A 54,729-nucleotide genomic window follows, 5' to 3' on the forward strand; every position below is an offset into this window, starting at 1 on the left:
CTTCACGGAGCGCCGGGGGGTCGCGGGCCCCGGGGGGCCGTAGCCGAGGCGCAGCACCATGTGCACCTGCCCGGTGCCCGATACCGGGTCGCGGGCCAGCAGGCGCAGCTCCGGCTCTTCCAGGGGGTGCGAGGTGAGGGACGTCGCCAGGCCGGCGAGGGTGGCCTCCAGCAGGACCCGTTCCAGTGCCTGCCCGGCGCGCAGCCAGTCGGCCGGGCCTTCGCCGCGGGTGCTCAGCAGGGCCAGGTGCGGGACGTCCTCGAACGCCGTGGTGCCGCGGTCGGCCACGGCCCGGCGGCCCGCGAAGTCGCGGACGGGGGCTCTGCCGTCCTGTTTGCGGGCGCCGAACGCGTAGTCCGGGATGCCGTCGACGGCGGTGTCCGCCTCGGTGCCCAGCCGCGTCCAGCGGAGCACGTCCTCGTTGCCGCCGGGGTCCAGGACGTCCCGGCTCTCCGCGTCACGGACCAGGTCGAGCACGGTCTCGGCGTGCCAGGCGCCGGGGAAGAGCAGCACGGCGCCCTCCCGGGCCGCCGCGTCCCGCAGGGCGGCCCGCACGTCTTCGGGGATGTCCTTCTCGGCGAAGGGATGACGGCTGGTGTGCCGCTGCCGGACGGCGGGGTGCAGCCGGGCCAGTTCCGTGTCCGCGGGGCGGTGCGGGAGCGGGGCGGACAGCTGTACGGCCGCGAGCAGCAGCGGATCGCCGGGCTCGGGCAGCAGGGTCACGTCCGCGACGAGGTCCGCGTAGGCGGCGGCGACCCGCAGGTTGAACAGGGCGGCCCCGCAGCCGATGAGCAGCGCCCGGTTGTCGGGGTCGGAGTGGGGCATGGCCCGGTCGGGATCGGCCCGCAGCAGCACGAGATGCTCCGCGCTCCGATACCGGAAGCGCCACGGCTGGGCATTGTGCATGGACGGTGCCGCTGTGGCCTCGGCCACCAGCGTGGTCACCGTCCGATCGTCGAGCGGTCGCGAAGCCATACCCTCCTCCTCGCACCCCGTCCGGCACGGGCCGACACCCGGCTGCACCGGCGGGTTCCCTTTTTCTGCCCCCGGAACCGGGGCCCGCGCGCGGGCCTCAGAGATCGGGGACGAAGGACGGTTCGGTCCAGATGGATGACCTTGCCGGTCGCAGTGCGACGGGTGCCCCACCGGTGGGCGAGCTGGGCCGGCGGCCGCAGGAAAGGGTTGGCCCGTGCGGCGGACTGCACCGTGAGGAGGGAGCGGTGGTGGCCGGCCGCCAGATGGGCCCGTTCGTGCGCGAACAGCGCCCGGCGCCCGGCCGGTGCGAGGCTCCTCGGCAACCCGGTGGTCACCACCACCCGGTCCCCTCGCCCGCCCGGCAGCGCGTAGGCATAGGGCTCGGCGTCGGGGAGGGCCGCCACCCGCCTCCCCCTCAGCCCGGCCGGCGCCCGGTGGGCGCGACGGCGCACCCCGCCGTGCCCGGGTATGTCTCCCGCCGTAGCACTGGGTACCCCCGAGGGTATTTTGACGACGGTCACCTCGTCATCGATGCGTGACCTTCGCTCCCGCAAGGCAGATACTGCGGAGAGGAGGAATTCACCGACCCGTGTCAGACCGCCCGGCGGACCTGGCGAGCTCCAGGAGGTACCCATGAAGATGCTGATCAACGTTCCGGAGACCGTGGTCGCGGACGCGTTGCGCGGAATGGCGGCGGCGCACCCCGAGTTGGCGGTGGACGTGGAGAACCGGGTGATCGTCCGCAAGGACGCCCCGGTGCCCGGGAAGGTGGGCCTGGTGTCCGGCGGGGGTTCCGGGCACGAGCCGCTGCACGGCGGGTTCGTCGGGCCCGGAATGCTCTCGGCGGCCTGTCCCGGCGAGGTGTTCACCTCCCCGGTGCCCGATCAGATGGTGCGGGCCGCGGCGGCCGTGGACAGCGGGGCCGGGGTGCTGTTCATCGTGAAGAACTACACCGGTGACGTGCTCAACTTCGACATGGCCGCCGAGCTGGCCGAGGACGAGGGCATCCAGGTCGCCAAGGTGCTGGTCAACGATGATGTGGCGGTGACCGACAGCCTGTACACCGCCGGCCGCCGCGGCACGGGTGCGACGCTGTTCGTGGAGAAGATCGCGGGCGCCGCGGCCGACGAGGGCATGCCGCTGGAGCGGGTGGAGGCGATCGCCCGGCAGGTGAACGAGAACTCCCGCAGCTTCGGCGTGGCACTGAGCGCGTGCACCACTCCGTCCAAGGGCAGCCCGACCTTCGACCTCCCCGACGGCGAGCTGGAGCTGGGCATCGGCATCCACGGCGAGCCGGGCCGGGAGCGACGGCCGATGATGACGTCGGGCGAGATCGCCGAGGCCGCCCTGGACGCGATCCTGGACGACCTCACCCCGCGCAACCCTGTCCTCGTGCTGGTCAACGGCATGGGCGCCACCCCGCTGCTGGAGCTGTACGGCTTCAACGCCGAGGTGCAGCGGGTGCTCGGCGAGCGCGGCGTCCCCGTGGCGCGCGTCCTCGTCGGCAACTACGTCACGTCCCTGGACATGGCGGGCGCCTCGGTCACCCTGTGCCAGGTCGACGAGGAACTGCTGCGGCTGTGGGACGCGCCGGTGGCCACTCCGGGGCTGCGCTGGGGCATGTGAAGCTGAGCCGGGACCACCGTTCGGACATACCTACCACGCAAGGAGTTCCCGTGCTCGACGCCGACTTCTTCCGCCGCTGGATGACGCTCACCGCCGCGTCCGTGGACCGCGAGGCGGAGCGGCTCACCGCCCTCGACTCACCGATCGGGGACGCGGACCATGGCAGCAACCTCCAGCGCGGGTTCCGGGCGGTGAGGGACGCGCTGGAGAAGGAGCCGCCGGCCACCCCCGGGGCGGTGCTGACGCAGGCGGGGCGCCTGCTCGTCTCGACGGTCGGCGGTGCGTCCGGTCCGCTGTACGGGACGCTGCTGCGCCGCACCGGCAAGACGCTCGGGGACGCCGCCGAGGTGGACGATCGCCAACTGGCCGATGCGCTGCGCGCCGGGGTGAACGCGGTGATGCAGCTCGGTGGCGCCGCGCCGGGCGACAAGACGATGATCGACGCGCTGATGCCCGCGGTGGACGCGCTCGGCGACTCCTTCGCCGCGGCCCGCGACGCCGCCGAGGAGGGGGCCGTGGCGACGACGCCGCTGCTGGCCCGCAAGGGCAGGGCCAGCTATCTGGGCGAGCGCAGTATCGGGCACCAGGATCCCGGCGCCACCTCGGCGGCGCTGCTGATCGCCGGGCTCGTCGACGCCTCGGCGGACACGGAGGCCGGAGGTGAGTGACGACAAGCTGGTGGGGGTCGTCCTGGTGTCGCACAGCGCGGCGGTCGCGGCCTCGGTGACGGAGCTGGCCAAGGGCCTGGCGGGCGGCGGCACCGCGGTGCCGGTGGCCCCTGCGGGCGGCACCGAGAGCGGCGACTTCGGCACCAGTGCCGAGTTGATCTCCGCGGCGGCCGCGTCCGTCGACCGCGGGGCCGGGGTCGCCGTACTGGCCGACCTGGGCAGCGCGGTGCTCACGGTGAAGGCACTGCTCGCCGAGGGGGACGAACTCCCCTCTCACACCCGGCTGGTGGACGCGCCGTTCCTCGAGGGGGCGGTGGCCGCGGTGGTCACGGCGTCCACCGGGGCGGACCTGGCCGCGGTGGAGGCGGCGGCGACGGAGGCGTACAGCTACCGCAAGGTGTGAGGGGCGCGGCAGTGCCCCGCCGTCCCGTTCAGCCGTCGCCGTCGACGAACTCCCGGGCCAGCCGCTTGCCCTCGGCGACCGCGGCACCACGGTCCTCGATGGGGGTCACCTTGCTGTTCCTGAACACGATGTAGGTGACCCCCGAGGAGGCGCCGCCCGTGCGCGGGTCCGGGTCGATGCCGAGCGACTCGGCCGCGGCGTACGACGCCTCGCCGATGATGCCGGCGGGACCGGTGTCGCCGACGACCGCGTACCTGACGCGGTCGCGGTACACCATCGCCGCCACCGATCCGCCGCGCACGCCGTATGCCCGGTGGTTCCATACGGTGCTGGGGGCGGGCACCACGACATAGGGCGTTTTCTCGGCGCTCAGCGGCCGGCCATCGGACTGGGCGAAGGCCGTGGAGGCGGAGAAGTAGGGGTCGGTGCGGGCGTTGCAGCGGCGGCCGGGGCGGCCGTCGCAGTCGATGTCCAGGTCGGCCTTCCAGAAGACGGCGTCACGGGTGCCGCATACCGTGACGGTGGCCCGGGACCCCTGGTCCTTGCGGTAGCGGCCGCGGGAGACCGGCGTGCAGGCGCTCACCCGGGCCAGCAGCTCGGCGGCGGTGACCGATTCCGCGCGCCCCGGTGCCCCGCGATCGGCGCGCCGGGCGGGGGCGGGGGCGGCGCGGCGTACCGGGGTGGGGGCGAGGGCGGCGCGGCGTACCGGAGCGGGGGCGAGGGCGGCGCGGTGTATCGGGGCGGGGGCGGCGCGGTGCACGGCAACGGGGTCGGCGCGGCGTGCGACCGGTTCGGTGCGGGGCTGGGGTGCGGCGGGGGGTGCCGAAGGGGCCAGCAGGGCGACACCGGCCATGGCCAGGGTGATCGACTGGACACGGGACACGTTGAAGAGGGCCTCTCGTCGGGGACACTGACGCACGCTCACGGGCACTCTGCCCCATTTCGCCCCGATACGACGGGCGTGACGACCTCGACGAGGCCGGACGGCGCACGATCGCACCAGTGGTGACGACAGGGGGCCGGAGCCCGAGCTCTTGCCCGCTCGGGCCGTCCGGCCGCCCGCGCCGGCACGGGATCTGCGACGACAGCGGTCCGCGCCCCGGACCGAACTCCCTTGCAACGCAGGGCGGTTCGACCCGTTCAGGCCTCCAGCATACGTAATGAGCGGCGAGACCCCCGCCACCCGCCCTCTTGATGGGGCCGCGTCAGCGCCGCCATATTGGTACGGACCATTGTTCGAACCGGTCCCATGTGCCCCCCGGGAGGCAGAGTCGTGCGTGGCGTTCCCCCAGCCGTGTCCCCGCGTCGCCTCCTCGTGCTCTGCGGGGTTCTCCTGCTGATCGCGTCCTGTCGCTGGGGCGGGCCGGACGACGCGGGCGGCGGGCGGCCGCCCGGGGCGCCCACCGGTGTCACGGCGGAGGCGGGCAGCGCCACCAGCGTGCATGTCATGTGGAACGCGGTCGCGGCCGTCGACGCGGAGGTGAGCCGGTACGAGATCTACCGGGGCGCCGCGAAGGTCGAGGACGTCCCCGGCTCCGCGCACATGGCGGACGTCACCGGACTCCGGCCCGCGGCCTCCCATGTGTTCACGGTGCGGGCCCGGGACGCGGACGGGCGGCTCGGCCCGCCCAGTCGGGAGGTGCGGGCAACGACGCCCCGGGCGGCCGCCGCCGACGGCTCCCCGCCCACGCGGCCGGAGACGTCGAGGGGCCAGGCGGTCGGGAGCCGGGCGGCGCAGCTGTCGTGGTCCGCCTCGAAGGACGACCGGGACGTGGTGTCGTACGACATCCACCAGGGCGGCACGAAGATCCACAGTGTGGGCGGCAACCAGACGTCCGCCGTGATCACCGGCCTGCGCCCGGGCACCCGCTATGTCTTCACCGTCCGGGCCCGGGACGCGGCCGGCAACCTCTCCCCGCCCGGCGCCGCCGTCCGTCTCACCACCGCGGGCAGCGCGGAGGGCGGTGCCGGCACCGCGCCCACCGCCTTCCGCGCCAGGAGTCAGCTGTCCGACGGCGCCCACTATCTGGTCCTCACCTGGGTGCCGCCACCCGCGGACGGCGTGATCACCGAGTACGAGGTGCACCTGGACGGCCATACCGCCACCTCGCTCGTCTACGGCGGTGAGGCACCGCGCGACCGGGCGACGTACCGCTTCTATCTGGGCCGGGAGGCGGGGGTGACGCACCGGGTGCGGATCCGGGCGATGCTCCCGGACGGAACCTGGGGCGGATTCTCGGCGGAGCGCACCGTGACGACGGGCCCCGGCGGCTGACCCGCGCCGTCCGCCGCCCGGAGGAAGCCGTCACCTGCCCGGATGCCGCCGGAGTGCGCGCGGGTCCGGCTGCCCGTTGGCTTGCCTCGTGGCAGCACGGGCGATCCCCGACCTCGGCGGCGCAAGGGATGTACCGCCGGCCGTGCCGCCGGAAGGCAGTCCACATGCGCATCTCGAAGCCACTGCTCCGCTCCGGACCGGTCGTGGCAGCCGCCGCGCTCGCCCTGACATCGGCCGGACCGGCCGCCGCGGCCGGGATCTCCGTCAGCACCAGCGGCTCGACGGTCTCGGTCACCACCGACGCGTGCACCCAGATCAACGGCAGCTGGGGCACCGCATCGCTGCTCAACAGCAGCCAGATGAACTTCTCGCAGGGCCGTCAGGTGGCGCTGTCGGGGACCAGTTCGGGACAGTCCGCGGCCTGGTCGAACGTCAGCCCGGGCACCTACACCGTGATCGTGCGGTGCTCGAACGGCAACACCGCCGGCACCCAGTCCGTCGTCGTCACCCCCGCGCCCAGCCCGTCGGCCAGTCCGTCGGTCAGCCCGTCGGTCAGTCCGTCGGTCAGTCCCACCGCGTCACCCACCCGCGGAGTGATGGGCGGCCTCGGTGGCGCCGCGACGGACTACGGCACGGTCACGCTGGTGGCGGGCGGCGCGCTGGTCGGCACCGGGCTTCTCGCCACGGCCTGGTACCTGCGCCGGCGCGCCAAGCCGCGTCACCTCTAGATCCGGCGCCGGTCGCCATCACGTCCGATGCGCTCCGGTCGGGCGGCCGGCGTCGCCTCGTGACCGTCCGGCGGATCATGCCGGGGACGCGGGGTCTGGCACGCCCATCTGCAGCGTTGTCGTCGGTCGCCGACTCCCCCACTCCCGACTTCGCTCGAGCTGGGGGATCCCCACCGCGTCGACTCCCTCCTCCGCCTTGCGACTGGACGCACCAGACCCCGCTCACCTGGGTTGCACGGCGCCGCCCCTTTCCCCCGACTTGATCAGCCGGACAGGCCCTCGTGCCCGTGCGGAGGTCACGCTTCCCGGATGCCGGGCCGCTGCTGCTCCCCCGCGCCCGGCAGTCGGGCGAACTCCGACAGCGCGTGGTCGAGCCACTGGGTCCAGAAGGTCTCCAGATCGATGCCGGCCCGCAGCACCAGGTGCCGCAGCCGGTCCTGGGGCTCGTCCCTGCCGGGCGGGAAGTCGCGGCGCTCGATCTCCCGGTACGTCTCCAACTGGCCTGCGTGCAGCTCCCGGTGGCGGCGCAGATCCGCCTCCAGACCCTCGGTTCCGACCACGGCCGCCGCCCTCAGCCGCAGCAGCATCACATCGCGGTGCGGCTTGGGGTCCTGCGACGCGGCGGTCCAGCGGGCCAACTCCTCCCGCCCCGCCGGCAGTACCTCGTAGACCTTCTTCTGGCCCCTGGCCGGCTGTTCGGGGGCCAGGGCCCTGATCAGGCCCTCGGCCTCCAGCTTCCCGAGCTCGCGATAGATCTGCTGGTGCGTGGCGGACCAGAAGTAGCCGATCGACCTGTCGAACCGGCGGGTCAGCTCCAGTCCCGACGACGGCTTCTCGAGCAGGGCGGTGAGGATCGCGTGCGGGAGTGACATGGGGCTCATTCTAGGGACGGGCCGAACGCCCTACAGCGCCGCCGCCAACTCCGTGCCCTGCTTGATGGCGCGCTTGGCGTCCAGTTCCGCGGCCACATCTGCGCCGCCGATCAGGTGGACGGGCCGTCCGGCCGCGAGGAGGGTCTCGTACAGGTCGCGGCGCGGCTCCTGCCCGGTGCACAGGACGATCGTGTCGACCTCGAGGACGGTGCTCCCGCCGTCGACGGTGAGGTGCAGCCCGGCGTCGTCGATCCGGTCGTAGCGCACGCCCGCCACCATGGTGACCCCGCGGTGCCTGAGTTCGGTGCGGTGGATCCAGCCGGTGGTCTTGCCGAGTCCGGCGCCGACCTTGGAGGTCTTGCGCTGGAGCAGGTGGACCGTGCGCTGCGGGGCGGGCCGTTCGGGTGCGGCGAGCCCGCCGGGTCCGCGGTAGTCGAGGTCGACGCCCCACTGACGGAAGTACGTCGCCGGGTTCTCGTGCGCCTTCTCGCCGCCGTCGGTGAGGAACTCGGCGACGTCGAACCCGATGCCGCCCGCGCCGAGGATCGCGACCCGGTCGCCGACGGGGGCGCCGTCACGGAGCACGTCGAGGTAGCCGAGCACGCTCGGGTGGTCGACGCCGGGGATCTCGGGCACGCGCGGGGTGACGCCGGTGGCGACGACGACCTCGTCGTACCCGGCCACGTCGTCCGCGGTGACGCGGGTGTCCAGCCGTATGTCGACGGCCAGTTCCTCGAGGCGGGTGCGGAAGTAGCGCAGGGTCTCGTCGAACTCCTGCTTGCCGGGAACCTTGCGGGCGACGTTGAGCTGGCCGCCGATCTCGCTCGCGGCGTCGAACAGCGCGACGTCGTGGCCGCGTTCGGCGGCGCTGACCGCGCAGGCGAGCCCGGCCGGTCCGGCGCCGACGACGGCGACGCGCTTGCGGCGGCGGGTGGGGGCCAGCACCAGCTCGGTCTCGTGGCAGGCGCGCGGGTTCACCAGACAGGAGGTGATCTGCCCGCTGAAGGTGTGGTCCAGGCAGGCCTGGTTGCAGCCGATGCAGGTGTTGATCGCCTCGGGGCGGCCGTCGGCGGCCTTGGCGACGAAATCGGGGTCGGCGAGCATCGGGCGGGCCATCGACACCATGTCCGCGCAGCCCTCAGCGAGCAACTGCTCGGCGAGTTCGGGGGTGTTGATGCGGTTGGTGGTGACCAGCGGGACCGACACCTCGCCCATGAGGCGCTTGGTCACCCAGGTGTAGGCACCGCGCGGCACCGAGGTGGCGATGGTGGGGATGCGGGCCTCGTGCCAGCCGATGCCGGTGTTGATGATCGTGGCGCCGGCGGCCTCGACGGCCTTGGCGAGGGTGATCACCTCGTCCAGGGTGGAACCGCCGGGCACCAGGTCGAGCATGGAGAGACGGTAGATGACGATGAAGTCCTCACCGACCGCCTCGCGCACCCGGCGGACGATCTCCACGGGGAAGCGCATCCGGTTCTCGTACGAGCCGCCCCAGCGGTCGGTGCGGTGGTTGGTCCCCCGGGCGATGAACTCGTTGATCAGATAGCCCTCGGAGCCCATGATCTCGACACCGTCGTAGCCGGCCTGCCGGGCGAGGCGGGCGGCGCGGGCGTAGTCGTCGATGGTGCGCTCCACCTCGGCGTCGGTGAGCTCGCGGGGCGGGAAGGGGCTGATCGGCGCCTGGAGGGGGCTGGGGGCGACCAGGTCCCGGTGGTAGGCGTAGCGGCCGAAGTGCAGGATCTGCATCGCGATGCGCCCGCCCTCGCGGTGCACGGCGGTGGTGACGACCCGGTGCTGTTCCGCCTCGGCCTCGGTGGTGAGCCTGGCGCCGCCCTCGTAGGGACGCCCCTCGTCGTTGGGGGCGATGCCGCCGGTGACGATGAGGCCGACGCCGCCGCGGGCGCGGGCGGCGTAGAACTCGGCCATGCGGGAGAAGCCGTTCTCGGCCTCTTCCAGGCCGACGTGCATGGAGCCCATGAGAACCCGGTTGGGCAGCGTGGTGAAGCCCAGGTCGAGGGGGGTCAGCAGGTGGGGGTAGCGGCTCATCGGGCCCTCCGTGCGCGCGGTGTCGTGCCTGTAGTTGTAAGGCACGCGCGCCGCTTATGCAACTAGTTGCATAAGCGCGCGGAGGGCAGAGGAGTCAGCGCGGCGTCAGGGGCGTCACCGGCTTTCCAGGCGGACGTGCAGTTCCTCCTCCTGGTCACCGGGCACCGTGCTCAGGTCGTGCACGGTGAACAGGGAGTCCAGGGTGACGCGGAACCGGTCGATCGCCCAGTAGCCGCCGTGCACGTCGGCGTCGACCGACGACGACAGCCGTACCGGGCGGACACCGCCCTCGTACGCGTCGGCCACGTCGAACGTGCCCAGCCACACCGTGGGCCGCGTCTCGTGGAACTCCTCGGGAACGTCGTCCGCGCACCGGTCGGACGCGAAGCACGCGCACAGCGTGTCGAAGACGATCCGGGCATCGTCCTTGCTGCATCCGCTGATCTCGACCGAGACGGATTCCGGGTGCGGTTGCGGGCTGCCCATGGTGATCGCTCCTCTCGTGGTTCTGCCGTCCCCACCCCCAACTCTTTACATCTCACTCAGCAAAGCACTACACGCGCCGGAGCACTACCCGCGCGCCGTGCCGCCGTGACGACATCGCGGGGTGCCCGCCACGATCTGTGCGAGAAGCTGGATCCGGACAGCAGGAGCGGCAGAAAATGGCCCTCGCGCGCGGTACAACAAGGGGGGCGGCACGGTGACGGCGTGTCGTGAAATCGGCGAAGGCGGGGCGTGGGATGAATACAGCGGGGCCGGCCCCGGCCGGCGGTGACGGGCCGGAAGGGGGGCCGGTGCGTCCCAGCGGCCTGCTCGACGTGCTGCGCGTGGCCTCGGTGGTCCTGGACATCGAGGGGCGGGTGACGCTCTGGAGTCCGCAGGCCGAGGAACTGTTCGGGTACAGCGCCCAGGAGGCGCTCGGCCAGTACGCCGCCCGGATCATGGTGCACGAGCAGCACCTCGACCTCGTGATAAAGCTGTTCGCCGATGTCATGCGCACGGGCCGCAGCTGGGCCGGGGCGTTTCCGATCCGGCGCAAGGACGGCGGCACACGGCTGGTCGAGTTCCGCAACATGCGGCTGCTGGACGGACAGGGCGAGGTGTACGCCCTCGGCCTCGCCGTGGACCAGTCGACCGTGCGCCGGCTGGAGCAGGACGTCGCCCTGTCCACCCGGATCGTCGCCCAGTCCCCCATCGGACTCGCCGTCCTGGACGACGATCTGCGGTACGTGTCGGTGAATCCGGCGCTGGAGCAGATCAACGGCATCCCCGCCGAACAGCATCTGGGCCGCACCATCCGGGAGGTGCTGCCGCTGGTGGACGCCGACGCGATCGAGGCCGCCGCGCGTCAGGTCCTCGACACCGGCCGGCCTGCCATCGACCGCGCCATGACCGGCCGTACCGCGGCCGATCCGGACGAGGACCGCGCCTGGTCGGTCTCGCTGTACCGGCTGGAGAACGCGCTCGGCACGGTGCTCGGCGTGGCCGTTTCGGTGGTGGACATCACCGAGCAGCACCGGGCGAACACCGAGGCCGAGACGGCACGGCGCAGGCTCGCCGTGATCGCCGACGCCTCCGCCCGCATCGGCACCACCCTGGAGCTGGACCGGACGGCCGGTGAGCTCGCCGACGTGGCCGTGCCGGAACTGGCCGACGCGGCGGCGGTGGATCTGCTCGACGCGGTGGTGCGCGGCCGCCGCAGCACCCTCGGCCCCGCCGAGCCCGCGCTGATCCGGGCGCTGGCGGTGCGCTCGGTGGACACTTCCGACATGCTGCCGGCGGCCGACCCGCCGGGGAAGGTGACCCGGTACGCACCGGACCGCCTGATCACCGAGTGCGTCCGCACCGGGCTGCCCGTGATGGTTCCGCAGACGAAGGACGACGACCTGGCGAGAATCGCCAGGTCCCCCGAGGCGGCCGAACAGCTGGCCCGGGCGGGGGTCCACTCGTATATGGCCGTGCCGCTGATCGCACGCGGCGAGGTGCTGGGCGCCCTCGACCTCACCCGCACCCGCAACCCCCGTCCGTTCGACGAGGACGACCTGCTGCTCGCCCGGGAGCTGGCCTCCCGCGCGGCCGTGCAGATCGACAACGCCCGCTGGTACCAGAACGCCCGCGACACCGCCCTCACCCTGCAGCGGAGCCTGCTGCCGAGCCATCCGCCGGTGACGGGCGAGCTCGAGGTCGCCTCCCGTTACCAGCCGGCCGGAGCCACCAGCGAGGTGGGCGGCGACTGGTTCGACGTGATCCCGCTGGGGGACGACAGGACGGCCCTCGTCGTGGGGGACGTGATGGGCAGCGGTATCCCCGCCGCGGCCACCATGGGCCGGCTGCGCACGGCGACCCACACCCTCGCCTCCCTCGGCCTCGATCCCGCCGTGCTCCTGGACCACCTGGACCGGATCACCGGCGGGCTGGACCAGGCGATCGCCACCTGTGTCTACGCCGTGCACGACCCTCGCGCGCGGCAGTGCCTCATCGCCAACGCCGGACATCTGCCGCCGGCCCGGGTGCGGGTCGGTCACGCGCCCGAGCTGCTCGATCTGCCCACCGGGGTGCCGCTGGGGGTGGGCGGGGTCGCGTTCTCCACGACCACCGTCGAGCTGGAGCCGGGCGACCGGCTGGTGTTCTACACCGACGGTCTCGTCGAGACGCGCCGGGACCCGCTGGACGAGCGCCTGGACCGGCTGCTCACGCTGCTGGACTGCCCTGGGCAGTCCCTGGAGGAGGTCTGCGATCTGCTGCTGCGCACACTGCATAAACCCGACAACTTCGACGATGTCGCCTTGCTGATTGCGGAGGCTAGGACGCCGGGTGACTGAGCCGGGGCGGGCGACTGAGCGCGGGGGCGGAGCGGACTTTTTACGGTCTGAAACCGGTCACGACATGGGCGTAGCGCTCCCCGCAGACGGCCAGTCGGGGCCGCAGTCCGGCTGCTGCGAAGGCGTCGACGGCGGCGGAGGCCTGCCGGCTGCTGGTCTCCACCAGGAGACAGCCGCCGGGCGCCAGCCATCCCGGTGCCTCGGCGGCCACCCGGCGCAGCACATCGAGGCCGTCCGCGCCGCCGTCGAGCGCGACGCGCGGCTCGTGGTCGCGGGCCTCCGGGGGCAGCAGATCGATCTCGTCGCTCGGCACGTACGGCACGTTGGCCGCGAGGATGTCGACGCGGCCCCGCAGACCGCCGGGCAGCGCCTCGAACAGGTCGCCGGTGTGGACCTGCCCTCCGAGGGCGGCGACGTTGCGGAGGGCGCAGCGCACGGCGGCCGGGTCGATGTCGGCCGCGTGCAGTTCCGCCTCGCCGAGCGCGGCCGCCAGGGCCGCGCCCACGGCGCCCGAGCCGCAGCACAGGTCCACGACGACGGTTGCGCGGGGCGGCCGGGGCTGCCTCCCGGCCAGGGCCTGTTCGACGAGGAACTCGGTGCGTCGGCGGGGCACGAAGACACCTGGTTCCACCGTGATGCGCCGGCCGCGGAACTCCGCCCAGCCGACGACGAGTTCCAGGGGCAGCCCTGCTGCCCTGCGTTCGACCATCGAGGTGATGTCCCGCGGGGTCTGCGCGGCGGCGATGATCAGCTCGGCCTCGTCCTCGGCGAAGACGCAACCGGCGGCGCGGAGTGCCGTCACGACGGCGTCGCGGGAGGGCGTCAGCGAGGGACGATGGCCGGGCGGGGGCTCGGGGAGGAGCGAGGAGGGCTGGGACGGCGTGTGCGGCAAGGGACTGGGGCCTTTCGGGAGCCGAAGGGCGCTCTCGTGGTCACCTGCTGCCGCGGGACCGTGTCGCCCCGAGGTGAGAGCACCCGACCTGACAAGCGGTAATGGGTCCCACCTCCCTCGGCGTCCGTGGCTGGGTCGGTCCGCAGCCGGACGGCAACAGTACCCGACGATCTCCGCGGTGGTGCGGTTGTACGGTGCGATCGGAGCCGGCCGCGCGGAGGTCGGGGTACCGCGTACGGTTGAACACGGAAACACCTGAGTACCAGCAGCAACGGAATCGCGATCACGTGAACATCACCCGAGGCTTCACCGGCCGCCCCCGTGTAAACAATCCCGGACTGCCGCCCGGCCAGTACGACGCGGGCGACGAGTGGCCCGTCCTGTCCGCCGAGGTCACCCCCGACCTCGCGCCCGCGGACTGGACCTTCCGGATCGACGGACTGGTGGCGGAGCCCCGCACCTGGGACTGGGAGCAGGCGCACGCGCTGCCGGCCTCGTCGTACGAGGGTGCCATCCACTGTGTGACAAGCTGGTCGAAGTTCGGGGTGCGGTTCGGCGGGGTCTCGCTCGACGCGTTCCTGGATGTGGTACGGCCTCATGGGTCGGCCACCCATGTGGTCGCGTACGCGCACACCGGTTACACCACCAACCTGCCGCTCGCCGATGTGACCGGCGGCCGGGCCTGGATCGCCTGGGAGTACGACGGCCGGCCGCTCCCCGCCGAGCACGGCGGTCCGGCGCGGCTGCTGGTGCCGCATCTGTACTTCTGGAAGAGCGCCAAGTGGATCGCGGGACTGCGGCTCCTCGACCATGACGAGCCGGGGTTCTGGGAGGGCAACGGCTACCATCCGCGCGGCAACCCCTGGGAGGAGCAGCGGTACTCCGGTGACTGAGACAGTGGGTCCACTCACGCGGTTCGCCGTGCCCGGGCGCATCGGGGTGAGCGAGGAGACGGCCTCTGTGTGGCGCACGGCCACGCTGACGGAGATCCGCCGCGAGACCCCGCGCGCGTCGACCTTCCGGTTCGCGGTGCCCGGCTGGCCGGGGCATGTTCCCGGTCAGCATCTGTTGCTGCGGCTGACCGCCGAGGACGGCTATGTGGCGCAGCGCCACTACTCGATCGCGTCGGCACCGGACGACTCCGGGCATCTCGAACTGACGCTGGACCATGTGGAGGGCGGCGAGGTCTCGGGCTGGTTCCATACGGTGGCGCGCCCCGGCGACCGGATCGAGGTGCGCGGCCCGCTCAGCGGCTTCTTCGCCTGGCCGGGCGACCGGCCCGCGCTGCTGGTGGGCGCCGGCTCCGGAGTGGTCCCCCTGATGTCGATGGTGCGGCACCACCGGGCGCGGGACCTGAGGCTGCCGCTGCGGCTGCTGGTGTCGGCGCGCTGTCCCGAGGAGCTGATCTACGCGCGCGAGCTCGGCGCGGAGACCACTCCGGTGTTCACCCGGAGCGCGCCGGAGGGTGTGCCGGTGGGACGTATGACGGGCGCACATGTGGCGCCGTTCCTGGCCGAGCAGCCTGCTGGTGGCTGGGAGGCCTATGTGTGCGGCTCCAACTCCTTTGCCGAGCATGCCTCCAGGCTGTTGGTGGCGGCGGGTCAGCCCGTGGAGCGGATCCGGATCGAGCGTTTCGGGTGAGTGCGGTGGGGGGACCCTGCTGCGGCGACTCTGTCTCCGCACGAAGGCGGTTTCTGATGGCCCTGTTCGACCTTCCGCTCGATGAACTGCGCGAGTACCGCAGCGCGTCCACGGCACCCGAGGACTTCGACGCGTTCTGGTCCAAGACGCTGGAGGAGGCGCGTGCGTATGACCTCGACGCGCGTTTTGAGCCGGTCGACACGGGGCTGTCGACGGTGCGGGTTTACGACGTGACGTTCGCGGGGTTCGGCGGTCACCCCGTCAAGGGCTGGCTGACCCTGCCCGCCGGTGCCGACGGGCATCTGCCGCTGGTGGTGGAGTTCATCGGGTACGGAGGCGGCCGCGGGCTGCCCCACGAGCATCTGCTGTGGGCGTCCACGGGCCGGGCCCACTTCGTGATGGACACCCGTGGGCAGGGCAGCGCCTGGGGCGCCGGCGGCGGTACCGCCGATCCGGTGGGCGGCGCTCCCGCGTACCCCGGGTTCATGACGCGTGGGATCGACGCGCCCGAAAACTACTACTACAGGCGGGTGTTCACGGATGCCGTGCGTGCGGTGGAGGCGGCGCGGTCGCATCCGCTGACCGACGCGAGCCGCACCGTCGCCGTCGGGGCCAGCCAGGGCGGGGGGATGGCCCTCGCGGTGGGCGGTCTGGTTCCGGACCTCGCGGGTATCGCGCCGGACGTGCCGTTCCTGTGCGACTTTCCGCGCGCCACTACGCTCACCGACCGGCATCCGTACCGGGAGGTCGGCCTTTACCTGAAGACACACCGCGGGCGCTTCGAGGATGCGCTGCGCACGCTGTCGTACTTCGACGGCGTGCACTTCGCCGTGCGCGGCAGCGCGCCTGCGCTCTTCTCGGCCGCCCTCGAGGACCAGACCTGCCCGCCGTCGACGGTGTTCGGTGCCTTCAACGCCTGGGCGCACGAGGACAAGACCATCGAGGTGTACGACTTCAACGACCACGAAGGTGGTGGGCCGTTCCAGGAGGCGGCCAAGCTACGCTGGATGCGTTCGTATATCTGACGGGTCGTGGGGGAGGGTGGTGCGGTGGGCGGTTGGACCGAATGGTTCCGGCCGAAGTGCCGGGCCGGTCTTCCTTGTTGGTGTAGACCAATGCTAGAAGTGGTGGCTCAACGAGCCCACGCGGCTACGGAACGTCACCAACAGGAGGGCGCGGCATGGCCCGCACCACCCCGCACGACCACCCGCTCGCCGAGGGGGATCCCCTCTACCGGAGGATTGCGACACAGTTGCTCGGCGAGCTGCACGACGGGACCATACCGCCCGGCGAACGCCTGCCGGGCGAGCGGCAGTTGGCCGAGCACTTCGGGGTCAGCCGGGAGACCGTACGGCAGGCGTTGCAGTTGCTGCGGCGTGATGGACTGGTCGCCACGGACCGGCGGGGCAGCCATGCCGCGCTGCCCGGAGTGCCGGTGGAGACACCGGCGCACTTCGGATTCCCCCTCGGCGCCGGGGGTGCCGAGCGTGGCTCGGTGACCCGGGCCACCGTCGCCTGGGAGCCACCGCCGTCCGGGCATGCCGAGGTGCTGGAAGTGGCGCCCGACCGGCCGACGCTGGTGCATCGCTACTGGTCCGCGTCGGCGGACGGGCGGGAGCTGCGGACGGCGGTGACATCGTTTTCCGCGGTGGCGCTCGCTGAGGTCGAGGAGCTGTCCCGCTACCGTGACCGCGCCGACGGGACGTGCGCCGCGGAGTTGCGGCGGGCCTACGACTGGATGCGGCGGGCGGGGCTTTCGCTGCACCACCGCGACACGATCACGCGGATCGCGGGGACGCCGTCGGTCCGGGTCACCCGGCGGGTGCACGACCAGTACGCCCGGCCGCTGGAGATCACGGAACTGGTCATGGACGCTCAGCAGGAGATCCTGGTCTACGAGTTCACGGTGCCCGCTGCCGTCTGATATGCCTGCGGCGCCACTGTCCCTCCGGTGGGGGCTTGGCTAGCGCCCACGGTGGGTGGGTGGTGCGGGGCCGGGTCGGGGGTGTCCGTCCTCGGACTGGCGCGACTGTGCCTGTTGGCGAAGCTGAGGGCGCGGACGCGCCAGCCACTGCGGGCGAACACCCCCGCCCCGACCCTCCCCGCCGTAGGCGGCATACCCACGCCCACCCGCCGCCGCCCTCCGCGCCCGACTGCCGCGAACCGCAGCCCGCCGCCGCTTCCGCGGCCCGCCGCCGCGATCCGCGGCTCCCTGTCGCGATCCGCGGGCAGTCGTGCCTCCCCCAGTGCCTTAAGGGCCTGGGAGGTGCCCCCAGGGCGATGGGGGTCCCCCCGCTCGAGCGAAGCCGAGAGTGGGGGAGGGTGGGCGCGACGGCACCCCGCCGGCGCCGGGCTGCGCAAACCACCCCGACCCACACCCACGCGGGGCGCCCCGCCGCTTCCGCGGGCAGTCGTGCCGCTGGGGCGGCACGGGTGGGCGCGACGGCACCCCGCCTGCGCCGGGCTGCGCAACCACCCCCGGCCCACACCCACGCCGGGCTCCGTAGGACCCCCGCTACGCCGACGCCCTCACCGCAACAACCAGCCGAACCCTCGGAGTCCCGTCCCCGCGCCGACCGAACTCGGACAGTTCCCCGAACCGCACCACAAACCCCGCCCCCAACAGCCCCCGCCACACATCACCGAAGCGAACAGCCCGGTAGTACATCACGAACGGCGGACGCCAAACCGCATTGCGCACCCGCATCACCGCATCGAACCCCAGCAGCATCCCGTGCGTCACCGACCCCGGCCGGGGCGGCGCCACCACGGGGAAGACGAAGTGTCCCCCCGGCCGCAACACCGAGTGCACCTGCGCGAACAGCCCGGGCAGCTCACGCGGCAGAAAGTGCCCGAAGGCCCCGAAGCTCACCACGAGGTCGAAGACCGCCCCGAACGGCAGGGCCCGCGCATCCGCCCTCACCCAGCCCACCGGCAGCCCCCGCGGACTCGTCCGCTCCCGCGCGACCTCCAGCATGCCCGCGCTGAAGTCCACGCCCGTGACGCTCTCCCCGCACACCTGCCTCAGCACATCGACGCCCGCACCGGTGCCGCAGCAGAGGTCGAGCCCCGAGGCGTACGGCCCCGTCCGCCGCAGTGCCGACACCGTGGCGTCCAGCACGGAATCCGGCGTGCGGAAGGGAGTGTGGTCGAACTTCGGCGCGAGGAGGTCGTAACCGCGTTCCACGGACGAGAGCGCCTGGACCGCTAGTTCGCGCAGGCGAGGACCTTCAGGGCTGAACATCGCAACAGCCTAAGGGAGGCGTGGGTCACAGCGGGCTCACACATGGGGTGGTACGGTGTGGCGAGCGCCTTCTGTACGCCCTCGTTCGGGCGTCGGTGCCAGTTCTCTACGGTTCGCCTCCCGCCCGTCGTTTTCGACCGGCGCAGTGGCTCTCCCTCATCACCTCCCCGGCCGGGTGTCTCCCGCCGTGAGCTGATCGCGCGCGTTCGTTTTTCTTCCGCGCGGTTTCTCCCCTTCCCCCTTTCCCGTTTTTTTTCCTTCTTGCCCGTCGTCCGTGAAAGGACCTGCCCACATGACCCTTACTTCTATCGAATCCCCACTCCAGCAGACCCAGGTCGTCACCGGCGTCCTTGACATCGACGCGGGCGGGAAAGCGCACCTGCGCGCCGAGAACCTTCTGTCCTCGCCCTCCGACCCGGCCGTCTCCCCCGCGCTGCTGCGCCGCCACGGCCTGCGCAAGGGTGACCGGGTCGAGGGCGTCCTCGGTGATCGCCGCGGTCTCCTCGACATCACCCGGGTCGAGGGCCGGACGCCCGATGCATTGCGTGGCCGACGGCATTTCCCGGACCTGACACCGCTTCACCCAGGTGAGCGGCTGCGCCTGGAACACCCGGCGTCCGCGCTGGCCGGGCGGGCCGTCGATCTGCTGGCGCCGGTCGGCAAGGGACAGCGCGGGCTGCTCGTGGCCCCGCCCAAGACCGGCAAGACCGTCCTCCTGCAGCAGCTCGCGGCGGCGGTCGCCGGGAACCACCCCGAGTGCCGGCTGATGGTGGTTCTGATCGACGAACGGCCCGAGGAGGTCACCGACATGCGACGCTCGGTCCGCGGTGATGTGTACGCCTCGACCTTCGACCGTCCGGCCAAGGAGCACATCGCGCTCGCCGAGCTGGTCGTCGAGCGGGCCAAGCGTCTTGTCGAGGCCGGTGAGGACGTCGTGGTGCTGCTCGACTCGCTGACCCGGCTGTGCCGGGCGTACAACAATGTGGCCGCGTCCGGCGGACGCACACTCAGCGGTGGTGTGGACGCCTCCGCGCTGCTCGGGCCCAAGCGGTTCTTCGGTGCCGCCCGTCGGGCCGAGGAGGGCGGCTCGCTCACCATTCTCGCCTCGGCCCTGGTGGAGACCGGCTCCCGCGCCGACGAGTTCTACTTCGAGGAGCTCAAGAGCACCGGGAACATGGAGCTGCGGCTGAGCCGCGAAGCGGCTTCCCGGCGGCTCTTCCCGGCCGTGGACATCACGGGCTCGGGCACCCGGCGTGAGGAACTGCTCCTCGGGCCAGTGGAGTTGGCCGGTGCCCAGGGGCTGCGGCGGGCTCTGGGGTCCCGGGACGGCGTGACCGGGCTGGAGACGCTGCTGGGGCGGATGCGCGAGACCCCCGACAACGCCACCTTCCTGCGACGCGTCCAGCCGACCCTGCCTTAGGCCTGTCCGGCGGATCATGCCGGGAACGCGGGGTCCGGCACGCCCGTCTGCGGCGTTGTCGTCGGTCGCCGACTCCCCCACTCTCGGCTTCTCCCACTCTCGGCTTCGCTCGAGCGGGGGGACCCCCATGAGCGGGGGGACCCCCATCGCGTCGACTCCCTCCTCCGCCTTGCAGCTGGACGCACCAGACCCCGCTCACCTGGGTTGCACGGCACCGCCCCCTTCCCCGACTTGATCCGCCGGAAGACAGGCCCTGACCCGGCGTGTGGCATCCGGGTGCTCGCGGTTGGCCTTCGGCCGGGGCAGCGTGGTGTTCCGGGGAGCCGTTCCTACGTTTGCGGTATGACTATCGGATTTGCTTCACGGGCTGCCGTGTCGACCTGCGCGCTCTGCACGACGGGCCTGCTGGTGCTCGCACCCGCCGCGGCGGCCGCCGACCCCGGGCCGCCCGCGTCGCTGCTGTTCCGTCCCGGCACGCATGTCCACCCGCGTCCGGGTGCGCCCGAGGTCCCTGATCTGTCCGCCCGCGCGTGGCTGGTCGCCGACGCGCGCACCGGAGAGGTGCTGGCGGCGCACGACGCACACCGGAAGCTGGCGCCCGCCAGCACCCTCAAGACCCTTTTCGCCCTCACCGTGCTGCCGATCCTGCCGGCCGGCATCCAGCACCGGGTGACGGCGGAGGAACTGGCGGACATCGGTCCCGGCAGCAGCCTCGTCGGGGTCGCCGAGGACCGTACGTACCGCGTGTCCGACCTCTGGAACGGGGTGTTCCTCAGCTCCGGCAACGACGCAGTCCGCGTGCTGGCCGCGCTCAGCGGCGGCTGGCGGGCCACGGCCCAGCGGATGCAGGCGAAGGCCCGCGCCCTGGGCGCCCGCGACACCCGGGTGAAGTCGCCCGACGGCTACGACGCACCCGGCCAGGTGTCGTCCGCGTACGACCTGGCGGTCTTCGGCCGGGCCGGGCTGCGCAATCCCGAATTCGCGCGGTACTGCATCCGGGAGGAAACACGGTTCCCCTCGCCCGACGGCGGTTTTTACCGGATCGTCAACACCAATCGGCTGCTCACCGGAGCGGACGGTGTCGAGCCGTACCGGGGCCTGGTCGGGATCAAGAACGGCTATACGAGCAACGCCGGGAACACCCTGGTGGCGGCCGCCCGGCGGGATGGACAGACCCTCGTGGCGACGGTGCTCAACCCCCGCTCGGACGACGGCTTGGCGGTGTACGAGGAGGCGCGGGCGCTCCTCGACTGGGGGTTCGAGGCGGGCGGGCGCGTCGAACCGGTGGGGTCCCTGGACGCCCTGCGGGCCGGACTGCTGCGGGGGCCGGAGGCAGGGTCCGCCGCCGTGCCGGCCGCCCGGCGGGATGAGCCGGACCGGGCGGTGTCCTGGACGATCGCCGGGGCCGCGCTGCTGGGCGGCGTGGGGACGGCGGTGTTCCTGCGGCTCCGATGGGGTCCCGTACCGAAGGACTGACCGGTTCAGAACACGGAGAGACCGGTGAGCGCGGCGAAGCGGTCCAGCGCGGCCACACCCGCCACCGAGTTGCCCCGCTTGTCCAGTCCGGGCCCCCATACGCACACGGTGCACCGGTCCGGGGCGACCGCGACGATCCCGCCCCCGACGCCGCTCTTTCCCGGCAGGCCCACCCGGGAGGCGAAGTCGCCGGCCGCGTCGTACGTTCCGCAGGTCAGCATGACGGCGTTGACCTGCTTGGCCTGGCTGCGGCTGAGCAGCCGGGTGCCGTCGGCCCGGATGCCGTGCCGGGCGAGGAACCCCGTCGCCAGGGCGAGGTCCGCGCAGGACGCGGCGACGGAGCACTGCCGGAAGTACTGGTCGAGCAGGACCGGCACCGGGTTGTCGATGTTGCCGTAGGACGCGATGAAATGGGCGAGGGCGGCGTTGCGGTCGCCGTGGGCGCCCTGGGAGGCGGCGACCTCCAGATCGAAGTCCAGCCCCGGGTTGCCGCTCTCCGCCCGCAGGAAGGCGAGCAGTTCACCAGCCGCGTCCCCGCTACGGGTGTGCAGCCGGTCGGTCACGACGAGCGCGCCCGCGTTGATGAACGGGTTGCGCGGGATGCCGTCCTCGTACTCCAGTTGCACCAGGGAGTTGAAGGGAGTGCCGGACGGTTCGCGGCCCACGTGCTCCCACAGGGCGTCGCCCTCGCGGGCCAGGTCGAGGGCGAGCGTGTACACCTTGGTGACGGACTGCGCCGAGAAGGGCTCCCGCCAGTCCCCCACCCCGTGGACCGTGCCGTCCGGTTCGGCGACGGCCATGCCGAAGCGGCGCGGATCGTAGGCCGCGAGCGCCGGAATGTAGTCGGCGGACCGGCCACGGCCGGGAGTCCGCTCGACTTCCTCGGCGATACGTTCCAGCACCGGCTGGAAGGCCGTCGACGCTGTCACACTCACCATTGTGGACGTCGACGGCCTGAGCACAAACGGTCACACAGCACCCGCGGCTGCCGTCGGTTCGAGTTCCCGTACCGGGCGTATCTCGCCGACCGGGCGTCCGCCACCGAGCAGCGCTTCTCCCGCGAACTCCGCGAGCAGCGCCCCATCCACCCCTGCCCGTGCCAGCGCCCCCGCGGCGACCGGGACGCGGGCCCGGGAGGCGCCGTCGGCGATCTTCACGGCGATGGCGTGGCCGTCGGGCAGGGCCGCGACCTGGACGCCCTCGTAGCCATCCTTGGCGAGCAGGCCGGGTACGGCGCGCATCAGCGCGGCCACGTCCCGGCCGGAGCCGGAGGCCATCTCGGGGTGTTCGCGCATCGCGTCGGCGACGCGTGCCTCCGGGGTGCCGGGCGCGGCGGTGGTGATCCTGGCGGCGGCACGGGCGAGACCGTGCAGGGAGACGGCGAACAGGGGGGCGCCGCAGCCGTCGACGGTGACCGTGGCGACGCGCTGTCCGGTGAGGCTCTCGACGGTCTCGGCGATCGCCTGCTGGAGGGGGTGGGCGGGGTCCAGGTAGTCGTGGAGGGACCAGCCGTTCAGTGCTGCCGTGCAGAGCATGGCGGCGTGCTTGCCGGAACAGTTCTGCGCGAGCCGGGAGGGCGGGCGTGCCTCGCGCACCCAGGTGTCCCGGACGGCGGGGTCGAGCGGCAGGTCGGGGACGTTGCGGAGGTGGTCTTGGGTCAGTCCCGCCCGTTCGAGGATCCGCAGGGCACCGGCGAGGTGGCGTTCCTCGCCGGAGTGGCTGGCCGCGGCGAGCGACAGCAGCGCGCCGTCGAGCGGGAGTCCCGCCCGGACCATGGCCACCGTCTGAACGGGCTTGAGCGCCGAGCGCGGGTAGCAGGCGGCCTCGATGTCGCCTAGCCGGAACCGGACCGAGCCGTCGGGGCCGAGGACGAGGACGGAGCCGTGGTGGACGCCCTCCACCATCCCGCCGCGTATCAGGTGGGCGACGGGCGCGTGGAGGGGCTCGCGGATCGGGGGTGCGTCCGCGGGGAGACTGTTGTACATCACTCTGCCTGGGGTGTGTCGTGGGCCGATGCGCGGCGCACGATGTCGGTGAGGGTGGTCTCGACACGGTCGAGATGGTGGGTCATGGCCTGGGCGGCGTCCTGCTCGGAGCCGTCGGCCAGGGCCTCGACGATCGCCCGGTGCTCGCGGTTGGACTGCTCGCGGCGGTCGCCGAGTTCGTTGAGGAAGGCCGACTGGCGGGCCAGTGCGTCCCGGATCTCCTCGATGACCCGGCGGAACACCGGGTTCTGGGCGGCCTCGGCCACGGCGAGGTGGAACAGGGTGTCCATCGCCACCCATGCGGTGGTGTCCGTCTCCCGTTCCATCCGGTCCAGGAGATGGGCGAGGTGGTCCAGGTTCTCGGGTGTGCGGCGCCGGGCGGCGTACCCGGCGACCGGGATCTCGACGTGCCGCCGCGCCTCCATCAGGTCGCCGGCCGCGTAGTCGCCGAAGGTGGGGTCCTCCACGGCGTCGGCCACGACGAAGGTGCCCTTGCCGGTCCTGGACACGGTCAGGCCCATCGTCTGCAGGGCGCGCAGCGCCTCGCGGAGCACGGGCCGGGAGACCTCGAGGGTGCGGCACAGCTCCGCCTCGGAGGGGAGCTTGTCGCCGATGGCGTACTCACCGCGCTGTATGGCTCCGCGGAGGTGGGTGAGCACCGCTTCCGTCGCGCTGACGCGCCGGGGGCCTGGACCGGCTGTCCGGCTGTCTGACAGGTTCACGGTGGGCATGGTGCGGGGAGGTCCGCGGCGCTGTCAAGCGAGGGTGGGGCCGGCCTCACCCCGCACCGGGGGGCCAACATGATTCTGCGCACGGACATCCGTTCCCGTACTGAGGCGCGTGGTCAATCCAACGGTCATTCCCGACGTCCCGCGCGGGAGGTTTTCCGAACTTTCACGGCGCACATCGGAAGCGGGGCTGCTCAGGCGGCGGCCGCTGTACTACTCGGTGCGCTTCGGGGAACGGAGCTTCGCAACCGGCGTTGGCGGGGTGCCCCACGCTGGTGCGGGCCGGGGGTGGGTTGCGCAGCCCGGCGTAAGCGGGGTGCCGTCGCGCCCACCCTCCCCCACTCTCGGCTTCGCTCGAGCGGGGGGGGACCCCCATCGCCCCAGCGGCGCGACTGCCCGCGGAGGGCGGCAGCGGGCCGCGGATCGCGGCGGTGCCGGTGCTTACAGGTACCCGGTGTCGGTGTGGGTCGGGGAGTGTTTGCGCAGCCCGGCATAAGCGGGGTGCCGTCGCGCCCACCCGTGCCGCCCCAGCGGCACGACTGCCCGCGGATCGCGGGAGGGGACGGGGCGGGGGTGTTCGCCCGCAGTGGCTGGCGCGTCCGCGCCCTCGCCTCCACCAACATGCACAGTCGCGCCAGTCCGAGGACAGACACCCCCGACCCGGCCCCGCACCACCCACCCACCGTGGGCGCTACGCGCAGCCCCACCGGAGGGACCGCTGCGCCGCAGAGGGCGGCGCTTCTCGAGGCCCAGGTCGTCACCGAGCGGTACTGCGCGGAGCTGGGCATTCCGTGCTGCCCGACGGGGCTGCTCGCCTCCCACCGGGAGGCGTTGCGCCATCTTCGGCAGGTCGGGGAGCCGCTGCACCGCAGGGCCTAGGACCAGACCGCGCCGGCCAGGGCCGCGCCCGAGAAGGCGGCGCCCAGGCCTGCCGCCACGGTCGCCACGACGTTCACGGCCGCGTAGCCGCGGGCACCGGCCTCGGCCAGGCGAAGTGTCTCGTAGGAGTAGGTGGAGTAGGTGGTCAGGGCGCCGCACAGACCGGTGCCGAGCAGCAGTTGGAGGTCGGGCCCGGCCGCACCGGCGGCTGCCGCACCGGTGAGCAGGCCGAGGATGAGGCTGCCGGTGACATTGACCGTGAAGGTCCCCCAGGGGAACACCGAGTCGTGCCGGGACTGCACCGCACGGTCGGTGAGGTAGCGCAGCGGGGCACCGACCATGGCGCCCAGCACGACATAGAGCCAGCTCACCGCCGCTCCTCGTCCCGGGCGCCGGGTCCTTGGTCACGGCGCCCGAGACGGAGCACCTCGCAGCGGTCGAGCAGCACCAGGCCGTCGGTCACGAGCGTGTCGAGTTCCGGGAGGAAGGACCGTACGCGGTCCTCGGTGTCCACGACGACGACCGCCACCGGCAGGTCCTCGCTCAGGGACAGCAGCCGGGAGGTGTGGATCAGGGAGGACGCGCCGAAGCCCTCGATACCGCGGAAGACGCTGGCACCGGCGAGCCCGGCCGCGTGTGCCCGGTGGACGATCTCCGAGTACAGGGGCCGGTGCTGCCAGGTGTCGCTCTCGCCGACGAACACGGTCAGACGCAGGGCGGTGCCGGTCGGTGGCGTCATGGGTGCCTCCTGATCAGTACCCGGCGGGTCGCCGAGGTCGCCGTCCACACGGCGGCGAGGGCCGCGAGCGGGGTGACGGCGAGGTGGAGGAGTCCGGCGGCCGGGTGGCCGCCATTGAGCAGGTCGCGGACATCGACGGCGTACGTCGAGAAGGTGGTGAAGCCGCCGAGGACGCCGGTGCCGAAGAACGGGCGGACCAGGGGGTGGGCGGTGCGGACCTCGGTGACGACCACCATGAACGCGCCGATCACGAAGCAGCCGGCGACATTGACCCAGAGGATCGTCCAGGGGAACCCGCCCGCAGGCGTCGGCCACCACAGGGACGCCGCGTAGCGGGCCACCGCCCCCGCTGCTCCGCCCAGCGCGACGACCGCGACGACGGGTGCCTGGGCGCGGACGGCGTGGCGGGCCCTGAGGCGGCCCTCGGTTACCGGGGCTTTCACCGTCGTACGTCTCCCACTCGCTCGGGATCAGCGTAACGGCGCGGGGCGCTCCGGGGCCGCGGGGGCTACCAGCCCTTCTCGAACAGCCGTGTGACCTCGGCGATCCGTATCTCGTCGCGCCGGTAGCGCGGCGGGTCGCCTGAGCGGTCGGTGCGCAGCAGGCCGAGGGAGGTGAGGAGCCGGAGGTGGGCGAGGGCCACCGGGAGGGTGACGCCGAGCCCGGCGGCGACGTCGTCCGCGGTGAGCCCGCGCTCGGCGGTACCCGGTTCGCTCAGCCACGCCAGGATGCGCAGCCGTGTCCCGTCGACGGGAGTCCTCAGCATCTCGTCCACCTCCGCGCCGGGCGCTCCTCAGTCCGGCGCCCTCCCACTGTCCCGCGTCCGGGGCCTCCGTGTCCCGGTCGGCCCGCACCTTTGTCCGGGACCCAACGGCCTTGTGGCACAAGCCCGTTCGGGCGGGGGCACGCTGATCGCCCTACCCCTTGCAGGTTCATTGAAAATGGAACGAGTGTTACCGTTCCCCTATGGCAGCGAAGACGGCCGGAGCGCGGCTCGAGGAACGGTGGCGTGACATCCTCGCGGTGCACGCGCGCACTCTGGGCGAGATCGACCGTGCGCTGAATCCGTACGGCCTCGGGGCGTCCGACTTCGAGGTGCTCGACCTGCTCGCCACCGCCCCTCACGGGGGAGGCGAGCCGTGCCGGGTGCAGAACCTGGTGGGCCGGGTGCACCTCAGCCAGAGCGCGCTGTCGCGTCTCATCGCCCGGCTGGAGCGGGACGGCCTTCTCGAGCGCACCCTGTGCCTGGAGGACCGGCGCGGCGTCTATGTGGCGCTCACCGACAAGGGCCGCGCCTTGCACGCCGAAGCCCTGCCGGTGCAGCGTGCCGCCCTGGCCCGCGCACTGGGCGAGTAGCGCGCGGGCCGGCGCGGTAGCGCCGGTTCAGGGACGGGCCAGCAGGGTGCGTACCCCCTCGGAGGTGAGGGTGAGACGGTGCTCGGAGCTGCCGTCGATGGTCAGGGACAGGTCGTCGGCGGGCCACTGCGCGGCGAGCGCGCCGAGCGGCACCAGACGGTAGCGGGAGACGAACGGCAGCAGGCCGGCCATCTCCACTTCGGACGTGAACACGGGCACCACCTGGGTGCCACCGGGCTGCTCCAGCACCGGCAGTGCCACGGCGCCCGGATCGGCGGCCTCCTGGTCGCCCGCGTCGTCGGGAACCGGGATCAGAACGTCGCTGTTCGCGAGGGCGTCCAGCGCCGCCGAGTCCTCGGTGTTCTCGGACAAGGTGTCCAGGGCCCGCTGGGCGGGCGTGGGGGCGTTGTTCTCGTGCGCTGGTGTCTCCATGGCAGATTCCCTGGTAGCGGAGGTCGTGCGGGCCCACCCGGGACAAGATCCGCCCCGGGCACAGTGCTGCACGCGTACCCGTTCGGATGTCGCGCAACCCTGCGAGTTCCGGGTTTCCCGTGCCCGGCGGACACCCCCTCAGAACCGCCCCGACAACATCGCTATCATTTGAGCACCCTCTAGCTCGAAAGATGATCCTGTGACTGTCAACGAAGACTCGTTCACCCATTGGAAGCACCGCGAGGAGATCGCGGAGTCAATGATCCCGATCATCGGGAAGCTGCACCGGGAGCGGGACGTGACCGTCCTGCTGCACAGCCGTTCCTTGGTGAACAAGTCGGTGGTCAGCATCCTCAAGACCCACCGCTTCGCCCGGCAGATCGCCGGCGAGGAGCTCTCGGTCACCGAGACGCTGCCCTTCCTGCAGGCGCTCACCACCCTCGACCTCGGCCCGTCCCAGATCGACATCGGCCTGCTCGCCGAGGCCCACCGCGCCGACGACCGGGGGCTGTCGGTGGCCGAGTTCACCGCCGAGGCCGTCGCCGGCGCGACCGGCGCCAACAAGATCGAGCGCCGTGAGCCGCGCGACGTCGTCCTCTACGGCTTCGGCCGCATCGGCCGTCTCCTGGCGCGTCTGCTGATCGAGAAGTCGGGCTCCGGCAACGGACTGCGTCTGCGCGCGATCGTGGTTCGCCGGGGCGGCGAGCAGGACATCGTCAAGCGGGCCTCGCTGCTGCGCCGCGATTCCGTGCACGGCCAGTTCCAGGGCACGATCACCGTGGACGAGGCGAACGACACGATCGTCGCCAACGGCAACACCATCAAGGTGATCTACGCGAACGACCCCACCGAGGTCGACTACACGGCGTACGGCATCAAGAACGCCATCCTCATCGACAACACCGGCAAGTGGCGCGACCGTGAGGGTCTCTCGCAGCACCTGCGTCCCGGAGTCGACAAGGTGGTGCTGACCGCGCCGGGCAAGGGGGACGTGCCCAACATCGTGCACGGCGTCAACCACGACACCCTGAAGCCGGACGAGCAGATCCTGTCCTGCGCGTCCTGCACCACCAACGCGATCGTCCCGCCGCTGAAGGCCATGGCGGACGAGTACGGTGTGCTGCGCGGGCACGTGGAGACGGTGCACTCGTTCACCAACGACCAGAACCTGCTGGACAACTACCACAAGTCGGAGCGCCGCGGCCGTTCGGCGCCGATGAACATGGTGATCACCGAGACGGGTGCCGCGTCGGCCGTCGCCAAGGCACTGCCCGACCTCGACGCGACGATCACGGGCAGCTCCATCCGGGTTCCCGTGCCGGACGTCTCGATCGCGATCCTCAACCTCCAGCTGGCCCGCGCGACCAACCGCCAGGAGGTCCTCGACCACCTCCGCAAGGTGTCGCTGACCTCGCCGCTGAAGCGTCAGATCGACTTCATCAGCGCCCCCGACGCCGTCTCCAGCGACTTCATCGGCTCGCGGCACGCCTCGATCGTCGACGCCGGCGCGCTCAAGGTCGAGGGCGACAACGCGATCCTCTACCTCTGGTACGACAACGAGTTCGGCTACTCCTGCCAGGTGGTCCGGGTCGTCCAGTACGTCTCGGGCGTGGAGTACCCGACGTACCCGGCCCCGGCGGTCTGAGCCGGGAGGCCACGGGCGCAGAGCGGGAGTGAGGGGCGGGGCCGGCGGGATGTCCGGCCCCGCCCCGTTCTGCCCGGCTGACCGGCGGTAAGGGGCAGAACGATAACGATCGCCCCGTACGGCTTGCCGGGGCACACGCAGTTCCTAGTCTTCCGGCATGCCCCTCTTCAGCAGTCGCACCAGCAGACGTCCCCGTATCAATCCGGCCCTCGACGACGCCGAACTTGCGCGCGTGCTGGGCAAGTTGAGCAAGCGGAGTGGGAGTGGCAAATCGGCCGACGTGGCGCTGGCGGCGTCGCTGCTGGAGGAGACCGAGGACCACTGGGACAGCCGCAGCCACCGGGTGTCCGTACTGGCCACGGCGACGGCGGACACGGGGATCGCCGCGGCCTGGCTGGACAGGGAGCCGAACAGCGCCGACGCCCTGGTGTTCCACGCCTGGACCGGGCTGGCGCGCGGGCTGCGGGACGGGCATTTGGAAGACGCCGGACAGCTGGTGTCCCAGTGCCACCGGGCCGCCGACCTCGGACCCGAGGACCCGCTGCCGTGGGTGGCGCTGCTCGGTGTGTCGCGGATCGAGCGGTACGGCCAGAACGATGTGAACGCCATCTGGCGGGAGGCCACCGGACGCGACCGCTGGCACCGTGAGGCGTACTTCCAGATGCTCGCGTATCTGTCGCCGGAGGAAGGCGGGTCCAGCGCGTCCGTCCTCGACTTCATCGACGTGGTGCGCACCCGGATCCCGGCCAACGCGCCGTGCGCGGCGGTCGAGTTGACCGCGGCCGTCCGTCAGTACCAGGGGCTGCTGACGCAGGGCGGGGTACGGGCCATGACCGCCGGTCAGCTGTGGGAGGGCGGCCAGATCGCGGCCGCGCTGGAGCAGGCGGCCACGCTGTGGGCGAAGCCGGGCTTCTTCCAGCACATGGCGGCGCCGGCGGACCTGAACGTCCTGGCATACGCGCTCTGCGCCGCGGGGCGGGCCGCCGACGCCCACCCGGTCTTCCAGGCCCTACAGGGCACGGTCACCCCCTGGCCCTGGAACATCGACGGCCCCGCCCTCCAACGCTTCGAACAACACCAGTCAAAGTCAGAACGCGGCCGCCAGGGAGGCATCGGCGGCGGCTGACCCGCAATCCGCGGGCAGTCATGCCGCTCCCGCCGCCACCCGCGGGCAGTCATGCCGCTCCCGCCGCCATCCGCGGGCAGTCGTGCCGTTGCCCCCGCAATCCGCGCCGCCGCCCCAATCCGCGCTGCCCCCGCCATCCGCGGGCAGTCGTGCCGCTGGGGCGGCACGGGTGGGCGCGACGGCACCCCGTAAGCGCCGGGCTGCGCGAACACCCCCCGCCCGGCGCAACCGCGGGAGAACCCTCAGGCGCGCGAGAGAAGCGCCGTAACCGCCTCGCGCAACGCCTTCGCCGGGTCAGCCGGACCCGAAACATGCCGCCAGCCCACGAACCCGTCCGGACGGACCAGCACCGCACCGTCACGGGCGATGCCGTGCGCACCGGCCCAGTCCACGCCGGACTCGGCGGTCAGGTCCGCATCGGGACCCTCCCCGACCCGGTAGGACTCGACCGGCAGAGCCAGCCCGGTGGCCGCCTCATGCCAGGCCCCGTCCTCCCCGCTCAGCAGAACCAGCGACCGCTCGTACAGATCCAGCGTGGAGATCCGCGTGCCCGCGCGGTCCACCCACAGATGAGGAGCACGAGTACCGGGCTCCCCGGTCAGACAAAGCGCGTCGGGAACCACCGGCGCCGCAGGATCGGCCCCCAGCACCGCACCGCGCGGGTACCGGTACCCCAGCGCCACGTTGAGAATCCCGCCCTTGCGGCCGGGCATCGCACCGGTCGCCGCGGCCGGCGTGTACCCGGGATGGCTGTGCTCCACCGAACGGGACGAGGCGCGCGCGCTGGTCGCCTCGGCGACGGGCCGGCGCTCGGCGTCGTAGGAGTCGAGCAGGGCCGGTCCCGCCCGCCCGTCCAGCACGGCGGCCAGCTTCCAGGCCAGGTTGTGGGCGTCCTGGATCCCGGTGTTGGAGCCGAACGCCCCGGTGGGCGACATCTCGTGGGCCGAGTCACCGGCCAGGAACACCCTGCCCTCGGTGTACCGTTCGGCGACCCGCTCGGCAGCGTGCCAGGCGGCCCGTCCGGTGATCGTCACATCGAGGTCCGGTACGCCGACGGCCCGCCGGATGTGGGCGGCGCACCGCTCGTCGGTGAACTCCTCGAGCGTTTCGCCGTGTTCGGGGTGCCAGGGGGCGTGGAACACCCAGTGCTCACGGTTGTCCACCGGGAGCAGGGCGCCGTCGGCGTCCGGGCTCGTGAGGTAGCAGACGATGAACTTCCGGTCGCCGACGACATCGGCGAGGTCCCGGGAGGTGAAGGTGACGCTGACGTTGTGGAACAGGTCGCCGGGGCCGTTCTGCCCGATGCCGAGCCGCTCCCGGACGGGGCTGCGCGGACCGTCCGCGGCGACCAGGTAGTCCGCCCGGATGGTGGTGTGCTCGCCCGTCTCACGGCTCTTGACCTGCGCCGTCACCCCGTCGGGGTCCTGGTCGAAGGACATCATCTCGGTGCCGAAGCGCAGGTCCCCGCCGAGTTCCCGGGCGCTCTTCAGCAGCACGGGTTCGAGGTCGTTCTGGCTGCACAGGCACCATCCGGTCGGGCTGAAGCGGGCGAGCCCGCCGCCGGGGTCGATCTCCCGGAACAGCCACTCGCCGGCGTCGCCCACCAGGGTCGGCGTCTGCAGGATGCCGTGGTTGTCCGCCAGCACCGACGCGGCCTCCGCGATGCGCCGGTCCACCCGGGCGGTCCGGAACAGCTCCATCGTGCGCACGTTGTTGCCCCGGCCGCGCGGGTGGATCGACGTGCCCGCGTGGCGTTCGACGAGTGTGTGCGGCACCCCCAGCCGCCCCAGGAACAGGGACATGGACAGCCCCACCAGGGAGCCGCCGACGATGAGGACGGGCGTGCGGTGAACCGCCTCGCCGGTCGTGTCGGATGGGTTCATTGCAACGCCTCCAGCGTGGCCCGGGACGGGCTGGGGAACGGGGACGCACATTCCATGCCCGGTAGGGACGCGTGCGTGTCCGGGCTGCACCCGGATGGCGCGGGGTTCACCCGGGTGCCCCGTGTCGCTCGCGCGCTTCGGGAGTGGCGTAAACCATCGACACATGGCGACCCCGGCCCATCGGACACGGCGGTCGTTCCTGACCTTCCGTGAAGAGCTTCCTGAAGAGGCCCCGTGCCGGGGTTTCGCGATGAAGAGGAGAGGTGCGCCGGATGACCATGTCGGGACGCATAGCGCAATCGGCCTTCGACGGCTCCAGGCTGCGGGTGATCCTGCTGCTCGATCTGTACGAGGGAGCCCAGGAGCAGTTCCTCGACGCCTACGAGCACATGCGCAACAAGGTCGCGTCCGTCCCCGGTCACATCAGTGACCAGCTGTGCCAGTCGATCGAGAACCCCTCGCAGTGGCTGATCACCAGCGAGTGGGAGAGCGCCCCGCCGTTCCTCGCGTGGGTGAACAGCGAGGAGCATGTCGAGACCGTACGGCCGATGCACAGCTGCGTCCGCGACACGCGGTCGATGCGCTACAGCATCCTCCGCGAGACCCAGCCGGGCCGGCCGCTCACCCCGGGGGCCGCCTCGGCGGGGCTCCAGACGGCTGCCCGTGTGGGCGAGGGTGTGGCGCGCCACGCCCTCACCTTCACCGTCAAGCCGGGGTCCGAGTCCAAGGTCGCGGAGCTGCTGGCCGGTTACAAGTCGCCCAAGGCGCAGGTCGACGACACCACGCGGCTGCGCCGCACCTCGTTGTTCATGCACGGCAACCGTGTCGTGCGGGCGGTGGAGGTGGAGGGCGACCTGCTGGCCGCGCTGCGCCACGTCGCCCGGCAGCCGGAGGTGCGGGCGGTCGAGGAGGCCATCAACCCCTATCTGGAGCAGGAGCGGGATCTGACCGACCCCGAGTCCGCGCGGGTGTTCTTCACCCGGGCCGCGCTCCCCGCCGTCCACCATGTGACGGCCGGTCGGCCGGAGCCCGCCGGGCTGCGGCGGCACGCGCTGTACTACCCGGCCGTCGAGGGCCGTGGCATGGACCTGGCCCGGTTCCTCGCCCACCAGGACGAGACCGCGGCCGACGACCCGGACAGCCCGGTGTTCGCGAGCACGGTGTTCCAGCGGGACGACATCGTGGTGCGTCTGGTCGACGTCATCGCCGAACTCGACTCGGACCCGCCCGCGGCGCTCGGCATCAAGGGCCGGGGGAAGGCGGCGGAGCTGGAGCGTCTGCTGGACGGCGCCGCGATCGGCGTCGAGGGCGCCCTGGACTCCGAGCGCACCCTCAACCGCCTGCTGGCGCACGCCGACATGCTGCCCGTCACCGACCGCAGCTCTGCGGATTCCTGATGGTCGACCGCGGTGACGTCCGCGGGCCGTTCCCGCCCCGGCGTCACCGGCACACCCGGAGGTATCAACCATGTCCAAGCAGCATCCACGCATCGTGGACCTGAGCGAGACGGAACCCAACCGACGGCGCGGAGGTGACCTCAGGACCCTGCTCACGCCGGCCACCGTGGGCTCCACCAGCGGGTTCATGGGCCTGGCCATCATCAAGCCCGGCGAACGGATCGGCGAGCACTACCACCCGTACTCCGAGGAGTTCGTGTACGTCGTCAGCGGCGCGCTCGAAGTGGATCTGGACGGCGAGCCGTTCGCGCTCCGCGCCGAGCAGGCACTGCTGATCCCGGTCGACATGCGGCACCGCTTCCGCAATGTCGGCGAGCGGGAGGCCCGCATGGTGTTCCACCTGGGGCCGCTCGCACCGCATCCGAGCCTCGGCCATGTGGACACCGAGGAGACCGAAAGCGCCGTCGCCGGACCGCAGTTGAAGGTCGGTGGTGCCGAGCACGGCCGGCCGGCCGAGCCGAGCGAGGCCATAAAATGACCCGGCGAGTGGCCGTCACCGGTATAGGTGTGGTCGCTCCCGGCGGCATCGGAGCGACGGCGTTCTGGGATCTTCTCGCAGCCGGCCGCACCGCGACCCGCGGCATCACCCTGTTCGATCCGGCGGGCCTGCGTTCACGCATAGCCGCCGAGTGCGACTTCGACCCCTTCGAGCACGGCCTGGACGCGGAGCTGTGCCAGCACGCGGACCGCTACATCCAGTTCGCCGTAGTCGCCGCCGGGGAGGCCGTGCGCGACTCCGGTCTGGACACCGGGGCCGTGGATCCCTGGCGTACCGCGGTGTCCCTGGGCAGCGCGGTCGGCGGCACCACCCGGCTGGAAAGCGACTACGTACGGGTCAGTGAGCGCGGCCGGCGCTGGGACGTGGACCACCGGAAGGCGGAGCCGAAGCTGCATCTGGCCTTCTCGCCCAGCGCCCTCGCCTCGGTCGTCGCCGAGCGGTTCGACGCCCGGGGCCCGGTGCAGACCGTCTCCACGGGCTGCACCTCCGGCCTCGACGCGGTCGGCTACGCCTTCCACACCATCGCGGAGGGCCGCGCCGACGTCTGCATCGCGGGGGCGTCGGACTCGCCGATCTCACCGATCACGATGGCCTGCTTCGACGCCATCAAGGCGACGTCGCCGAACAACGACGACCCCGAGCACGCCTCCCGTCCGTTCGACGCCCACCGCGACGGGTTCGTGATGGGCGAGGGCGCGGCGGTGCTCGTCCTCGAGGAGTACGAGCACGCGCGGGCCCGCGGGGCGGAGATCCACTGCGAGATCAGCGGCTACGCCACCTACGGCAACGCCTACCACATGACCGGTCTGACCAGTGAGGGTCTGGAGATGGCCCGGGCGATCGACAGCACGCTCGACCAGGCCCGTATCGACCCCACGCGGATCGACTACGTCAACGCGCACGGGTCCGGCACCCGGCAGAACGACCGGCACGAGACGGCCGCCGTGAAGCGGTCGCTGGGGGCACACGCCCATGAGACGCCCATGAGCTCCATCAAGTCGATGGTGGGGCACTCGCTGGGTGCGATCGGCGCGATCGAGGTGGTCGCGTGCGTGCTCGCGCTCCAGCACCAGGTCGTGCCGCCGACAGCGAACTACGAGACCCCCGACCCGGAGTGCGACCTGGACTACGTGCCGCGCACCGCGCGGCCACGGAAGCTGAACAACGTGCTCTCCGTCGGCAGCGGGTTCGGCGGCTTCCAGTCCGCGGTGCTGCTGACGGGGACGGGCGGGAGGACACGATGAGCAATCGGCGCCCCCGGCGCGCTGCCGTCACCGGCATCGGTGTGATCGCGCCCAACGGACTGCGGACCGACGCCTACTGGAAGTCCGTCCGGGAAGGCCTCACCGTCCTGGACCTGATCGGCCGCGAGGGCTGCGATCATCTGCCGCTGCGGGTGGCGGGCGAGGTCCGGTCCTTCGACCCCGCGGCCCTGATCGAGGACCGGTTCCTGGTGCAGACCGACCGGTTCAGCCACTTCGCGATGGCCGCGGCCGCCCTCGCCCTCGACGACGCCGGGCTCGGCGGTGACACCGCGGAGCCCTTCTCGATCGGGGTGGTCACCGCCGCCGGATCCGGTGGCGGTGAGTTCGGCCAGCGCGAACTGCAGAAACTGTGGGGCCAGGGCTCCAAGTTCGTCGGCCCCTACCAGTCCATCGCCTGGTTCTACGCCGCGAGCACCGGCCAGATCTCCATCCGCGGCGGCCTCAAGGGGCCCTGCGGGGTGGTGGCGAGCGACGAGGCGGGCGGTCTGGACTCCCTCGCGCACGCGGGCCGGGCCGTGCAGCGCGGCACCGATGTCATGGTCGTGGGCGCCGCGGAGGCGCCCCTCGCCCCGTACTCGATGGTGTGCCAGCTCGGCTACCCCGAACTCAGCACCCTCGACGACCCTGACCGCGCCTACCGCCCGTTCACCGAGAAGGCGTGCGGCTTCGTGCCCGCCGAGGGCGGCGCCCTGCTCGTCGTCGAGGACGAGGACCGGGCCCGCGAGCGCGGGGTGCCCGTACGGGCCAGCGTGGCCGGGCACGCCGCCACGTTCACCGGGGCCTCCCGCTGGGCGGAGTCCCGGGAGGGCCTGGCCCGCGCGATCCGCGGCGCCCTCGACGAGGCGGAGTGCGCTCCGGAGGAGATCGACGTGGTGTTCGCCGACGCCATGGGCGTCGTGGAGGCGGACCGCGCGGAGGCGCTGGCGATCGCCGACGTCTTCGGCGCGCGCGGCACCCGGGTCCCGGTCACGGCGCCCAAGACGGGCATCGGCCGTGCCTACTGTGCGGCGCCCGTGCTGGACACGGTGGCCGCGGTGCTCGCCATGGAGCACGGCCTGATCCCTCCGACGCCCAACGTGTTCGACATCTGCCACGACCTCGACCTGGTGATGTCGCATGCTCGCCCCGCCGAGCTGCGCACCGCCCTCGTCCTCAGCAGGGGACTGATGGGCTCCAACGCGGCGCTGGTCGTGCGCCGCGGTGACGATTCCGCCCGGTAGATCCGGGCGGGGAAGGAGCAGTCACCCATGATCACCACCAAAGTGACCTTCGAAGAGCTGTCCGCCCTGATGAAGCAGGCGGCCGGCATCACCGTCGACCCGCAGGAGCTCAAGGAGGGCGCGGAGTCCCCGTTCGACTCCTTCGGCCTGGACTCGCTCGGTCTGCTCGGCATCGTCGGCGAGCTGGAGAACCGGTACGGCCACTCGCTGCCCCCCGACTCGGAGCGCTGCAAGACGCCCCGGGAATTTCTGAACCTCGTCAACAACACCCTCGCGGCTGGAGCCTGAACATGGCCGGACACACCGAGAACAGCATCACCATCGACGCTCCCCTCGACCTCGTGTGGGAGATGACGAACGACCTGGAGAACTGGCCGCGGCTCTTCAGCGAGTACGCGTCCGTGGAGGTCCTCTCCCGCGAGGGCGAGACCACGACGTTCCGGCTCACCATGCACCCCGACGAGAACGGGAAGGTGTGGAGCTGGGTGTCGGAGCGCACCCCAGACCGCGAGAAGCGGATCGTCCGCGCCCGCCGGGTGGAGACGGGGCCCTTCGCCCACATGGACATCCTGTGGGAGTACGCGGAGCTGCCGGACGGTGTGCAGATGCGCTGGACGCAGGACTTCGCGATGAAGCCCGACGCCCCGGTCGACGACGCGTGGATGACGGACAACATCAACCGCAACTCCCGTACGCAGATGGCCCTCATCCGGGACCGGATCGAGCAGGTCGCCCGCGACAGCGAGAGCGCGTCCGTCGCGTCCGCGCGCTGAGCGGCGGTCCACGAAGGACACCGGAAGGACACCGGAAGGACAGGGAAGGACACCCCATGCACCATGCCCTCATCGTCGCCCGGATGAAGCCCGGCTCGGCGCCGGACATCGCCGACGTGTTCGCCGCCTCCGACCGGGGTGAACTCCCCCATCTGGTCGGTGTCGCCCGGCGCAGCCTGTTCCAGTTCGGGGACGACGTGTACCTGCACCTCATCGAGGCCGAGCAGGACCCGGCGCCCGCCATCGCGAAGGTGGCCTCGCACCCCGAGTTCCGCCGTATCAGCGAGCAGCTGCAGGCGTACGTCAGTGCGTACGACCCGGCCACCTGGCGCAGCCCGAAGGACGCCATGGCGCAGTGCTTCTACCGCTGGGAGCGCGGCGCCGGCTCCTGAGCCCGCACACCCCGAGGCCGCCGGTCCCGCGTCAGTCGCGGAGCCGGCGGCCTCGGGGTGTTGCGGCGCCTTCTCAGTCAGCCGGGCACGGTGCACTCGAAGGCGTGGAGATAGGCGTTGACCGGGCGGATCTCGTCGATGACCAGGCCTGCGCCGGTCAGGCGGTCGACCATGCTCTGCCGGGTGTGCTTGGCCCCGCCGACGTTGAGGAGCAGCAGCAGGTCCATGGCGGTGGTGAACCGCATCGACGGGGTGTCGTCGACGAGGTTCTCGATGACGACGACGCGGGCTCCGGGGCGCGCCGCTGCGCGGATGTTCGCCAGGGCCCGGCGGGTGCTGTCGTCGTCCCACTCCAGGACGTTCTTGATGATGTAGACGTCCGCCTCGACGGGGACGGCCTCCCGGCAGTCACCGGCGATGACGTCGGCCCGGCCGGCCAGTGCGCCGCCCGGGCGCAGCCGGGGGTCGGCGTTCTCCGCGACGCCCGGCAGATCCAGCAGGGTGCCGTGGAGGTGGGCGTGCTTCTCCAGGAGGCTGGCCACGACGTGCCCCTGGCCGCCTCCGATGTCCACGACCGAGGAGGCGTCGTCGAGGTCGAGGAGCAGGGCCACGTCACGGGCGGACTGCTCGCTGGACGTCGTCATCGCCCGGTTGAAGACATGGGCGGACTCGGGGGCGGATTCGTTGAGGTAGGTGAAGAACTCCTGGTCGTACACGTCCTCGAAGACGTTACGGCCGGAGCGCACCGCCTCGTCGAGCAGCGGCCAGACGTTCCAGGTCCATGGCTCGGTGCACCACAGGGCGATGTAGCGCAGGCTGTGCGGGTCGTCCTCGCGCAGCAGCCGGGACATGTCGGTGTGCTCGAAGGTGCCGTCGGGGTTCTCGGTGAAGACGCCCTGGCAGGACAGTGCGCGCAGGAGCCGGCGCAGGGTGTGCGGCTGGGTCTTCACCTCGGCGGCCAGGTCGTCGACGGTCATGGGGCTGTCGGCCAGGGCGTCCGGAACGCCCAGACGCACGGCCGCGCGTACGGCGGCGGCGCAGGCCGCTCCGAATACGAGCTCCCTCAGCCGCATGGGCGGCGGGGGAGCCGGATCAACGGTGGTCATCCGTTGCCTCGCTTCTGCTGTTGTGCAGTGGGTGGGGGGTGCGGGTGGGCGTGGGTCAGCACAGACCGGCGGGCTCGGAGAGCGTGCACGTGTTGCGGCTGAAGGTGTTGGTCTTGGCGGTGTCCCGGTTGGCCAGGTCGGCCGGGCTGTTGCCGGTCACCAGGTTGTCGCGGATCTTGTTGTGCTCGCTGGGCGTGCCGACGAGGCTCTTGAAGAGCACGATGCCGCCGGACAGCGGGGACGCGCCCTTGTTGTTGTCGACCCGGTTGTAGGCGACCACCGTCTTCTCGACGCCGGTGAGGACGATGCCGGAGCCCTGGAGGTACGGCAGGCGCGGTGTCTTGGGGCAGTACTTGTTGTTGGCGTGGACGCTGTTGTACTTCACGTCCAGGTGGCCGGCTCGGGGCTTGGACTCGTCGCCCACCACGAACACGCCGGCGCAGTTGCCGGTGGCCTCGTTGTGGGTGACGCGGAGGTTCCGCAGGCGCCGTACGGTGACGCCGACCCGGTTGCCCTCGGTCTTGTTGTACCGGACGACTGTCTTGCGGGCGTCCCGGGCGCCTTCCTCGGTGTCGACGGTGTTGGCGACGAAGAGTCCCGCGTCGCCGTTGTTCCGGGTCAGGTTGTAACTGATGACGCTGTGTACGGAGCGTTCCTCGGCGATGCCCCACTGGCCGTTCTTCTCGGCGGTCACGTAACGGACCTTCAGTCCCTCCGTACCGGTGGCCCACAGTCCGTTCTTGGCGAAGCCACGGACCGTCAGCGACCGTACGCCGACGTCCTTGAGGGGCTTCTTGTCGGTGCCGCTGACGCAGATGCCGTTGCCGGCCTTGGCGCAGGCGCCCTTGGCGGTCTTGGCGGGCATCAGGACGGTGTGGTTCGCGCCGTGGCCGCGCAGGGTGATGTCCGAGGTGGTGATGGTGACGCTCTGCCGGTAGGTGCCGGGGGCGAGGAGGACGGTGTCCCCCGGCTCGGCGGCGTCGACGGCCTTCTGGATCGACTGGCCTGGCTGCACACGGTGCAGGGTGGGGTGGTGACCCACCGCCGGGGCGGCACCGAGCCCGGCGGCCAAGACGGCGGTGGTGCAGGCGAGATACGCGATGTGTCGTCTGTTCATGAGCCGAAGCTATGAGCGGGGGTTCCAGCCCGCCACCGGTGATCACCCAGGTGGGCGCGGCCCTCACGGGGCCTCAGCGCCGGGGCGGCGGTGCCCTGTCCGGAGAAGGACGTCTCTTCTCCACCGGTTCGGACTACACAGGGTCCGGGCGGGGGCCGTCTCGCGGCCCTCGCCCGGTGTGACGGTTCATCCGCTCGGGTCCGCCCCGGTGGGCAGAGGCGGTTCCGTCTCGATGCGTCGCAGCTCCTCGTCGGTGAGCAGCCGGGAGCGGAGCAGGAACCGTACGCCCTCGGGGGCCTCCAGGGAGAAGCCGCTGCCCCGGCCGGCGACCACGTCCACGGTGAGGTGGGTGTGCGACCAGTACGCGTACTGGTCGGCGCTCATCCAGAAGGGGGAGTCGCCGGCCACCTGCCCGAGCAGGACGTCCGAGGCGCCGACCCGAAACTCTCCGCGCGGGTAGCACATGGGCGAGCTGCCGTCGCAGCAGCCACCCGACTGGTGGAACATCACCGGGCCGTGCACCGCGACGATCCGCCGCACCAACTCCTCGGCGACCGCCGTGAGTTCGACGCGCCGGGTGCGGTGCTCCATCAGAAGAACCCGAGCTTCTGCCCGGAGTAGCTGACGAGCAGGTTCTTGGTCTGCTGGTAGTGGTCGAGCATCATCTTGTGGTTCTCGCGGCCGATGCCGGACTTCTTGTAGCCGCCGAAGGCCGCGTGCGCCGGATAGGCGTGGTAGCAGTTGGTCCACACCCGGCCGGCCTTGATCCCACGGCCCAGGCGGTACGCGGTATTGCCGTCCCGGGTCCATACGCCGGCCCCGAGCCCGTACAGCGTGTCGTTGGCGATCTTCAGGGCCTCGTCGACCGAGTCAAAGGTGGTGACCGAGACGACCGGGCCGAAGATCTCCTCCTGGAAGATCCGCATGTCGTTGGTGCCGCGGAAGATCGTCGGCTCGACGTAGTAGCCGCCCTCCAGGCCCGGTACGGCCCTCGGGGTGCCGCCGGTGAGGACCTCGGCGCCCTCCTGCCGGCCGATGTCGATGTAGGAGAGGATCTTCTCGTACTGGTCGTTGCTGGCCTGGGCTCCGATCATGGTCTCCGGGTCCAGCGGGTCACCGCTGACGATGGCCTTGGTCCGTTCGACGCAGCGGGCCATGAACTCGTCGTAGATGGACGCGTGGATGAGCGCGCGGGAGGGACAGGTGCACACCTCGCCTTGGTTCAGCGCGAACATCACGAAGCCCTCGACGGCCTTGTCCAGAAAGTCGTCGTCGGCGGCCGTGACGTCGGGCAGGAAGATGTTCGGGCTCTTGCCGCCCAGTTCCAGCGTGACGGGGACGATGTTCTCGCTGGCGTACTGCATGATCAGGCGCCCGGTGGTGGTCTCGCCGGTGAAGGCGACCTTGGCGACGCGCGCGCTGGACGCGAGCGGCTTGCCCGCCTCGACGCCGAAGCCGTTGACGACGTTGAGGACGCCCGGCGGGAGCAGGTCGGCGATCAGCTCGATGACGTACAGCAGACTGACCGGTGTCTGTTCGGCCGGCTTGAGCACCACGCAGTTGCCGGCCGCCAGCGCTGGGGCCAGCTTCCAGGTGGCCATCAGGATCGGGAAGTTCCAGGGGATGATCTGGCCGACCACACCCAGCGGCTCGTGGAAGTGGTAGGCGACGGTGTCCGCGTCGATCTCGGCGATGCTGCCCTCCTGGGCGCGGACCACTCCGGCGAAGTAGCGGAAGTGGTCGATCGCCAGCGGGATGTCGGCGGCCAGTGTCTCGCGTACGGGCTTGCCGTTCTCCCAGGTCTCGGCTACGGCGATCTTCTCGAGGTTCTCCTCCAGGCGGTCGGCGATCCGGTTGAGGATGTTCGATCGCTGCGCCACGGACGTGGCGCCCCACGTGGCCGCGGCGGCGTGGGCGGCGTCCAGGGCGAGCTCGACGTCGGCGGCGGAGGAGCGGGCGACCTCGCAGAACGTCGCGCCGGTCACCGGTGTCGGGTTCTCGAAGTACCGTCCCTCCACGGGGGCGACCCAGTCCCCGCCGATGAAGTTGTCGTAGCGCGACGCAAAGTCGACGATGCTGCCGTCCGTTCCCGGCTGCGCGTACACCATGGCGGCTCTCCTCGATGGGTGGCGAGTGCGGTGGTCCGACGGTCCGGTCCGTCGTGACGGACGGCACTCTGCGTCCCCGAGGTTGGCGCGAGGTTGGTGTCGCGACGCCGGTGCGGGTCAGTACCGCAGGGCGGTGGTGAGGCGGCCCAGGGCGAGGGCGCGGCGGGTGTCGTGCGGGTCGAGCAGGCGCAGCGCGTGTTCGTGCACCTCGGCGTCGTACGGGGCCCGTTCGCCGTACCGCAGGGCGTGTTCCGGGCTGGTGCCGGCCAGCACGGCCTCGCGCACGGCCACTTCCAGGTGGGTGCGCCATTCCTCGATGCCGGGGGCCTCGGAGCGGGGCAGCAGCGGGCCGCGGTAGAGCCGCAGCGCGGTCTCCACGTCCCCGTGTTCCAGCGCGCGCAGGACCTCGCGCGCGTCGCAGGACACGGGAGTGGTCAGGGCGTAGCGGCGGGTGGCGATGCCGCCGTCGAGGGCGCGGCGCAGGTGGGAGATCTCCGCCTTGAACGTCGAGGCGGTGACCGTCCGGTCGCCGTACAGGGCCGCGCGGAGCCGGCCGGGCGTGAAGCCGTCCGGCTCCAGTGCGAGCAGCGTCAGGATCTCCAGTTGCCGGGGTCGCAGGGGCAGGGCGGCTCCGTCGCGGACGGCTTCGCCGGTGCCGAGGCAGGTCAGCCGCACCGGGGCCGGGATGGTGCCGGTGCGGGGCGGTTCGGTGCGCAGCCGGGACTCGATGGTGGCGGCCAGGGAGCGCACGGTGGCCATGGCCAGCGGGTTGGAGCGGTCCCAGGTGGTGGACATGTCGAGCACGCCCAGGACCCGTCCGTCCGGGCCGTGCACGGGAGCGCAGTAACAGACCCAGCCGTGCAGGGCGCTGACGAGGTGTTCGGCGGAGAAGACGCAACTGGGGCGGCCGGTGCGCAGGGCGAGGGAGAGGGCGTTGGTGCCCATGGCGTCCTCGTCCCACCGGCCGCCGGGCGCGAAGTTGACGCGCTCGGCCTGTCGCCGCATGGTGCGTCCGCCGCACGTCCACAGGATGGTGCCGGTCTCGTCGGTGACCGCGGTGACGAATCCCGCGTCCTCCGCTATGGCACGCAGTTCGTCCGTGAGACCGGCGACCGGCCGGCGCAGCGGTGAGCCGAGCCAGCGGTGGTGCACCGCTCCCCCGTCGGTGACGGGGGCGCTGTCCAGCGCCGGGTCCACGCTGTCCAGCGAGCGCATCCAGGACTCGGTGACGTCCCGCCTCAGTGCCTCGGCGCCGACGGGCCGGGTGCCGGCGTCCTTCATCCGCGGCACCCAGCGGGACCACGCGCTCTCCAGCATGGCCCGGTGCTGCCGCAGGTCACTGCGCTGTGACATGTACTCTTCCCTGCCGTCCAACGGGAACAACCGACCATCGCCCGCGAGGACCGCGCCGGGGCGTGGTCCTCGGCCCGATGCCTGTGTTATCCGTCAGTCCGGCGGCAAAAGCAAGGGTGCGGGTGCCGACGTGCGGCCGCTCAGCCGGAGTTCCGCGCGGCAGGACCAGCCCCCGCAATGATTGATCATTGACTCAAGTGATCTGCTCGTGGGGATGCTGATGAAGAACACGCCGCGCTGGGCCCGATGGTTCGTGCCCCTGGTCCTGCTGGTCGTCTGGCTGGGGGTGGGCGGAACACTCGGGCCGTACGCGGGCAAGCTGAGCGAGGTGGCCACCAACGACCAGTCCGCCTTCCTGCCGCGGAGTGCCGAGTCCACCCGGGTCCTCCAGGCGCGGGAGGCGTTCGACCGGTCGGGGACCCTGCCCGCGATCGTGGTCTGGACGACGGACGGGCCCCGGATCACGGATGCCCAGCGGGCGGACGCGACGGCCGCTGTCGGCGAGCTCGCCGGGGCCCCGGGTGTCGTCGGCCGGCCCTCGCCCGCGGTGGTCTCCGAGGACGGCAGGGCCCTGCAGGCGGTGGTGCAGCTGGACTCCGGACTGGGCGACGAACTGCCCGCGGTGCTGGACGAGGTGCGCCGGGCGGCGGACGGCGTGCCCGGCGTCACGGCCCGGATCGCCGGGCCGGCGGCGACCCAGGCCGACCTGTCGGACGCGTTCTCGGGCATCGACGGACTGCTGCTGGGCGTGGCGCTCAGCGCGGTACTGCTGATCCTGCTGCTGGTCTACCGCAGCGTCCTGCTGCCGTTCGTGATCATCCTGGGTTCCGTCTTCGCCCTGGGACTCGCCTGTGCCGTGGTCTACGCGCTGACGGACCGGGATGTGGTCCGGGTGGACGGCCAGGTGCAGGGCATCCTCTCCATCCTCGTGATCGGCGCCGCCACGGACTACGCCCTGCTGCTGGCGGCGCGCTTCCGCGAGGAACTCGCCGTGCGCGGCGACCGGGCCGCGGCCGCCCTGGCGGCCGTGCGCCGGTCCTTCGGCGCCATCGTGGCGAGCGCGGCCACCGTGGCGCTCGCCCTGCTGGCCCTGCTCGCCAGCGACCTCACCAACAACCGCGCCCTCGGTCCGGTCGGCGCCATCGGCATCGTGTGCGCCGTGCTCTGCACGCTCACCTTCCTGCCGGCCGTGCTGGCCCTGCTGGGCCGGGCGGCGTACTGGCCCTCCCGGCCGAAGGCGGCGGACGCGTCCGTGGAGGGCCACGGGGTGTGGCGCCGGGTCGCCGCGACGGTGGACCGCCGGCCGCGCCGGGTGTGGGCGCTGACCGCGGTGGTCCTCGCCGTCTTCGCGGCGTTCTCCCCCTCCCTGTCCGCCAAGGGCGTACCGCTCGACGAGATCTTCGTGAACGACGCACCCTCGGTGGCCGCCCAGGAGGTGCTCGGCGAGCACTTCCCCGGCGGGGCCGGCAACCCGGCGGTCATCATCGCCGACGCCGGGCGCGCCGACGAGGTGACGGCCGCGGCGCGGGACACCGAGGGCGTGGCCTCGGCCGGCGCCGTGTCCGTCTCGGGACGGCCGGGGGGCGGCGAGCCGCGGGTCGTCGACGGGCGCGTCCGCATCGACGCCACGCTGGAGGACGCGGCGGACAGCGATGCCGCCAAGCGGACGATCGAGCGGCTGCGCGGCGCCGTGCACGCGGTGCCCGGGGCCGACGCACTCGTCGGCGGATACACCGCCCAGCAGTACGACACGCAGAAGACCGCCGCGCAGGACCGCACCCTGATCGTTCCGGTGGTGCTCGGCATCATCCTGCTGATCCTCGTGCTGCTGCTGCGCTCCCTGCTGGTACCCGTTCTGCTGGTCGCGACCGTGGCGCTCAACTTCCTGGCGACCCTCGGTGTGTCGGCGCTCGTCTTCGAGCACCTGCTCGGCTTCACCGGTACGGACGCTTCCGTACCGCTGTACGGCTTTGTGTTCCTGGTCGCCCTCGGCGTCGACTACAACATCTTCCTGATGTCCCGGGTCCGGGAGGAGGCGCTCGTGCACGGCACCCGGCAGGGCGTGCTGCGCGGGCTGACCACGACCGGCGGGGTGATCACCTCGGCCGGTGTGGTGCTGGCCGCGACGTTCGCCGCCCTGATGGTCATCCCCCTGGCGTTCCTGGTGCAGATCGCGTTCATCGTGGCGTTCGGGGTGCTGCTCGACACCCTCGTGGTGCGGTCACTGCTCGTCCCCGCCCTGGTGCTCGACATCGGCCCGCCGGCGTGGTGGCCCAGTGCCCTCTCCCGGCGCGCCTCAGGACCGGCGGCCGCAGCCGAGCCCGCGGGGTGACGGAGGTCTGCGCGGCGGTGTTCCGGTTCCGTCGTGAACGCGGCGGGCACTCGTGCCTGGTCGGAGCCGACGGCGCAACGGGACACCGCGCACGTGGGTCCACGCCCGACAGGGGCCGGCGCCGCCTCGCCGGAGGGAGATCGTCATGCCGCATCCACCGCCCGAAGGACACGCCGAGATCCTGTTCATCGGCAACGCCACCCTGCTGATCCGCTACGGAGAACTGACGCTGCTGACCGACCCGAACTTCCTCCACCGGGGACAGCTCGCCCACCTCGGCTATGGGCTCGTGTCGCGCCGGCTGTCCGAGCCGGCCCTCGACGTGGCCGAACTGCCCCACGGGGACCTGGACGCGGTGGTGCTGTCGCATCTGCACGGCGACCACTTCGACCGAGTGGCCCGGCGCGGCCTGGACCGCGGTCTGCCCTTCGTCACCACGCCGCACGCCTCCCGGTGCCTCCAGGGTCTGTTCGGGTTCCACCGCGCGGTCGGTCTGCGTACCTGGCAGAGCCACACCGTGTCGCGCGGCGACTCCCTGGTACGGGTCACCTCGCTGCCCGGACGCCACGCACCGGGTGCCGCGCGCGTCCTGCTGCCGCCCGTCATGGGGAGTCTGCTGGAGTTCGGTGACCGCTCCGGAGAGACCCGTCTGGTCCTCTATCTCACCGGTGACACGCTGATGTACGACGGTCTGCGCGAGATCGCCCGCCGCTGTCCCGACATCCACCTGGCGGTCCTGCACCTCGGCGGGACCACCCTGCCCGGCGGCATGGTGGTCACCATGGACGGCCGGCAGGGCGCCGACCTGCTCGACGCGGTCCGTCCGCACCACGCGCTGCCGATCCACTACGACGACTACACGGTATTCAAATCACCACTCTCCGACTTCCTCACCGAGGCGGAACGGCGCGGGTACGGCGCACACCTGCTGCGGTGTCCTCGGGGCGAGCGGGTGACGGTCGGCGCCTCCGCCGTCGCCTCCGGGCCGCCGTGATCCGTCTCCGGTGCCTGGATGCCGTTGCGCCATGCTCGGCATAGTGTCCGCATATGCGTGATATGCGGTGTGACTGGTGGGGTGCAGTCCCGCCGGTGTCGGTTTCCATGCCGCAGAGTGAAGATCGGACGGAAAGCTGGTGACTCCACCCACGCGTGAACGCGCGGGCTTCCTGCGTCGGTGGCTAGGCCACGTCGCAGAGGACCAGCCCGGCCCTGTCGAGGATGTTCGTCGCGCCGACGCGGTCCGCGTTCGCGGTGAGGCCGCACGCCGTGCACTGGAACTTGGCTTGGGTGACGCGGTTCTTCCCGTCCACGTGTCCGCAGCCGCTGAGGCTGGGCGGGCACGTGCGGGAGGTGTTGCGGGGATCCACCGGGATCATGAGGCGACCGGCACTCTCAGCCTTGTTCGCCAGGATCGCGAGGAACTGCCCCCAACCCGCGTCAAGGATGTTTCTGTTCAGCCCGGCCTTCGCGGCGGCTCCGTTGGGGAGGAACGCGCCGTCGTTTTCGGGGTCGGGCCTGGGTGCCGGGCTCTTGGTCATGCCCGCCGTGTTGAGGCGCTCGTGCGCGATCACGTCGTTGTCGGCGATGAGCGCGCGGGCCGTCTTATGGTGGAAGTCCAGACGCTGGCGCCGCACTTTGGCATGCAGCTTGGCGGCCTTCCGGGCGGCGGCGCGGTGACGCTTGGTGCGCTGCCTGGTGCGCTTGGGGAACGTCGCCAGGTGCCGCTGCGCGGCGGCCAGCTCCTCAGCCGCGGCGTCGAGGAAGCGTGGGTTCGGCTCGTGCTGACCCTCGGACGTGGTGAGGAAGTGCGTGGTGCCCATGTCGATGCCGATGACCGCGCCGGTGGGAGGCAGTTCCTCGGCGGGTACGTTGTCGCAGGCGATGATGACGTACCAACGGTTCCCCTCGCGCTTCACCGAAATCGTCTTGACGCGGCCCCGGACGGGCCGGTGCTGGTGCACGCGGATGTGCCCGACACCCTGGAGTCGGACGCGGGTCTGCCGGTCGTGGGGGGTGGAGTTCCAGCGGCAGCCGTCGCCGTCCTTGGGGAAGGTGACGGTGTCGAAGTGCCCGACGCCCTTGAAGCGCGGGTATCCCGGGGTGTGACCGGCCTTGACGCGCTTGAAGAATGCCTGGAACGCCTTGTCCAGGCGGCGCAGGGTGGCCTGCTGCGAGGAGAACGACCAGCGGCCTTGGCGGTCGGGGTCGACCGCCCGGATCTCCTTGAGCTGCGCGGACTGGTCCCCGTAGCGGATGGTGGTCTTCGACGGGTGCCGGTAGGCGTCCCGGCGCTCCTGCAACGCCGCGTTGTACAGCGAGCAGTGGTCCCGCAGCATCTCGCCGAGCGCCGCCGCTTGGCGGGTGGTGGGGCGCAGGAGAAACTTGTACGCCCGGATCACGGGCCGTCTCCCTTCCTCCACGGGCGTTCCCACTGCGTGTCGATGTACCGGCGAACGGTGTCCGCCGAGACCGCGCCTACCGACGCGGCGAAGTACGACGACGACCACAGAGTCGGCAGCCGTGAACGCAGGTGTGGGAACTCCTCCCGCAGAACGCGGGAGGTGAAGCCCTTGAACTGGTTCGCGACGTATGACGCCGAGGACTTCGGGTCGTGCTTGACGAACAGGTGGACGTGGTCGGGCATAACTTCAAGCACCACGATCTCCCATCCCCGTTCGTCGGCCTTCTGCCGGATCAGTTCGTCCAGGCGTGCCGCGACCCGGCCACCGAGGACCGGACGGCGGTACTTCGGACACCACACGACGTGGAGTCCGAGGTCGTACACGCCGCCGGAGAACCGGCGAACCTTCCTGGTCACGGCCATGCGCGGATCATACATGCGACGCGTGTCTAACAGCATGGGTGTGTCGTGGCCGAGGTGAACAGTGCAGATCCGTGCACACAGCCGAGGTCAGAGCGGGCCAAAGAAGCAATTCCCCCACCGGCTGAAGCCGGTGGTCCCCTTGCTAGGAGATCTGATGGAAACCGCGATGGCCGCCGTGGTGCGGGAAGCCGGCGCATACGGCGGCCTGCTGTATGTGCTGCCGCCGGACGACGACGCGCTGTCGCTGATCATGGTGACCGGCGTGCCGGACCAGCTCGCGACTCCTTGGCGGCGCGTCGCACTGAGCGACCCGATGCCGGTGGCGGACGCCGTGCGGGAGCGGCGCCTGGTGTGGATCGGCGGCCAGGAGGAGTTGGCCCGCCGGTATCCGCGGCCGGCCCTTGTGCTGCCGTACGACTTCGCGCTGTCCGCTGCCCCGGTCGGTTCGGGCGGCACGGTGCGCGGCGGGCTGGTGCTGCTCTGGTCCGGGGCTCGGCCGCCGGAACTGGCCCCCGTCGAGCGCGAGCTGATCGAGTCGGGCTGCCGCCTTTTGGGCACGATCTTCCAGCAGGCCGCGGAGCGGGGCGACCCGGTAACGGTCCCGGAGCGTCCGCGGACGGTGGCCCTGCCCCTGCCGACCGGGCGTACCCGCCCGCCGGACGAGGCGGCCGCCGCCGCGGCCTTCATCGACCGGCTGCCCGGCGGTTGCTGTGCCCTGGACCTGCAGGGCCGTATCACCTTCGTCACCCCTGCCTGCGCCGAGCTCCTCGGCCGTGACCGCGAAGACCTGCTGGGCGCGCTGCCCTGGGAGGCCCTGCCCTGGATGGACGTCCCCGAGGTCGAGGACCGCTACCGGGCCGCGCTGATCAGCCGTCAGCCGCAGAAGTTCACCGTCCTGCGCCCGCCGGGGACTTGGCTGGCGTACGAGCTGTATCCCGACCCCTCCGGCATCAGCGTCCGCATCACCCCCACCGAGCCGCCCGAGAGCACCCCCACCGAGCCGTCCGACAGCACTCCTGCCTCGCCGTCCGAGAGCACTCCCGCCTCGCCGTCCGACAGCGCTCCCGCCTCGCCATCGGGGCCGGCCGCCGGTCCCAGCCGCGCCACCCTGCTCTACCACCTGATGCAGCTGGCGGCCACCCTGACGGAGGCCGCCAGCGTCCAGGACGTCGCGGACCAGACCGCCGACCAGCTTTTGCCCGCACTCGGCGCCCAGGGCATGGTGCTGATGACCGCCGACGAAGGCCGCCTGAGGATCATCGGTCACCGCGGCTACAGCGCCGAACTCATGCGCCGCTTCGAGTCCGTCCCTCTGAGCTCGGACATCCCCGTGGTCAGGGTTCTCACCACCGGCCTGCCGGGCTTCTATCCGTCGTTCGCGGAGCTGCAACGTGACTATCCCGAGACCGTGCACGAGGACGGGATGGCCGCCTGGGCCGTCCTGCCGCTGATCGCCTCCGGCCGGCCCATGGGCTCTCTGCTCATCTCCTACCGCAAGCGCCATCCGTTCCCGCCCGGTGAAAGAGCCGTCCTGACCTCGATCGCGGGTCTGATCGGGCAGGCGCTGGACCGTGCCCGCCTCTACGACAGCAAGCATGACCTCGCCCACCGTCTGCAGTCCGCCCTGCTGCCGCACCAGCTTCCCGACATCCCCGGCCTGAGGGTCGTCGCACGCTACCTTCCGGCGGCCCGGGGCCTGGGTATCGGCGGCGACTTCTACGACCTCATCCGTCTCGACGAGCAGACCGTGGGCGCCGCGATCGGCGACGTGCAGGGGCACAACGTCGATGCCGCCGCGCTCATGGGACAGGTCCGCACCGCAGTCCATGCCCACGCCACCGTGGGCTCGTCCCCCGATCGGGTCCTGGCGGGCACCAACCGCCTGCTCAACGACCTCGAGCCGGGCCTGTTCACCAGCTGCGTCTACCTCCACCTGGACCTCGCCACCCGCCGCGTGCGCCTGGCCACCGCCGGCCATCCGCCGCCCCTGCTGCGCCATGCCGACGGACGTACCGAACCCGTGCTGGTGCCGCCCGGCCTGCTGCTCGGGATCGAGGCGGACTGCCGCTACCCGACGCGGGAGGTTCCGCTGCCGCCGGGCTGTGTGCTCGTCCTCTACACCGATGGGCTCGTCGAAGCCCCGGGAGTTGATCTCGACGACGCCGTCGCGGCCCTCGCCGGGCTTCTCGAAGACGAGGACCCGGCCGACCTCGACGCCATGGCCGACACGCTCATCCGCCATGCGCCCACTCCCGGCGACGACATCGCGCTGATGCTCATCGGCGCCGGCTGAGGCTCTCGTCGCCCCGGCCTGCAAGCGCAACCGGCAGCCACCCGGCGTCACCCTCCGGACGGACAGTGTTCCCGCACGCGGCCCAGGCGGGGTTTCAGAACCTGGCCGAAGGGTGACTCCGGACACTGACGTGGGTTACCGCGGCACCTCGACGGAGGTGGCCGACCACGTCCGATGGTCGTCCCCCCTGGCCCGACACCCCCTGAGGCCCATGTCCACCCCATCAGCCGCCGCCGTGCCCGAACCGTCCTCGGAGGAGCTCGACGCGCTGCTGCGCGAGCTCTCGGCGCAGCCTCCGGGGCTGCGCCGGGCCGCCCTCCGGGACCAGGTCATCCGCCGGCTGCTGCCGATGGCGCGGCGTGTCACCCGCCGCTTCCAGCGCCAGGGGGAGGAGTTCGACGATCTCCTGCAGGTCGCGTCCCTCGGGCTGATCAAGGCCGTCGACGGCTACGACCCCGCCCTGGGCCACGCCTTCCTGTCCTATGCGCTTCCCAAGGTCACCGGTGAACTCCGGCGGCATCTGCGCGACCGCACGCATACGGTGCGGCTTCCCCGTCCCCTCCAGGAGGCGAGCGGCCGGATCCTCCAGGCCGTCGAGGAACTGGAACAGCGGCTCGGCGGCTCGTCGCCCACGGCTGAGCAGATCGCCGCGCACACCGGGCTCGGGCGGGACCGCGTGCTGTCCACACTGCGTGCGGTGCACGCATGCCGTCCACGGTCCCTCGACGAGCCCGCCGGGCACGGCCAGGAGTCCTCGCTCGCCGCTCTGATCGGTGCCGAGGATCCTGCCCTGGGCCGGGTCGTCGACACCGTGGCGCTGGCTGCCCTGGTGAAGCAACTGCCGGAACGCGACCGCCGGGTGCTCTATCTGCGCTTCTACCGGGAGCGCACCCAACAGCAGATCGCGGACGCCATCGGCGTCTCCCAGATGCATGTGTCCCGCATCCTGCGCCGCTGCCTCGACCGGCTCCGGGGGTCGCTCCTGGCGGCCGAGCCGGGCCCGGGTTCCGGGGACGCGGCGACGGGCGGCCCGGTCGCCGGCCGTACGGTCCGGCCGACGCGCCCGCCGTGCGCGCGCCGTGGCGCGGCGGAGCCGCCCGGTCCCAAGGGGCCCGGCGGCCGGACACACCGGGCCCCCGGCCCTACGCACTCCCCCCGGCCACCGGGCCCGGCTCCCCGGGCGGCCGTGGACACAGGGCTGCGAGCCCCGTCCCTCACAGCACTCCGAACCCCGACCGACACCCCGGCCCACCCACGACTCCGGAGCGCCGCGGCGGAGCCGCCCAGTCCCACGGGATCCGCCGGCCGGACACCCGGCGCTTCGCACTCCGCCCGGCCGCCAGGCCCGGCTCGCCGGGCAGCGGTGGACACAGGGCTGCGAGCCCCGTTCCCCACAGCACTCCGAAGCCCGGCCGACACTCCGCCCGACCTGCGGCTCCGGAGTATCGCGACTGAGCCGCCCGGTTCCGCCGGGTCCGGCGACCGGACACGCCCGGCATCCGGCCCTTCGCACTCCGCCCGGCCGCCAGGCCCCGCTCCCCGAGCAGCGGTGGACACAGGGCTGCGAGCCCCCTCCCGCACAGCACTCCGGACCCCGGCCGACCCGCGGCTCGGGACGCGGGCCGCCGACTCCGGGGCCCGGGGAGGCGGTAGGTGCCCGGTGCAGCGGTGGTCGGTGGGGGCGCCGTGGCCCTGCCCGGCGGGGTCACGGTGGCCGTCGTGCGTCGGGGGCGTGCCGCGGATTCCGAGGGCGCGGCGGGCCGCCCGCCACCGTACCGAGCGCCCCTGCCGGGCCGCCCGGCCCCCGCCCGCCGCCGCGTGACATGACGGAGCAAGCACCTTCCCCGCCCGGGTCTGTCCCGCCTGCCGCCGCGTGACACCGACGCGGGTACGCGAGCCGACGAAGGAGCGCACCGTGAGGCGTCACCTGCGCGCGCTCCGGCGCGGATGGGAGTGGCTGGGCGTCCATGTCCTGCTGCGGCGCGGCCGCGACCTCGAACTGATGCACAGGGCCATGGGGTTCGCCACGCTCGCCCTGGTCACCCTGGCGCCGCTGCTCATCGTGATCGCCGCCGCCGATCCGCTCGGACGGGGTGGTTTCGCGGCCTGGCTGGCGGACGGCATGGGACTGTCCGGACGGTCCGCGCGCGAGCTCGCGAAGATCATCAGCCCGCCGCGCGAAGTGGTCGGCACGACCAGTGTGTGGGGCGTGGTGGCCCTCGCCGTGTTCGGCGTCCCGTTCGGCGGGAGTGTGCAGAACGGCTACGAGCGGACCTGGAACCTGCCCCCGGGACCGTGGCACCGGATCTGGCGTCAGGCGACCTGGCTGTGCGTCCTGACCGGGTACCTCTACCAGGAGGTACTGACCCGTGACGCCATGCACGGGCCGGAGCGGATCACCCTCTCGCTGGTGACCGGCGTGCTGTTCTTCTGGTGGAGCCAGCGCTTCCTGCTCGGCGGCCAGGTCCGCTGGTGGTACCTGCTGCCGGGGGCGCTCGCCACCATGACGGGGCTGATCGGACTGCGGGGCTTCTCCTACTTCGTGTTCAGCCCGCTGATCGTCGACAACGCGATCAGCTACGGCACCGTCGGTGTCGTCCTCATCGTCGAGTCGTGGCTCATCGGCGTGGGTTTCGTCATCTTCGGCGGCGCCCTGTTCGGCCGCTGGCTCCTCGACCACCACGGGCACCGGTTCACCGACGACCTGCCCCCGCCGACCGGAGCGAAGGCGGCCCGCGACAACGGCTGACGGACGCGGCGCCCAAGGGGTGCCTCACCCTGCCGCGCCGAACGGTCACACCGGTCACACCCGGGCCATGCCGGCCAGTGCGGTCACCCGTGCCAGCGCGTCCCCGCGGAAGAGCTCCCGCCCGCGGGCGACCCGGTGGTCGCGGTGGGCGCCGTCCGCCGACAGCCGCCGCAGCGCGCGCAGCAGGGCGGAGGCGTCCGGGGCGATCTCGGAGACGCCGAGCGCCGCCATCCGGCGTACGCCCTCCGCGCCGTGGCCGGGCAGCGGGCGGTAGCCGACCACGGGCAGCCCGGCGGCCAGTGCCTGTACGGCGGTCTGGCCGGCGGCGTTGTCGATCAGGACGCGGGCCGCCCGTAGCAGACCGGGCATGTCCGTGACCCAGTCCGGTACGAGCGCGCCGGGCAGCCCGGCCAGGCGGGCCCGCAGGCGTTCGTTCCGGCCGCACAGCACGACCGGGAGGAAACCGGCGGAGATGAGCAGCCGGGCGGTCCTGTCCAGCTCGTAGGCCGCGCCCCAGGCGCCGGCGGACAGCACGACGGCCGGGCGTCCGGCGGCGTGCCGCTCGAAGCGTCGGCGCCACGCCGCGGCCCCGGGAGCCGGTGCGAAGAAGCCGGGCGCCACGACGGGGCCGGTCGTCCCGACGGGCACGGTGAGGTTCCGTGCCACGTCCCGCGCGGCGTCGTCGGTGAGACACAGGTACAGGTCGTTGCCGGGGTGGAGCCACTGCCGGTGGACGGCGAAGTCGATCACGAGGACGGCGCTCGGGGCCCGCAGCCGCGCCCGCGCCCTGAGGTGGCCGGTCAGCTGGGCGGCCAGGTGGAAGACGGGGACCACCACGTCGGCGCCCGTGCGCTCCACCAGGTCCGTCAGACGGCTGCCCGCCAGCCGGGCGAGGGGGAGGCCGCTGGGGCGGTGCCGCGGGCCGGGGCGCAGCAGCGCGCGGTAGAGACCGGCGTACATCCAGGGGAAGTGCCGTACCGACGACTGGTAGAAGAGGCGCAGCCCGGAGCCCACGCCGTGCGGAAGCAGCCGCAGGAGGTCCACGATCTCGGCCTCGTGGCCCTGTTCCCGGGCTCGGCGGGCGAGTTCGGCGGCCACCGTGTCGTGACCGGCCCCCATGCTCGCGCTGACGATCAGCAGTCGCAGCCTGCGGTCCACGGGCGCGGACCGGCGGGGAGCCGGAGAGGGTGAGTGCACGGGATGCTGTGTCTCCTTCCGCTGCGCCGACGAAACACGCGGTACGGCGTTTCGGCGGCCCGACCCGGGATACTCCCGGATGTCACTCCCCCGCCGAACGCCGGGAGCGGCCGCCGACCGCGTTCCGGGCGTTCACCCTCGCAGCCGAGGTGCAGCCCATGTCTCACGCTTCCGGCGCCGGCC

General features: G+C 72.1%; 52 protein-coding genes and 2 pseudogenes (2 of these 54 cut by a window edge). 29 read left to right on the forward strand and 25 right to left on the reverse strand.

The features are described 5' to 3' along the window. Together AB0L56_RS17655 and AB0L56_RS17660 are read right to left on the reverse strand one after the other, a co-directional pair. Positions 1–975 carry the 5' portion of a nitroreductase gene (locus AB0L56_RS17655; protein WP_365424298.1) on the reverse strand. Its footprint begins 21 nt before the window's first position, so only the first 975 of its 996 coding nucleotides appear in the window; the start codon lies at positions 973–975; its stop codon lies off the left edge, out of view. 191 nt (positions 976–1,166) lie between these two features. Further along, positions 1,167–1,436 (reverse strand): annotated as a pseudogene (locus AB0L56_RS17660) (M48 family metalloprotease); the annotation flags it as partial. Positions 1,437–1,608: 172 nt separating this feature from the next. On the opposite strand from AB0L56_RS17660, the gene dhaK reads away from it, so the two are divergent. Genes dhaK through AB0L56_RS17675 form a run of 3 tightly spaced genes read left to right on the forward strand, consistent with a single transcriptional unit; the run spans position 1,609 to position 3,672 of the window. Then, entirely contained in the window at positions 1,609–2,601 is a 993-nt protein-coding gene (dhaK, locus tag AB0L56_RS17665) for a dihydroxyacetone kinase subunit DhaK (protein ID WP_361032435.1), read from the forward strand. A gap of 50 nt (positions 2,602–2,651) precedes the next feature. Continuing rightward, a complete protein-coding gene (gene dhaL / locus AB0L56_RS17670; protein WP_365424301.1) occupies positions 2,652–3,269 on the forward strand; it encodes a dihydroxyacetone kinase subunit DhaL in 618 nt (205 codons plus the stop codon). After that, positions 3,262–3,672 carry a PTS fructose transporter subunit IIA gene (locus tag AB0L56_RS17675; RefSeq protein ID WP_365424302.1) on the forward strand — a complete coding sequence of 137 codons (411 nt, stop codon included), beginning with the start codon at positions 3,262–3,264 and terminating at the stop codon, positions 3,670–3,672. The genes dhaL and AB0L56_RS17675 overlap by 8 nt, the downstream gene beginning before the upstream one ends. Positions 3,673–3,700: 28 nt before the next feature. On the opposite strand, the gene AB0L56_RS17680 is transcribed toward AB0L56_RS17675, so the two are convergent. After that, the gene (locus AB0L56_RS17680) at positions 3,701–4,555 is read right to left on the reverse strand and encodes a glycoside hydrolase family 75 protein (RefSeq protein WP_365424304.1); all 855 of its coding nucleotides are present in this window, start codon (positions 4,553–4,555) and stop codon (positions 3,701–3,703) included. Between the two features lie 411 nt (positions 4,556–4,966). Here AB0L56_RS17680 and AB0L56_RS17685 point away from each other — a divergent pair, with 411 nt between their 5' ends. Both AB0L56_RS17685 and AB0L56_RS17690 read left to right on the forward strand, forming a co-directional pair. After that, positions 4,967–5,947 carry a fibronectin type III domain-containing protein gene (locus tag AB0L56_RS17685; protein WP_365424306.1) on the forward strand — a complete coding sequence of 327 codons (981 nt, stop codon included), beginning with the start codon at positions 4,967–4,969 and terminating at the stop codon, positions 5,945–5,947. 164 nt (positions 5,948–6,111) lie between these two features. Beyond that, on the forward strand, positions 6,112–6,675 hold the full coding sequence (locus AB0L56_RS17690; protein WP_361032423.1) for a hypothetical protein: 564 nt from the start codon (positions 6,112–6,114) through the stop codon (positions 6,673–6,675). Between the two features lie 296 nt (positions 6,676–6,971). Here the strand turns inward: AB0L56_RS17690 and AB0L56_RS17695 are convergent, their stop codons facing one another. The 3 genes from AB0L56_RS17695 to AB0L56_RS17705 all read right to left on the reverse strand — a co-directional run bounded on the left by AB0L56_RS17695 (position 6,972) and on the right by AB0L56_RS17705 (position 10,079). After that, entirely contained in the window at positions 6,972–7,547 is a 576-nt protein-coding gene (locus AB0L56_RS17695; RefSeq protein WP_365424308.1) for a PadR family transcriptional regulator, read from the reverse strand. A 30-nt stretch (positions 7,548–7,577) separates the two neighbouring features. Then, positions 7,578–9,593 (reverse strand): NADPH-dependent 2,4-dienoyl-CoA reductase, encoded by a 2,016-nt coding sequence (locus tag AB0L56_RS17700; protein ID WP_365424310.1) that lies wholly within the window; start codon positions 9,591–9,593, stop codon positions 7,578–7,580. A gap of 114 nt (positions 9,594–9,707) precedes the next feature. Next, the gene (locus tag AB0L56_RS17705; protein ID WP_361032414.1) at positions 9,708–10,079 is read right to left on the reverse strand and encodes a hypothetical protein; all 372 of its coding nucleotides are present in this window, start codon (positions 10,077–10,079) and stop codon (positions 9,708–9,710) included. A gap of 254 nt (positions 10,080–10,333) precedes the next feature. Between AB0L56_RS17705 and AB0L56_RS17710 the strand changes: the two genes are divergently transcribed. Then, positions 10,334–12,415 (forward strand): SpoIIE family protein phosphatase, encoded by a 2,082-nt coding sequence (locus tag AB0L56_RS17710; RefSeq protein ID WP_365424312.1) that lies wholly within the window; start codon positions 10,334–10,336, stop codon positions 12,413–12,415. Positions 12,416–12,455: 40 nt separating this feature from the next. Here AB0L56_RS17710 and AB0L56_RS17715 read toward each other — a convergent pair whose 3' ends face one another. Beyond that, the gene (locus tag AB0L56_RS17715) at positions 12,456–13,241 is read right to left on the reverse strand and encodes a putative protein N(5)-glutamine methyltransferase (protein WP_361032726.1); all 786 of its coding nucleotides are present in this window, start codon (positions 13,239–13,241) and stop codon (positions 12,456–12,458) included. 353 nt (positions 13,242–13,594) lie between these two features. On the opposite strand from AB0L56_RS17715, the gene AB0L56_RS17720 reads away from it, so the two are divergent. From AB0L56_RS17720 to AB0L56_RS17735, 4 genes are all read left to right on the forward strand, one after another. Next, positions 13,595–14,200, forward strand: coding sequence for a sulfite oxidase-like oxidoreductase (locus AB0L56_RS17720; RefSeq protein WP_365424314.1), 606 nt, complete (start codon positions 13,595–13,597; stop codon positions 14,198–14,200). Further along, positions 14,193–14,948, forward strand: a complete 756-nt coding sequence (locus AB0L56_RS17725; RefSeq protein WP_361032407.1) for a ferredoxin reductase — start codon at positions 14,193–14,195, stop codon at positions 14,946–14,948. The genes AB0L56_RS17720 and AB0L56_RS17725 overlap by 8 nt, the downstream gene beginning before the upstream one ends. 56 nt (positions 14,949–15,004) lie before the next feature. After that, the gene (locus AB0L56_RS17730; RefSeq protein ID WP_365424316.1) at positions 15,005–15,973 is read left to right on the forward strand and encodes an acetylxylan esterase; all 969 of its coding nucleotides are present in this window, start codon (positions 15,005–15,007) and stop codon (positions 15,971–15,973) included. A 155-nt stretch (positions 15,974–16,128) separates the two neighbouring features. After that, positions 16,129–16,872 carry a GntR family transcriptional regulator gene (locus AB0L56_RS17735; RefSeq protein WP_365424318.1) on the forward strand — a complete coding sequence of 248 codons (744 nt, stop codon included), beginning with the start codon at positions 16,129–16,131 and terminating at the stop codon, positions 16,870–16,872. Between the two features lie 591 nt (positions 16,873–17,463). On the opposite strand, the gene AB0L56_RS17740 is transcribed toward AB0L56_RS17735, so the two are convergent. Then, on the reverse strand, positions 17,464–18,192 hold the full coding sequence (locus tag AB0L56_RS17740; RefSeq protein ID WP_361032398.1) for a class I SAM-dependent methyltransferase: 729 nt from the start codon (positions 18,190–18,192) through the stop codon (positions 17,464–17,466). Positions 18,193–18,484: 292 nt separating this feature from the next. Here AB0L56_RS17740 and rho point away from each other — a divergent pair, with 292 nt between their 5' ends. Together rho and AB0L56_RS17750 are read left to right on the forward strand one after the other, a co-directional pair. Further along, a complete protein-coding gene (rho, locus tag AB0L56_RS17745; RefSeq protein ID WP_365424321.1) occupies positions 18,485–19,612 on the forward strand; it encodes a transcription termination factor Rho in 1,128 nt (375 codons plus the stop codon). Positions 19,613–19,954: 342 nt separating this feature from the next. Then, positions 19,955–21,088 carry a serine hydrolase gene (locus tag AB0L56_RS17750; RefSeq protein WP_365424323.1) on the forward strand — a complete coding sequence of 378 codons (1,134 nt, stop codon included), beginning with the start codon at positions 19,955–19,957 and terminating at the stop codon, positions 21,086–21,088. A 5-nt stretch (positions 21,089–21,093) separates the two neighbouring features. On the opposite strand, the gene AB0L56_RS17755 is transcribed toward AB0L56_RS17750, so the two are convergent. From AB0L56_RS17755 to AB0L56_RS17765, 3 genes are read right to left on the reverse strand one after another with little or no spacing between them, the layout of a single operon-like run. Continuing rightward, complete coding sequence (locus AB0L56_RS17755) at positions 21,094–22,026, reverse strand: glutaminase (protein WP_365424325.1); 933 nt, start codon at positions 22,024–22,026, stop codon at positions 21,094–21,096. A 30-nt stretch (positions 22,027–22,056) separates the two neighbouring features. After that, positions 22,057–23,073 carry an asparaginase gene (locus AB0L56_RS17760; RefSeq protein ID WP_365424403.1) on the reverse strand — a complete coding sequence of 339 codons (1,017 nt, stop codon included), beginning with the start codon at positions 23,071–23,073 and terminating at the stop codon, positions 22,057–22,059. After that, positions 23,073–23,795 carry a FadR/GntR family transcriptional regulator gene (locus AB0L56_RS17765; protein WP_365424327.1) on the reverse strand — a complete coding sequence of 241 codons (723 nt, stop codon included), beginning with the start codon at positions 23,793–23,795 and terminating at the stop codon, positions 23,073–23,075. The genes AB0L56_RS17760 and AB0L56_RS17765 overlap by 1 nt, the downstream gene beginning before the upstream one ends. 741 nt (positions 23,796–24,536) lie before the next feature. On the opposite strand from AB0L56_RS17765, the pseudogene AB0L56_RS17770 reads away from it, so the two are divergent. Beyond that, positions 24,537–24,680 (forward strand): annotated as a pseudogene (locus AB0L56_RS17770) (acyl-CoA desaturase); the annotation flags it as partial. Here AB0L56_RS17770 and crcB (AB0L56_RS17775) read toward each other — a convergent pair. The 4 genes from crcB (AB0L56_RS17775) to AB0L56_RS17790 all read right to left on the reverse strand — a co-directional run bounded on the left by crcB (AB0L56_RS17775) (position 24,677) and on the right by AB0L56_RS17790 (position 26,185). After that, positions 24,677–25,051, reverse strand: a complete 375-nt coding sequence (crcB, locus tag AB0L56_RS17775) for a fluoride efflux transporter CrcB (RefSeq protein ID WP_365424329.1) — start codon at positions 25,049–25,051, stop codon at positions 24,677–24,679. The pseudogene AB0L56_RS17770 and the gene crcB (AB0L56_RS17775) sit on opposite strands and share 4 nt — an antisense overlap. Next, positions 25,048–25,419: a DUF190 domain-containing protein gene (locus tag AB0L56_RS17780; RefSeq protein ID WP_361032380.1), complete on the reverse strand. Its 372-nt coding sequence runs from the start codon at positions 25,417–25,419 to the stop codon at positions 25,048–25,050. Before AB0L56_RS17780 ends, crcB (AB0L56_RS17775) begins: the two co-directional genes overlap by 4 nt. Beyond that, positions 25,416–25,862: a fluoride efflux transporter CrcB gene (gene crcB / locus AB0L56_RS17785; protein WP_365424331.1), complete on the reverse strand. Its 447-nt coding sequence runs from the start codon at positions 25,860–25,862 to the stop codon at positions 25,416–25,418. Before crcB (AB0L56_RS17785) ends, AB0L56_RS17780 begins: the two co-directional genes overlap by 4 nt. A 65-nt stretch (positions 25,863–25,927) precedes the next feature. Then, positions 25,928–26,185, reverse strand: coding sequence for a helix-turn-helix domain-containing protein (locus AB0L56_RS17790; RefSeq protein WP_365424333.1), 258 nt, complete (start codon positions 26,183–26,185; stop codon positions 25,928–25,930). 200 nt (positions 26,186–26,385) lie between these two features. Here AB0L56_RS17790 and AB0L56_RS17795 point away from each other — a divergent pair, with 200 nt between their 5' ends. Further along, entirely contained in the window at positions 26,386–26,775 is a 390-nt protein-coding gene (locus AB0L56_RS17795) for a MarR family transcriptional regulator (protein WP_365424335.1), read from the forward strand. 27 nt (positions 26,776–26,802) lie between these two features. On the opposite strand, the gene AB0L56_RS17800 is transcribed toward AB0L56_RS17795, so the two are convergent. Further along, the gene (locus tag AB0L56_RS17800) at positions 26,803–27,207 is read right to left on the reverse strand and encodes an SseB family protein (protein WP_361032368.1); all 405 of its coding nucleotides are present in this window, start codon (positions 27,205–27,207) and stop codon (positions 26,803–26,805) included. A gap of 199 nt (positions 27,208–27,406) precedes the next feature. On the opposite strand from AB0L56_RS17800, the gene AB0L56_RS17805 reads away from it, so the two are divergent. Next, the gene (locus AB0L56_RS17805) at positions 27,407–28,852 is read left to right on the forward strand and encodes a glyceraldehyde-3-phosphate dehydrogenase (RefSeq protein WP_365424337.1); all 1,446 of its coding nucleotides are present in this window, start codon (positions 27,407–27,409) and stop codon (positions 28,850–28,852) included. 157 nt (positions 28,853–29,009) lie between these two features. Then, positions 29,010–29,978 (forward strand): hypothetical protein, encoded by a 969-nt coding sequence (locus AB0L56_RS17810; RefSeq protein WP_365424339.1) that lies wholly within the window; start codon positions 29,010–29,012, stop codon positions 29,976–29,978. Positions 29,979–30,220: 242 nt separating this feature from the next. Here AB0L56_RS17810 and AB0L56_RS17815 read toward each other — a convergent pair whose 3' ends face one another. Next, a complete protein-coding gene (locus AB0L56_RS17815) occupies positions 30,221–31,861 on the reverse strand; it encodes an FAD-dependent monooxygenase (protein ID WP_365424341.1) in 1,641 nt (546 codons plus the stop codon). A 272-nt stretch (positions 31,862–32,133) separates the two neighbouring features. Between AB0L56_RS17815 and AB0L56_RS17820 the strand changes: the two genes are divergently transcribed. The 7 genes from AB0L56_RS17820 (at position 32,134) to AB0L56_RS17850 (ending at position 37,467) form a co-directional block, all read left to right on the forward strand. Continuing rightward, complete coding sequence (locus tag AB0L56_RS17820) at positions 32,134–33,258, forward strand: SchA/CurD-like domain-containing protein (RefSeq protein WP_361032356.1); 1,125 nt, start codon at positions 32,134–32,136, stop codon at positions 33,256–33,258. A 70-nt stretch (positions 33,259–33,328) separates the two neighbouring features. Continuing rightward, the gene (locus AB0L56_RS17825; protein ID WP_361032353.1) at positions 33,329–33,796 is read left to right on the forward strand and encodes a cupin domain-containing protein; all 468 of its coding nucleotides are present in this window, start codon (positions 33,329–33,331) and stop codon (positions 33,794–33,796) included. Then, positions 33,793–35,061, forward strand: a complete 1,269-nt coding sequence (locus tag AB0L56_RS17830; protein WP_365424343.1) for a beta-ketoacyl-[acyl-carrier-protein] synthase family protein — start codon at positions 33,793–33,795, stop codon at positions 35,059–35,061. Before AB0L56_RS17825 ends, AB0L56_RS17830 begins: the two co-directional genes overlap by 4 nt. Next, positions 35,058–36,302, forward strand: a complete 1,245-nt coding sequence (locus AB0L56_RS17835; RefSeq protein WP_365424345.1) for a ketosynthase chain-length factor — start codon at positions 35,058–35,060, stop codon at positions 36,300–36,302. Before AB0L56_RS17830 ends, AB0L56_RS17835 begins: the two co-directional genes overlap by 4 nt. Before the next feature lie 27 nt (positions 36,303–36,329). After that, entirely contained in the window at positions 36,330–36,590 is a 261-nt protein-coding gene (locus AB0L56_RS17840) for an acyl carrier protein (RefSeq protein WP_361032344.1), read from the forward strand. 2 nt (positions 36,591–36,592) lie between these two features. Then, a complete protein-coding gene (locus AB0L56_RS17845; RefSeq protein WP_361032341.1) occupies positions 36,593–37,075 on the forward strand; it encodes an SRPBCC family protein in 483 nt (160 codons plus the stop codon). 56 nt (positions 37,076–37,131) lie between these two features. Beyond that, positions 37,132–37,467, forward strand: a complete 336-nt coding sequence (locus AB0L56_RS17850; RefSeq protein WP_361032338.1) for a TcmI family type II polyketide cyclase — start codon at positions 37,132–37,134, stop codon at positions 37,465–37,467. A gap of 77 nt (positions 37,468–37,544) precedes the next feature. Here AB0L56_RS17850 and AB0L56_RS17855 read toward each other — a convergent pair whose 3' ends face one another. From AB0L56_RS17855 to AB0L56_RS17875, 5 genes are all read right to left on the reverse strand, one after another. Continuing rightward, a complete protein-coding gene (locus AB0L56_RS17855; protein ID WP_361032335.1) occupies positions 37,545–38,573 on the reverse strand; it encodes a methyltransferase in 1,029 nt (342 codons plus the stop codon). A gap of 55 nt (positions 38,574–38,628) precedes the next feature. Next, positions 38,629–39,690: a right-handed parallel beta-helix repeat-containing protein gene (locus AB0L56_RS17860; protein WP_365424348.1), complete on the reverse strand. Its 1,062-nt coding sequence runs from the start codon at positions 39,688–39,690 to the stop codon at positions 38,629–38,631. Between the two features lie 186 nt (positions 39,691–39,876). Next, positions 39,877–40,281, reverse strand: coding sequence for a DUF779 domain-containing protein (locus tag AB0L56_RS17865; protein WP_361032329.1), 405 nt, complete (start codon positions 40,279–40,281; stop codon positions 39,877–39,879). Beyond that, the gene (gene adh / locus AB0L56_RS17870) at positions 40,281–41,798 is read right to left on the reverse strand and encodes an aldehyde dehydrogenase (protein WP_361032326.1); all 1,518 of its coding nucleotides are present in this window, start codon (positions 41,796–41,798) and stop codon (positions 40,281–40,283) included. Before adh ends, AB0L56_RS17865 begins: the two co-directional genes overlap by 1 nt. A 117-nt stretch (positions 41,799–41,915) precedes the next feature. Beyond that, entirely contained in the window at positions 41,916–43,151 is a 1,236-nt protein-coding gene (locus AB0L56_RS17875; protein WP_365424351.1) for a GAF domain-containing protein, read from the reverse strand. A 220-nt stretch (positions 43,152–43,371) separates the two neighbouring features. Here AB0L56_RS17875 and AB0L56_RS17880 point away from each other — a divergent pair, with 220 nt between their 5' ends. Beyond that, the gene (locus tag AB0L56_RS17880) at positions 43,372–45,483 is read left to right on the forward strand and encodes an MMPL family transporter (RefSeq protein WP_365424405.1); all 2,112 of its coding nucleotides are present in this window, start codon (positions 43,372–43,374) and stop codon (positions 45,481–45,483) included. A gap of 145 nt (positions 45,484–45,628) precedes the next feature. After that, on the forward strand, positions 45,629–46,477 hold the full coding sequence (locus AB0L56_RS17885; RefSeq protein ID WP_365424353.1) for an MBL fold metallo-hydrolase: 849 nt from the start codon (positions 45,629–45,631) through the stop codon (positions 46,475–46,477). Between the two features lie 184 nt (positions 46,478–46,661). Here the strand turns inward: AB0L56_RS17885 and AB0L56_RS17890 are convergent, their stop codons facing one another. Next, positions 46,662–47,882 (reverse strand): transposase, encoded by a 1,221-nt coding sequence (locus AB0L56_RS17890; RefSeq protein WP_365424355.1) that lies wholly within the window; start codon positions 47,880–47,882, stop codon positions 46,662–46,664. Further along, the gene (gene tnpA / locus AB0L56_RS17895) at positions 47,879–48,307 is read right to left on the reverse strand and encodes an IS200/IS605 family transposase (RefSeq protein ID WP_365424357.1); all 429 of its coding nucleotides are present in this window, start codon (positions 48,305–48,307) and stop codon (positions 47,879–47,881) included. Before tnpA ends, AB0L56_RS17890 begins: the two co-directional genes overlap by 4 nt. Positions 48,308–48,461: 154 nt before the next feature. On the opposite strand from tnpA, the gene AB0L56_RS17900 reads away from it, so the two are divergent. From AB0L56_RS17900 to AB0L56_RS17910, 3 genes are all read left to right on the forward strand, one after another. After that, positions 48,462–50,600 (forward strand): SpoIIE family protein phosphatase, encoded by a 2,139-nt coding sequence (locus AB0L56_RS17900; protein ID WP_365424359.1) that lies wholly within the window; start codon positions 48,462–48,464, stop codon positions 50,598–50,600. 349 nt (positions 50,601–50,949) lie between these two features. Beyond that, on the forward strand, positions 50,950–52,422 hold the full coding sequence (locus AB0L56_RS17905; RefSeq protein ID WP_365424407.1) for a sigma-70 family RNA polymerase sigma factor: 1,473 nt from the start codon (positions 50,950–50,952) through the stop codon (positions 52,420–52,422). A gap of 93 nt (positions 52,423–52,515) precedes the next feature. Then, entirely contained in the window at positions 52,516–53,349 is an 834-nt protein-coding gene (locus AB0L56_RS17910) for a ribonuclease BN (protein ID WP_361023453.1), read from the forward strand. Positions 53,350–53,403: 54 nt separating this feature from the next. On the opposite strand, the gene AB0L56_RS17915 is transcribed toward AB0L56_RS17910, so the two are convergent. Further along, positions 53,404–54,468 carry a galactosyldiacylglycerol synthase gene (locus AB0L56_RS17915; RefSeq protein WP_365424409.1) on the reverse strand — a complete coding sequence of 355 codons (1,065 nt, stop codon included), beginning with the start codon at positions 54,466–54,468 and terminating at the stop codon, positions 53,404–53,406. 236 nt (positions 54,469–54,704) lie between these two features. Between AB0L56_RS17915 and AB0L56_RS17920 the strand changes: the two genes are divergently transcribed. Continuing rightward, positions 54,705–54,729: the start of an SDR family NAD(P)-dependent oxidoreductase gene (locus tag AB0L56_RS17920; protein WP_361023455.1), read on the forward strand. It continues 821 nt past the right edge of the window; the window shows 25 of its 846 coding nt (coding positions 1–25); the start codon lies at positions 54,705–54,707; its stop codon lies beyond the right edge, outside the window.

The sequence above is a fragment of the Streptomyces sp. NPDC052079 genome (genome assembly GCF_040680275.1).
GTDB lineage: Bacteria > Actinomycetota > Actinomycetes > Streptomycetales > Streptomycetaceae > Streptomyces.

What these genes read in the sequence shown, in the direction of transcription:
- AB0L56_RS17800 (WP_361032368.1), bottom strand. Translation starts at nt 27,207, where the DNA reads ATGGAGACACCAGCGCACGAGAACAACGCCCCCACGCCCGCCCAGCGG.
- AB0L56_RS17750 (WP_365424323.1), top strand. Translation starts at nt 19,955, where the DNA reads ATGACTATCGGATTTGCTTCACGGGCTGCCGTGTCGACCTGCGCGCTC.
- AB0L56_RS17840 (WP_361032344.1), top strand. Translation starts at nt 36,330, where the DNA reads ATGATCACCACCAAAGTGACCTTCGAAGAGCTGTCCGCCCTGATGAAG.
- AB0L56_RS17825 (WP_361032353.1), top strand. Translation starts at nt 33,329, where the DNA reads ATGTCCAAGCAGCATCCACGCATCGTGGACCTGAGCGAGACGGAACCC.
- AB0L56_RS17710 (WP_365424312.1), top strand. Translation starts at nt 10,334, where the DNA reads ATGAATACAGCGGGGCCGGCCCCGGCCGGCGGTGACGGGCCGGAAGGG.
- dhaK (WP_361032435.1), top strand. Translation starts at nt 1,609, where the DNA reads ATGAAGATGCTGATCAACGTTCCGGAGACCGTGGTCGCGGACGCGTTG.
- AB0L56_RS17905 (WP_365424407.1), top strand. Translation starts at nt 50,950, where the DNA reads ATGGCGCGGCGTGTCACCCGCCGCTTCCAGCGCCAGGGGGAGGAGTTC.
- AB0L56_RS17885 (WP_365424353.1), top strand. Translation starts at nt 45,629, where the DNA reads ATGCCGCATCCACCGCCCGAAGGACACGCCGAGATCCTGTTCATCGGC.
- AB0L56_RS17790 (WP_365424333.1), bottom strand. Translation starts at nt 26,185, where the DNA reads ATGCTGAGGACTCCCGTCGACGGGACACGGCTGCGCATCCTGGCGTGG.
- AB0L56_RS17865 (WP_361032329.1), bottom strand. Translation starts at nt 40,281, where the DNA reads ATGGAGCACCGCACCCGGCGCGTCGAACTCACGGCGGTCGCCGAGGAG.
- AB0L56_RS17860 (WP_365424348.1), bottom strand. Translation starts at nt 39,690, where the DNA reads ATGAACAGACGACACATCGCGTATCTCGCCTGCACCACCGCCGTCTTG.
- AB0L56_RS17830 (WP_365424343.1), top strand. Translation starts at nt 33,793, where the DNA reads ATGACCCGGCGAGTGGCCGTCACCGGTATAGGTGTGGTCGCTCCCGGC.
- rho (WP_365424321.1), top strand. Translation starts at nt 18,485, where the DNA reads ATGACCCTTACTTCTATCGAATCCCCACTCCAGCAGACCCAGGTCGTC.
- AB0L56_RS17855 (WP_361032335.1), bottom strand. Translation starts at nt 38,573, where the DNA reads ATGACCACCGTTGATCCGGCTCCCCCGCCGCCCATGCGGCTGAGGGAG.
- AB0L56_RS17900 (WP_365424359.1), top strand. Translation starts at nt 48,462, where the DNA reads ATGGAAACCGCGATGGCCGCCGTGGTGCGGGAAGCCGGCGCATACGGC.
- AB0L56_RS17815 (WP_365424341.1), bottom strand. Translation starts at nt 31,861, where the DNA reads ATGAACCCATCCGACACGACCGGCGAGGCGGTTCACCGCACGCCCGTC.
- adh (WP_361032326.1), bottom strand. Translation starts at nt 41,798, where the DNA reads ATGGTGTACGCGCAGCCGGGAACGGACGGCAGCATCGTCGACTTTGCG.
- AB0L56_RS17845 (WP_361032341.1), top strand. Translation starts at nt 36,593, where the DNA reads ATGGCCGGACACACCGAGAACAGCATCACCATCGACGCTCCCCTCGAC.
- AB0L56_RS17755 (WP_365424325.1), bottom strand. Translation starts at nt 22,026, where the DNA reads ATGGTGAGTGTGACAGCGTCGACGGCCTTCCAGCCGGTGCTGGAACGT.
- AB0L56_RS17740 (WP_361032398.1), bottom strand. Translation starts at nt 18,192, where the DNA reads ATGTTCAGCCCTGAAGGTCCTCGCCTGCGCGAACTAGCGGTCCAGGCG.
- AB0L56_RS17735 (WP_365424318.1), top strand. Translation starts at nt 16,129, where the DNA reads ATGGCCCGCACCACCCCGCACGACCACCCGCTCGCCGAGGGGGATCCC.
- AB0L56_RS17850 (WP_361032338.1), top strand. Translation starts at nt 37,132, where the DNA reads ATGCACCATGCCCTCATCGTCGCCCGGATGAAGCCCGGCTCGGCGCCG.
- AB0L56_RS17690 (WP_361032423.1), top strand. Translation starts at nt 6,112, where the DNA reads ATGCGCATCTCGAAGCCACTGCTCCGCTCCGGACCGGTCGTGGCAGCC.
- AB0L56_RS17705 (WP_361032414.1), bottom strand. Translation starts at nt 10,079, where the DNA reads ATGGGCAGCCCGCAACCGCACCCGGAATCCGTCTCGGTCGAGATCAGC.
- AB0L56_RS17915 (WP_365424409.1), bottom strand. Translation starts at nt 54,468, where the DNA reads ATGGGGGCCGGTCACGACACGGTGGCCGCCGAACTCGCCCGCCGAGCC.
- AB0L56_RS17795 (WP_365424335.1), top strand. Translation starts at nt 26,386, where the DNA reads ATGGCAGCGAAGACGGCCGGAGCGCGGCTCGAGGAACGGTGGCGTGAC.
- AB0L56_RS17835 (WP_365424345.1), top strand. Translation starts at nt 35,058, where the DNA reads ATGAGCAATCGGCGCCCCCGGCGCGCTGCCGTCACCGGCATCGGTGTG.
- AB0L56_RS17810 (WP_365424339.1), top strand. Translation starts at nt 29,010, where the DNA reads ATGCCCCTCTTCAGCAGTCGCACCAGCAGACGTCCCCGTATCAATCCG.
- AB0L56_RS17730 (WP_365424316.1), top strand. Translation starts at nt 15,005, where the DNA reads ATGGCCCTGTTCGACCTTCCGCTCGATGAACTGCGCGAGTACCGCAGC.
- AB0L56_RS17780 (WP_361032380.1), bottom strand. Translation starts at nt 25,419, where the DNA reads ATGACGCCACCGACCGGCACCGCCCTGCGTCTGACCGTGTTCGTCGGC.
- AB0L56_RS17695 (WP_365424308.1), bottom strand. Translation starts at nt 7,547, where the DNA reads ATGTCACTCCCGCACGCGATCCTCACCGCCCTGCTCGAGAAGCCGTCG.
- AB0L56_RS17875 (WP_365424351.1), bottom strand. Translation starts at nt 43,151, where the DNA reads ATGTCACAGCGCAGTGACCTGCGGCAGCACCGGGCCATGCTGGAGAGC.
- AB0L56_RS17820 (WP_361032356.1), top strand. Translation starts at nt 32,134, where the DNA reads ATGACCATGTCGGGACGCATAGCGCAATCGGCCTTCGACGGCTCCAGG.
- tnpA (WP_365424357.1), bottom strand. Translation starts at nt 48,307, where the DNA reads ATGGCCGTGACCAGGAAGGTTCGCCGGTTCTCCGGCGGCGTGTACGAC.
- AB0L56_RS17760 (WP_365424403.1), bottom strand. Translation starts at nt 23,073, where the DNA reads ATGTACAACAGTCTCCCCGCGGACGCACCCCCGATCCGCGAGCCCCTC.
- AB0L56_RS17700 (WP_365424310.1), bottom strand. Translation starts at nt 9,593, where the DNA reads ATGAGCCGCTACCCCCACCTGCTGACCCCCCTCGACCTGGGCTTCACC.
- AB0L56_RS17880 (WP_365424405.1), top strand. Translation starts at nt 43,372, where the DNA reads ATGAAGAACACGCCGCGCTGGGCCCGATGGTTCGTGCCCCTGGTCCTG.